52 protein-coding genes, 3 rRNA genes and 1 pseudogene (2 of these 56 only partly in view) are annotated in these 57,421 nt (G+C 69.6%); 23 read left to right on the top strand and 33 right to left on the bottom strand.

From position 1 onward, the window contains the following. Positions 1–54: the start of a DUF427 domain-containing protein gene (locus tag LCG91_RS05975; RefSeq protein WP_224442819.1), read on the bottom strand. The gene continues 438 nt to the left of window position 1, outside the view; only the first 54 of its 492 coding nucleotides appear in the window; it begins with the start codon at positions 52–54; its stop codon lies beyond the left edge, outside the window. Between the two features lie 46 nt (positions 55–100). On the opposite strand from LCG91_RS05975, the gene LCG91_RS05970 reads away from it, so the two are divergent. After that, positions 101–1,510, top strand: a complete 1,410-nt coding sequence (locus LCG91_RS05970) for an amino acid permease (protein WP_224442818.1) — start codon at positions 101–103, stop codon at positions 1,508–1,510. Positions 1,511–1,574: 64 nt separating this feature from the next. Here LCG91_RS05970 and LCG91_RS05965 read toward each other — a convergent pair whose 3' ends face one another. From LCG91_RS05965 to LCG91_RS05950, 4 genes are all read right to left on the bottom strand, one after another. Beyond that, the gene (locus tag LCG91_RS05965) at positions 1,575–1,931 is read right to left on the bottom strand and encodes a hypothetical protein (protein ID WP_224442817.1); all 357 of its coding nucleotides are present in this window, start codon (positions 1,929–1,931) and stop codon (positions 1,575–1,577) included. 16 nt (positions 1,932–1,947) lie between these two features. Further along, positions 1,948–2,253 (bottom strand): hypothetical protein, encoded by a 306-nt coding sequence (locus LCG91_RS05960; protein WP_224442816.1) that lies wholly within the window; start codon positions 2,251–2,253, stop codon positions 1,948–1,950. 65 nt (positions 2,254–2,318) lie between these two features. Next, a complete protein-coding gene (locus LCG91_RS05955) occupies positions 2,319–2,768 on the bottom strand; it encodes a BLUF domain-containing protein (protein ID WP_058727380.1) in 450 nt (149 codons plus the stop codon). Between the two features lie 64 nt (positions 2,769–2,832). Beyond that, a complete protein-coding gene (locus tag LCG91_RS05950) occupies positions 2,833–3,393 on the bottom strand; it encodes a hypothetical protein (RefSeq protein ID WP_152998908.1) in 561 nt (186 codons plus the stop codon). Between the two features lie 94 nt (positions 3,394–3,487). On the opposite strand from LCG91_RS05950, the gene LCG91_RS05945 reads away from it, so the two are divergent. Both LCG91_RS05945 and LCG91_RS05940 read left to right on the top strand, forming a co-directional pair. Further along, positions 3,488–6,844: a DEAD/DEAH box helicase gene (locus LCG91_RS05945; protein ID WP_161968834.1), complete on the top strand. Its 3,357-nt coding sequence runs from the start codon at positions 3,488–3,490 to the stop codon at positions 6,842–6,844. Positions 6,845–7,189: 345 nt separating this feature from the next. Then, positions 7,190–7,606: a type II toxin-antitoxin system VapC family toxin gene (locus LCG91_RS05940; RefSeq protein ID WP_058727377.1), complete on the top strand. Its 417-nt coding sequence runs from the start codon at positions 7,190–7,192 to the stop codon at positions 7,604–7,606. Between the two features lie 19 nt (positions 7,607–7,625). On the opposite strand, the gene LCG91_RS05935 is transcribed toward LCG91_RS05940, so the two are convergent. Then, entirely contained in the window at positions 7,626–8,405 is a 780-nt protein-coding gene (locus tag LCG91_RS05935; RefSeq protein ID WP_058727376.1) for an aldo/keto reductase, read from the bottom strand. A gap of 103 nt (positions 8,406–8,508) precedes the next feature. On the opposite strand from LCG91_RS05935, the gene LCG91_RS05930 reads away from it, so the two are divergent. Next, the gene (locus tag LCG91_RS05930) at positions 8,509–9,369 is read left to right on the top strand and encodes an HNH endonuclease family protein (protein ID WP_224442815.1); all 861 of its coding nucleotides are present in this window, start codon (positions 8,509–8,511) and stop codon (positions 9,367–9,369) included. A 126-nt stretch (positions 9,370–9,495) separates the two neighbouring features. After that, positions 9,496–10,287, top strand: a pseudogene (locus LCG91_RS05925) (glucose 1-dehydrogenase). A 109-nt stretch (positions 10,288–10,396) separates the two neighbouring features. Here the strand turns inward: LCG91_RS05925 and LCG91_RS05920 are convergent. Genes LCG91_RS05920 through LCG91_RS05905 form a run of 4 tightly spaced genes read right to left on the bottom strand, consistent with a single transcriptional unit; the run spans position 10,397 to position 14,605 of the window. Further along, the gene (locus LCG91_RS05920; protein ID WP_224442814.1) at positions 10,397–11,392 is read right to left on the bottom strand and encodes an aminoglycoside phosphotransferase family protein; all 996 of its coding nucleotides are present in this window, start codon (positions 11,390–11,392) and stop codon (positions 10,397–10,399) included. Then, positions 11,389–12,300: a carbohydrate ABC transporter permease gene (locus tag LCG91_RS05915; protein ID WP_224442813.1), complete on the bottom strand. Its 912-nt coding sequence runs from the start codon at positions 12,298–12,300 to the stop codon at positions 11,389–11,391. Before LCG91_RS05915 ends, LCG91_RS05920 begins: the two co-directional genes overlap by 4 nt. Further along, positions 12,300–13,259 carry a carbohydrate ABC transporter permease gene (locus tag LCG91_RS05910; RefSeq protein ID WP_224442812.1) on the bottom strand — a complete coding sequence of 320 codons (960 nt, stop codon included), beginning with the start codon at positions 13,257–13,259 and terminating at the stop codon, positions 12,300–12,302. Before LCG91_RS05910 ends, LCG91_RS05915 begins: the two co-directional genes overlap by 1 nt. Next, entirely contained in the window at positions 13,256–14,605 is a 1,350-nt protein-coding gene (locus tag LCG91_RS05905) for an ABC transporter substrate-binding protein (protein ID WP_224442811.1), read from the bottom strand. The genes LCG91_RS05910 and LCG91_RS05905 overlap by 4 nt, the downstream gene beginning before the upstream one ends. A gap of 135 nt (positions 14,606–14,740) precedes the next feature. On the opposite strand from LCG91_RS05905, the gene LCG91_RS05900 reads away from it, so the two are divergent. Further along, a complete protein-coding gene (locus LCG91_RS05900) occupies positions 14,741–15,181 on the top strand; it encodes an SseB family protein (RefSeq protein ID WP_224442810.1) in 441 nt (146 codons plus the stop codon). Between the two features lie 146 nt (positions 15,182–15,327). On the opposite strand, the gene LCG91_RS05895 is transcribed toward LCG91_RS05900, so the two are convergent. Next, positions 15,328–18,816 (bottom strand): TM0106 family RecB-like putative nuclease, encoded by a 3,489-nt coding sequence (locus LCG91_RS05895; protein WP_224442809.1) that lies wholly within the window; start codon positions 18,814–18,816, stop codon positions 15,328–15,330. 441 nt (positions 18,817–19,257) lie between these two features. Here LCG91_RS05895 and LCG91_RS05890 point away from each other — a divergent pair, with 441 nt between their 5' ends. After that, positions 19,258–20,430: an HNH endonuclease gene (locus LCG91_RS05890; RefSeq protein WP_224442808.1), complete on the top strand. Its 1,173-nt coding sequence runs from the start codon at positions 19,258–19,260 to the stop codon at positions 20,428–20,430. A gap of 787 nt (positions 20,431–21,217) precedes the next feature. Here the strand turns inward: LCG91_RS05890 and LCG91_RS05885 are convergent. The 3 genes from LCG91_RS05885 to LCG91_RS05875 form a co-directional block, all read right to left on the bottom strand. Then, entirely contained in the window at positions 21,218–22,252 is a 1,035-nt protein-coding gene (locus tag LCG91_RS05885) for an HIRAN domain-containing protein (RefSeq protein WP_224442807.1), read from the bottom strand. Between the two features lie 78 nt (positions 22,253–22,330). After that, positions 22,331–24,052 carry a DUF2075 domain-containing protein gene (locus LCG91_RS05880; RefSeq protein ID WP_224442806.1) on the bottom strand — a complete coding sequence of 574 codons (1,722 nt, stop codon included), beginning with the start codon at positions 24,050–24,052 and terminating at the stop codon, positions 22,331–22,333. Beyond that, positions 24,039–24,359, bottom strand: a complete 321-nt coding sequence (locus LCG91_RS05875) for a nucleotide pyrophosphohydrolase (RefSeq protein WP_224442805.1) — start codon at positions 24,357–24,359, stop codon at positions 24,039–24,041. The genes LCG91_RS05880 and LCG91_RS05875 overlap by 14 nt, the downstream gene beginning before the upstream one ends. A 185-nt stretch (positions 24,360–24,544) precedes the next feature. Between LCG91_RS05875 and LCG91_RS05870 the strand changes: the two genes are divergently transcribed. Continuing rightward, on the top strand, positions 24,545–26,656 hold the full coding sequence (locus LCG91_RS05870; RefSeq protein WP_224442804.1) for a 3'-5' exonuclease: 2,112 nt from the start codon (positions 24,545–24,547) through the stop codon (positions 26,654–26,656). Positions 26,657–26,679: 23 nt separating this feature from the next. Further along, entirely contained in the window at positions 26,680–26,997 is a 318-nt protein-coding gene (locus tag LCG91_RS05865) for a hypothetical protein (RefSeq protein WP_224442803.1), read from the top strand. A 112-nt stretch (positions 26,998–27,109) separates the two neighbouring features. Here LCG91_RS05865 and LCG91_RS05860 read toward each other — a convergent pair whose 3' ends face one another. Then, positions 27,110–28,099, bottom strand: coding sequence for an AraC family transcriptional regulator (locus LCG91_RS05860; RefSeq protein WP_224442802.1), 990 nt, complete (start codon positions 28,097–28,099; stop codon positions 27,110–27,112). A gap of 122 nt (positions 28,100–28,221) precedes the next feature. Between LCG91_RS05860 and LCG91_RS05855 the strand changes: the two genes are divergently transcribed. Beyond that, positions 28,222–28,995, top strand: a complete 774-nt coding sequence (locus LCG91_RS05855) for an SDR family NAD(P)-dependent oxidoreductase (RefSeq protein WP_224442801.1) — start codon at positions 28,222–28,224, stop codon at positions 28,993–28,995. Positions 28,996–29,101: 106 nt separating this feature from the next. On the opposite strand, the gene LCG91_RS05850 is transcribed toward LCG91_RS05855, so the two are convergent. Continuing rightward, positions 29,102–29,611: a hypothetical protein gene (locus LCG91_RS05850; protein WP_224442800.1), complete on the bottom strand. Its 510-nt coding sequence runs from the start codon at positions 29,609–29,611 to the stop codon at positions 29,102–29,104. Next, positions 29,611–29,946 carry a hypothetical protein gene (locus tag LCG91_RS05845; RefSeq protein ID WP_224442799.1) on the bottom strand — a complete coding sequence of 112 codons (336 nt, stop codon included), beginning with the start codon at positions 29,944–29,946 and terminating at the stop codon, positions 29,611–29,613. The genes LCG91_RS05850 and LCG91_RS05845 overlap by 1 nt, the downstream gene beginning before the upstream one ends. Positions 29,947–30,328: 382 nt before the next feature. Between LCG91_RS05845 and LCG91_RS05840 the strand changes: the two genes are divergently transcribed. Next, entirely contained in the window at positions 30,329–30,586 is a 258-nt protein-coding gene (locus LCG91_RS05840) for a hypothetical protein (RefSeq protein ID WP_224442798.1), read from the top strand. Between the two features lie 40 nt (positions 30,587–30,626). On the opposite strand, the gene LCG91_RS05835 is transcribed toward LCG91_RS05840, so the two are convergent. Next, positions 30,627–30,842: a DUF1653 domain-containing protein gene (locus LCG91_RS05835; protein WP_224442797.1), complete on the bottom strand. Its 216-nt coding sequence runs from the start codon at positions 30,840–30,842 to the stop codon at positions 30,627–30,629. Positions 30,843–31,061: 219 nt separating this feature from the next. Here LCG91_RS05835 and LCG91_RS05830 point away from each other — a divergent pair, with 219 nt between their 5' ends. From LCG91_RS05830 to LCG91_RS05810, 5 genes are all read left to right on the top strand, one after another. Further along, positions 31,062–31,814: a hypothetical protein gene (locus tag LCG91_RS05830; RefSeq protein WP_224442796.1), complete on the top strand. Its 753-nt coding sequence runs from the start codon at positions 31,062–31,064 to the stop codon at positions 31,812–31,814. A gap of 50 nt (positions 31,815–31,864) precedes the next feature. After that, on the top strand, positions 31,865–32,386 hold the full coding sequence (locus LCG91_RS05825; protein ID WP_224442795.1) for a hypothetical protein: 522 nt from the start codon (positions 31,865–31,867) through the stop codon (positions 32,384–32,386). Between the two features lie 103 nt (positions 32,387–32,489). Beyond that, positions 32,490–32,939 (top strand): DNA mismatch endonuclease Vsr, encoded by a 450-nt coding sequence (gene vsr, locus LCG91_RS05820; RefSeq protein ID WP_224442794.1) that lies wholly within the window; start codon positions 32,490–32,492, stop codon positions 32,937–32,939. Positions 32,940–33,065: 126 nt separating this feature from the next. Continuing rightward, positions 33,066–33,503: a TlpA family protein disulfide reductase gene (locus LCG91_RS05815; protein ID WP_224442793.1), complete on the top strand. Its 438-nt coding sequence runs from the start codon at positions 33,066–33,068 to the stop codon at positions 33,501–33,503. Next, positions 33,500–33,979 carry a DUF4395 domain-containing protein gene (locus LCG91_RS05810; RefSeq protein ID WP_224442792.1) on the top strand — a complete coding sequence of 160 codons (480 nt, stop codon included), beginning with the start codon at positions 33,500–33,502 and terminating at the stop codon, positions 33,977–33,979. The genes LCG91_RS05815 and LCG91_RS05810 overlap by 4 nt, the downstream gene beginning before the upstream one ends. A gap of 99 nt (positions 33,980–34,078) precedes the next feature. Here LCG91_RS05810 and LCG91_RS05805 read toward each other — a convergent pair whose 3' ends face one another. The 5 genes from LCG91_RS05805 to LCG91_RS05785 form a co-directional block, all read right to left on the bottom strand. After that, positions 34,079–35,011, bottom strand: coding sequence for an NADP-dependent oxidoreductase (locus tag LCG91_RS05805; protein WP_224442791.1), 933 nt, complete (start codon positions 35,009–35,011; stop codon positions 34,079–34,081). A gap of 75 nt (positions 35,012–35,086) precedes the next feature. Beyond that, complete coding sequence (locus LCG91_RS05800) at positions 35,087–35,509, bottom strand: hypothetical protein (protein ID WP_224442790.1); 423 nt, start codon at positions 35,507–35,509, stop codon at positions 35,087–35,089. Between the two features lie 3 nt (positions 35,510–35,512). Further along, positions 35,513–36,409, bottom strand: coding sequence for a hypothetical protein (locus LCG91_RS05795; RefSeq protein WP_224442789.1), 897 nt, complete (start codon positions 36,407–36,409; stop codon positions 35,513–35,515). Between the two features lie 28 nt (positions 36,410–36,437). After that, complete coding sequence (locus tag LCG91_RS05790; protein WP_224442788.1) at positions 36,438–36,731, bottom strand: hypothetical protein; 294 nt, start codon at positions 36,729–36,731, stop codon at positions 36,438–36,440. A 4-nt stretch (positions 36,732–36,735) separates the two neighbouring features. Further along, positions 36,736–37,590 carry a hypothetical protein gene (locus LCG91_RS05785; protein WP_224442787.1) on the bottom strand — a complete coding sequence of 285 codons (855 nt, stop codon included), beginning with the start codon at positions 37,588–37,590 and terminating at the stop codon, positions 36,736–36,738. A 167-nt stretch (positions 37,591–37,757) separates the two neighbouring features. Here LCG91_RS05785 and LCG91_RS05780 point away from each other — a divergent pair, with 167 nt between their 5' ends. The 5 genes from LCG91_RS05780 (at position 37,758) to LCG91_RS05760 (ending at position 43,994) form a co-directional block, all read left to right on the top strand. Beyond that, entirely contained in the window at positions 37,758–40,220 is a 2,463-nt protein-coding gene (locus tag LCG91_RS05780) for an ATP-binding cassette domain-containing protein (protein ID WP_224442786.1), read from the top strand. A 153-nt stretch (positions 40,221–40,373) separates the two neighbouring features. After that, the gene (locus tag LCG91_RS05775) at positions 40,374–41,219 is read left to right on the top strand and encodes an ABC transporter ATP-binding protein (RefSeq protein ID WP_224442785.1); all 846 of its coding nucleotides are present in this window, start codon (positions 40,374–40,376) and stop codon (positions 41,217–41,219) included. Continuing rightward, positions 41,216–42,031 (top strand): ABC transporter permease, encoded by an 816-nt coding sequence (locus LCG91_RS05770; RefSeq protein ID WP_224442784.1) that lies wholly within the window; start codon positions 41,216–41,218, stop codon positions 42,029–42,031. Before LCG91_RS05775 ends, LCG91_RS05770 begins: the two co-directional genes overlap by 4 nt. Positions 42,032–42,084: 53 nt before the next feature. Continuing rightward, the gene (locus LCG91_RS05765) at positions 42,085–43,371 is read left to right on the top strand and encodes a sensor histidine kinase (protein WP_224442783.1); all 1,287 of its coding nucleotides are present in this window, start codon (positions 42,085–42,087) and stop codon (positions 43,369–43,371) included. Next, a complete protein-coding gene (locus LCG91_RS05760; RefSeq protein WP_224442782.1) occupies positions 43,368–43,994 on the top strand; it encodes a response regulator transcription factor in 627 nt (208 codons plus the stop codon). The genes LCG91_RS05765 and LCG91_RS05760 overlap by 4 nt, the downstream gene beginning before the upstream one ends. A 66-nt stretch (positions 43,995–44,060) precedes the next feature. Here LCG91_RS05760 and LCG91_RS05755 read toward each other — a convergent pair whose 3' ends face one another. The 10 genes from LCG91_RS05755 to LCG91_RS05710 form a co-directional block, all read right to left on the bottom strand. Then, entirely contained in the window at positions 44,061–45,251 is a 1,191-nt protein-coding gene (locus LCG91_RS05755; protein WP_224442781.1) for a hypothetical protein, read from the bottom strand. Then, complete coding sequence (locus tag LCG91_RS05750) at positions 45,248–45,556, bottom strand: hypothetical protein (RefSeq protein WP_224442780.1); 309 nt, start codon at positions 45,554–45,556, stop codon at positions 45,248–45,250. Before LCG91_RS05750 ends, LCG91_RS05755 begins: the two co-directional genes overlap by 4 nt. 133 nt (positions 45,557–45,689) lie before the next feature. Further along, positions 45,690–45,806, bottom strand: a 5S ribosomal RNA gene (rrf, locus tag LCG91_RS05745). Between the two features lie 142 nt (positions 45,807–45,948). Next, positions 45,949–49,077, bottom strand: a 23S ribosomal RNA gene (locus tag LCG91_RS05740). Between the two features lie 425 nt (positions 49,078–49,502). Next, positions 49,503–51,024: ribosomal RNA gene (locus tag LCG91_RS05735) — 16S ribosomal RNA — on the bottom strand. The 16S, 23S and 5S rRNA genes sit together here, the layout of an rRNA operon. Before the next feature lie 546 nt (positions 51,025–51,570). Beyond that, complete coding sequence (gene rlmN, locus LCG91_RS05730; protein ID WP_058728071.1) at positions 51,571–52,815, bottom strand: 23S rRNA (adenine(2503)-C(2))-methyltransferase RlmN; 1,245 nt, start codon at positions 52,813–52,815, stop codon at positions 51,571–51,573. A 41-nt stretch (positions 52,816–52,856) separates the two neighbouring features. Then, positions 52,857–53,855, bottom strand: coding sequence for a C40 family peptidase (locus LCG91_RS05725; RefSeq protein WP_058750442.1), 999 nt, complete (start codon positions 53,853–53,855; stop codon positions 52,857–52,859). 127 nt (positions 53,856–53,982) lie between these two features. After that, positions 53,983–54,855: an alpha/beta fold hydrolase gene (locus LCG91_RS05720; protein ID WP_224442779.1), complete on the bottom strand. Its 873-nt coding sequence runs from the start codon at positions 54,853–54,855 to the stop codon at positions 53,983–53,985. Positions 54,856–54,965: 110 nt separating this feature from the next. Beyond that, positions 54,966–56,015 carry a helix-turn-helix domain-containing protein gene (locus LCG91_RS05715; RefSeq protein ID WP_224442778.1) on the bottom strand — a complete coding sequence of 350 codons (1,050 nt, stop codon included), beginning with the start codon at positions 56,013–56,015 and terminating at the stop codon, positions 54,966–54,968. Next, entirely contained in the window at positions 56,012–56,179 is a 168-nt protein-coding gene (locus LCG91_RS05710; protein WP_161968855.1) for a hypothetical protein, read from the bottom strand. The genes LCG91_RS05715 and LCG91_RS05710 overlap by 4 nt, the downstream gene beginning before the upstream one ends. A gap of 334 nt (positions 56,180–56,513) precedes the next feature. Here LCG91_RS05710 and LCG91_RS05705 point away from each other — a divergent pair, with 334 nt between their 5' ends. Next, entirely contained in the window at positions 56,514–57,227 is a 714-nt protein-coding gene (locus LCG91_RS05705; RefSeq protein WP_224442777.1) for a class I SAM-dependent methyltransferase, read from the top strand. Positions 57,228–57,237: 10 nt separating this feature from the next. Beyond that, positions 57,238–57,421 carry the 5' end (the start) of a DUF6807 family protein gene (locus tag LCG91_RS05700; protein ID WP_224442776.1) on the top strand. It continues 794 nt past the right edge of the window, so the window shows 184 of its 978 coding nt (coding positions 1–184); its start codon is at positions 57,238–57,240; its stop codon lies beyond the right edge, outside the window.

The raw sequence follows: 57,421 nt of genomic DNA, 5'->3' as shown, positions 1-57,421 counted from the left end.
GTCCCAGACGGACTCCTGGCCGGGACCGGGTTCGACACGAGCAGCTCGATGCATGCAGCCGGGTCTACCACCGCCGCCGCAGAAGGAGCAGAGTGGGCGCGTGACGACGACGACACAGGGGATCTTCCGGCGGAAGCCCATCGACACGATCGACGACGGGCCCGAGGGCGAGGGCGGTCTGAAACGGCACCTCGGCCTCTGGCAGCTCACGGCCATCGGCATCGGCGGCATCATCGGCGCGGGCATCTTCACCCTCGCCGGCACCGTCGCGAACGGCGTCGCCGGCCCCGCCGTCCTCATCAGCTTCCTCATCGCGGGGGTCGCCAGCGCCGCGGCTGCACTGTCGTACGCGGAGTTCGCCGGGCTCATCCCGAAGGCCGGCAGCGCCTACACGTACGGGTACGCCGTGCTCGGCGAGGTCGTCGGGTGGTTCATCGGCTGGGACCTGCTGCTCGAGTACACCGCGATCGTCGCCGTCGTCGCGATCGGCATCTCCGGCTACGTCGGGTTCCTGGTCGGGCAGTTCGGCGTCGACCTGCCCGCGTGGATGCTCGGCGCGCCAGGGACCGGGGACGGCCACGTCGTCGACGTGTTCGCGATCCTGCTCTGCCTGCTCACCGCGTTCGTCCTGACCCGGGGCATCCGCAGCGCCGCACGCTTCGAACTCGTCGCCGTCGCGATCAAGGTCGGCCTCGTCGTGCTCATCGTCGTGCTCGGGGTGTTCCACATCAACAGCGCGAACTACTCGCCGTACTTCCCGTTCGGCTTCGGCGGGGTGATGACCGGCGCCGCCACGGTGTTCTTCGCCGTGTTCGGCTACGACGCCATGTCGACCGCCGCCGAGGAGTCCACCGACGCGCGGAAGCACATGCCGAAGGCGATCCTGCTGTCGCTCGGCATCGCGATGGTGCTCTACGTCCTGGCGACGCTCGTGCTCACCGGCATGCAGAAGTACACCGACATCGACCCCGCCTCGGGGTTCTCGTCGGCGTTCGCGTCGGTCGGGCTCGGCGGGGTCGCGAACGTCATCGCAATCGGGGCCATCGTCGGCATCGTGACCGTGCTCGTGACGTTCATGCTCGGAGCCTCGCGCGTCTGGTTCTCGATGAGCCGCGACGGGCTCATGCCGAAGTGGTTCGCGAAGACCGACCCGAAGCGGCACGTGCCGACCCGGGTGACGTGGATCCTCGGCATCGCGTCGGCGGTGCTCGCGGGGGTGCTGCCGATCGGCGTCGTCGCGGAGCTGACGAACATCGGGATCCTGCTCGCGTTCGTGGTCGTCTGCTCGGCGGTGATCGTGCTGCGCTACCGGCAGCCCGACCTCGACCGGCAGTTCCGGCTCCCGTTCATGCCCGTCGTGCCGATCATCGGGGTCGTCGCCTCGCTGTGGCTCGTGACGTTCCTGCAGTGGGAGACGTGGGTGCGCTTCGCGATCTGGTTCGCCATCGGACTCGGGGTGTACTTCGGGTACTCGCGGAAGCACAGCAAGCTGGCTGTGGAGCAACGCTGAACCTCGCGCACAGAGGGCGACGGCGCGCGTCCTCTCGCCAGGAGAGCACGCGCGCCGCCGGGCTCTAGTCCAGCCAGCGGACCTCCTCCGGCTGGCGCACGAGTCCGTCCGCCCAGTCGACGTCCTTCGGCACCCCGTCGCCCGACGGGGCCGTGATGTCGGACACCCACGCCTCCGTCGCGAGCCACTGCGGCGTCTCGCCACCGAACAACGCCGAGTACTCCTGCAGTGGGTAGCGCCGACCGAGTACCGGACCACCTGGACGGTCGCGGTAGAGCACGACCGCGACGTCCGGACGCTGGACGCCGCCGGCGACCCACTCCATGCCGTCGCGCAGGAGGTCGCTGTCCTGGAAGCGGGCTCGCACAGCGGCCACGAACTCGTTCGCGAACGCCTCGTCGACCGTCTGGGAATCGCTCATCACTCCCCGTCCGGCGCTACTCCGCCACCACCCACACGTGCTGCGCCTGCCACCCCTCGGGCACCGTGTTCCGGTACGCCGCCAGCGCCGCCTCGTAGTTCGGCCCCGACGCCTCGTGCTCCCGCGTCTCCGTCGAGCGTGCGGTCGCCTTGATCGTGGTCTCCCCCGTCGCCTTGCTCTCGACCGCGTTCGTCTGCGTCAGCTCGAACCCGTCCAGGTCGAGTGCGGCGATCGCTGCCTCCTTGGCGGCCACGACGGAGTCGGCGTAGCCCTCGGCCTCACGCGTCTCGGTCGAGCGGATCATGCCTCGCAGTGTCGTCACCGGACCAGTATGGACCGACGACCCGCCGCCCCCGGACCAGCCGCTCCACCGGTGGTCAGCCCGACTCAGGCGTCACGCCGGTGCTTGCCCTTGGCCGCGGTCGGGTCCGCCATGGGGTGGTTCCGGAACCACCGCAGCAGCTCGCGGGGCCGGCTCTGGTCGGCGCTCTGGTCGCCCTGGTCGAGGAACGTGCTGAACCCTTCGGGCACCTCGACACCGTCGGTCTCGCGGTCGTACGCCATCGACCAATCCGGGAACCGCCGCGTGTGGATCGACTCCTCGACGAGCAGCCGGACCTCGTCGTGCCGCTCGTCCGCGACGATCCGCGCGTAGGTCGCCATCACGGCGTCGTACGGCCCCTCGAGCAGCTGCATGAACCGCCCACCACGGTGCACGAGCATGCCGGTCAGGCCGTCGGCGGTGTTCCGCGTCCGGGCGTGTTCGAGCACCGCCTCGAGCTCACCCTCGTCGAAGGGCTCGGTGGCGGAACTCATGTAGACCAGCGACTGCAGCACGCATCGATCCTGCACCTGAGCCGCTGTCAGCGACGCCCCCAGAACGGGACGCGGACACGCTCCGTCAGGCGAGCGGCGTCCAGTCGAGGACCTGGCCGTCCTCGCTGCACCACGTGGTCGTCGAGTCCCCGCCGCCGGTCTTCGACCAGGTCGGCGACCACCACGCAGCGTCAATCTCGTGCTGCTTGGGGAAGGTCCCGACGATGGTGCCCGCCGACGTGTCCGGTTCGCCGGGCACCGGCGCGACCTCGAGCGTGTCCGGGTCCAACCACCCGTAGGCCGTGCCGCTGATGCTGTCGAACTCGATGAGCATCGTGACGTGCTCGTCCTGCGCCGCGGTGCCGAGCTGCACCTGGTACTCCTGTCGCACCCCTTCATCGACCGTCGGCACGCCGGACCACTCGACGCGGTAGGCGTCCGCTGTCTCCTCGATCGACACCGAGCCGGTGCCGGAGGACAGGTCGCACGACGCCTTGCCGGGCGTCGCCGCCGTCGTTGCGGTCGCGCTCGGTGCCGGGGCCTCGGCCGACTGCGAACCCGTGCCCAGCACGCTGCACCCTGACAGGGCGACGACCGTCGCCACCGCCCCTGCCACCACGGCTCCGCCGCGCACTACGTTCCCCATGCGATCCCCTCGTGTCGCGCGCCGTCCGGCGCCCGCCCACGCTAGCAGCGGAGGGCCAGCAGCGGAGGTCGGTGGCGACTGGCAGCATGGTGACGTGCCCGCTGCCCCGATGATCGACGCCGTCGACGTCATCCGCTTCGTCGGGCCGCAGACCTTCGGCCGCGCCCGCGACGTCGTCCGCGCCGGTCTGGTCGAGGACGCCACCTGGCACGACGACGACGGCACGGTCACCGCGACCGTCTCCGGATCCGCCGACGACCCGTACGAGCTCCGCGTCGAGACGACCGTCGCCCGCGGCGAGTTCGTCCGCCCCGTCCGCAGCACCTGCTCCTGTCCCCTCGGCGGCGACTGCAAGCACGTCGCCGCCGCGCTCCTCACCATCAACGCGCGGGCCCTCGCCGCCGAGCCCCGGGCAGCGACGCCGCCGCCCGCTCCGCCCATCCCGGACTGGAGGCTCGACCTCGCCCGCCTCGCCGGTGACGACGACCAGGTGGTCGCCCCGCAGGGCACGCCGATGGGTCTGCAGTTCGAGTTGCGCGACGCGGTCCCCGCCGCGCTCGCCTCACGTGCGCGAGCAGCCGGTCGGGCGCTCCCGTCGCGCGCACGCAGCGTGCGGCTCGGCGTCCGACCGGTCACCCGCAGTGCCGCCGGCAACTGGGTCCGCGGGCAGCTCACCTGGGGCACGCTCCCCTACTCGATGAACCGACTCGGCATCGCGCCCGAGCAGCACGCCTGGTTCCTGCAGTTCTCCGCGCTGCACCGCGCCGGCCAGCTCGCGGGACTGCCGGGCGAGAGCGACTGGATCCACCTCGACGACTTCGGCAGCCCGCTGCTCTGGCCGCTCCTGCAGCAGGCGGCAGGCCTGGGCATCGCCTTCGTCACCGGCAAGCGCGAGGGCGGCGCGGTCCTCGGGGCCGAGGCCCGCGTGCTCCTCGACGCAGCCCGTCACGACGGGGCGCTGGTCATCGGCGCGAGCGCCGTCGTCGACGGACGTCCGGTGCCCGAGGGGTCGGCGCGCACGATCGGCGACCACGGCGTCTACGCCTTCCGCGAGAGCCCCGAGTTCCACGTCACCCTCGCGCCGACCGCCACGCCCGTCCCGGCGGACCAGCGCCGGATGCTCGTCGAGGGCGCGCGCATCACCGTCCCGCCGGAGTCGGTCGACGAGTTCCTGGCCGACTGGTCGCCGCGGCTCCGCGGCGCACTCGGCCTCGTCAGCTCCGACGGCTCGGTGGAGCTCCCCGAGCGGACCCCGCCCGAGCTCGTGCTGACGGCGACCTTCGAGCCCGCCCGGGCACCGCGCACCGACGACCGCCTGCACCTGCAGTGGCGGTGGCACGTCGACGGGCGGAAGGACCCGGTCGCCCTGCACGGCCCGCTCCCCGACCTGTCGGGCGTGCGTGCCGCGGACGACCCGGCCGAGCCCTCGACGCAGGCCGACGACGGCGGGCGATCCGCGCCTCCCGGCCCTGGTGGCGGTCTCGCCTGGTTCGAGGACGGCACGGTCGACGGTGCGGACGTCGCCGTCTTCGCGACGGAGCTGCTGCCGGCCCTGCCCGCGCACGGCGTCCGGACGGTCGTGCAGGGCGAACCGGGCGACCACGAGCGGCTGACCGGCCGGCCGCACATCCGCGTCACGACGATGCCGTCCGAGAAGCACGACTGGTTCGACCTCGGCATCTTCGTCACCGTGAACGGGCGGCAGATCCCGTTCACCCCGCTGCTCCGGGCGCTGGCGAAGCGCGACCGCCGCATGAAGCTCATCGACGGGTCGTACCTGTCGCTGGCCGACCCGACGTTCGACCGGCTCAAGGAGCTCATCGAGGAGGCGCGCGAACTCGACGAGTGGGAGCCCGACCAGGCCCTGACCGTGACCCCGCTGCAGGCCGGGCTGTGGTCCGAGTTCGACCAGCTCGCCGACGAGACCGAGCACGACGAGCGCTGGCAGCGGATCGCAGCGGGCCTGCTCGACGCTGCGCCGCCGGACGAGGTCCCCGTTCCCGAGACCGTGCACGCCGAGCTCCGGCCGTACCAGCACGCCGGCTACGCGTGGCTCCGGTTCCTGCGCGAGCACGGCATCGGTGGGGTGCTCGCGGACGACATGGGCCTCGGCAAGACCCTGCAGGTGCTCGCGATGATCGCCGCCGCCCGCGAGGCCGAGCCCGACGCACCGCCGTTCCTCGTCGTCGCGCCGACGTCGGTCGTCGGCAACTGGGCGGACGAGGCAGCACGCTTCACCCCGACGCTCCGCGTGACCACCGTCACGGCGACCTCGCTCAAGAACCACGCCCGGGTCGCCCGTGCCGCCGCAGCGTCGGACGTCGTCGTGACGTCCTACGCCCTGCTGCGCCTCGACGCGGCCGAGTACACCGGGTTGTCCTGGTCCGCACTCGTGCTCGACGAGGCGCAGTTCGTGAAGAACCCGCAATCGCAGACCCACCGCGTCGCGGCCGACCTGCCCGCGCCGGTGAAGTTCGCGATCACCGGCACGCCGCTCGAGAACGGGCTGACCGACCTCTGGGCATTGTTCCACGTCGTCGCGCCCGGACTGCTGTCGTCGTGGTCGCGCTTCGGAGACGACTACGTCAAGCCGCTCGGCTCCCCCGACCTCCGCGGGGACGCCCGCAAGGAACTCACGGCCCGACTGCGGCGTCGGATCCGCCCGCTCATGCTCCGGCGGACGAAGGAGAGCGTCGCCGCCGACCTGCCTCCGAAGCAGGAACAGGTCGTCCGGGTGACGCTCGACCCGGCGCACCGCGCGCTCTACGAGACGACCCTGAACCGGGAGCGCCTGAAGGTCCTCGACCTCATCGACGACCTGGCGCGCAACCGGATGATCGTCTTCCGGTCGCTGACGCTCCTCCGGATGCTCGCGCTCTCCCCGGCACTCGTGCACCAGGCGGACCAGGGCGCCGACGTCGCCGCCGCGCCCACGGAACAGATCCCCTCGGCGAAGCTCGACCTGCTACTCGACGAGCTCGAACAGCTCGCCGCCGAGGGCCGCCGCGCCCTGGTGTTCAGCCAGTTCACGACGTTCCTGCGGATGGTCGCCGAGGCGCTCGACGCCCGCGGCATCGGCTACGAGTACCTCGACGGGTCGACCCGGAAGCGCCCGCAGGTCATCGACCGCTTCCGGACCGGCAGCGCGCCCGCGTTCCTCATCTCGCTGAAGGCCGGCGGCTTCGGGCTGACCCTGACCGAGGCGGACACCGTCTTCGTGCTCGACCCGTGGTGGAACCCGGCCGCCGAGTCGCAGGCGGTGGACCGGACGCACCGCATCGGACAGACCCGGTCAGTGAACGTGCAGCGCTTCATCGCCGAGGACACCATCGAGGAGAAGGTCCTCGCCCTCGCGGCCAAGAAGGCAGAGCTCTTCGCGACCATGATCGACGACGACGCCCTGTTCGCCGACGACCTGACCGCCGAGGACATCCGGTCCCTGCTCACCTGAGCGGCGACATACGAACTCCTTCGTGACCGGGTGCCTGCGCCGGTACCGTCGCCGCATGTTCGTCGAACCCAGCCGCTCCGCTCAGCCGCGTCCCGCGCCGACGACCCCGGTCGTGGACCTCCTCCCACCGCCCCCTGCCGAGCCCGACAACGAGCCGGACGTCGGGTCCCACACCGATCTCGAGCCCCCGCGAACCGGAGTCGTCCGGCACGACCGCACCACGGCGACGTCCACGTTCCGCCTGCGCAACGGCGCCGAGATCAACCTCGGCGGGTCCTTCGGCGGCAGCCGAGGTGTCTGGTCGAACGGGCCGGAGAGACCCCGGCGAAGGCAACTGACAAGGTGATGGTCCTGGATGCGAACATCGTGATCGCGCTCCTCGACGAGGGTGACGGTCTGCACGAGCGGGCGTACGACCTGGTCGAAGAGTACGCGTGGGACGAGTTCTGCACCTCGGCCCTGACCCTCGCCGAGATGCTCGTGCGACCGGCCTCCCGCGGGCACGCCGATCGAGAGCGCGGCACCATCGAGCGACTCGGCGTGAGGATCGTCCCGGTCACGGGTCGTACCGCGCGCCGGGAAGCCGACGTCCGCGCCAGCTGCCGGCTCGGCATGCCAGATGCGGTCGTCCTCGTCACGGCGCAGGCCGTGCACGGCCAGCTCGCCACCTTCGACCGGAAACTCCGCCGCATCGCTCAGGCCGAGGGCGTCCACCTCGCCGAGCCGTACGACGACGGCGGGCCCTGGCCGTTCCCGACCTGAGCCCGCCGTCGAACGGGGATCAGCCGGCGAGGCCGTCAATCCGCGCGACCTCATCAGCGCTCAGCTCCAGGTGCGCCCCGAGCGCGTTCGACCGGATGCGCTCCGGGTTCGACGACTTCGGGATCACGACGAACCCGTGCGCGACGTGCCACGCGACGATGACCTGCGCGCTGTCGGCGTCGTGCGCCTGGGCGATCTCGACGAGCGTCGGGTCCTGCAGGTTGCTCGCCTTGAACGGGCTGTACCCCTCGAGCACCACGCCGCGCTCCTGCAGCCCGGCGGCGACCTCGGCGTCGTACTCGGCCGGGCTCCACCGGATCTGGTTCACGGCCGGGGTCGTCCCGGTCGCGTCGGTCAGCTCGTCGATCTGCGCGAGCGAGTAGTTGCTCACGCCGACGGCCCGGGTCAGCCCGTCCGCCTGCGCCTGGACGACCTGCTCCCACACGTCGGGTCGGGCCTCGCCGTTCGGGGGCCAGTGCACGAGCCAGAGGTCCAGGTGGTCGAGCCCGAGCTGGTCGAGGCTCTCCTCGATGGTCTGGCGGACCCGGTCGGCGTTGTCCGGCGGCAGCTTCGTCGTGACGAAGACGTCGTCGCGCGCCAGGCCGGAGTCGGCGAGCGCCTTCCCCACGCCGCGCTGGTTGGAGTAGCCCGTCGCGGTGTCGATGTGGCGGTAGCCGGCCTCGAGCGCGGCGCCCACGGCGGCGGGGGCGTCGGCGTCCGGGATCTGCCAGGTGCCGAAGCCGAGGAGCGGCATCGACCCACCGGTGACGGGCACGGAGGGGTTCGCGTGATCGGTCATGCCCCGTGTCTACGCCGTGCTCCGTCGGTGCTTCACGGGATGATCGACGACGGTCCACCCGGGTCCGTTCCACCGCTCCACCGCTCCACCGAAGGCTCTCCCCATGACGTCCCGTCGACGCCGTCCGCGTTCCACCCGTCCCACGTCCTCGCGCCGCACAGCCCGGACCTCACTCGCGTCGCTCGGGCTCATCGCTGTGGTCGCCCTGGCCGGCTGGCTGCTGCACACCACCGGCGTGACCGACGGCGACGCCGACGCGGCAACGGACCGAGCGCCCTCGTCGACGGCCGCACCGACCATCACCGCCGTCCCAACGACCGAGGCGACCAGCGCGACCGACGCAGGCAGCGCCTCCAGGCCGACCGCCGACGCGACCTACCCCACCAGGGCGACCAGCCCGACCGACGCGACCGCAGCCGCCACCGCCCGCAGCCAGCTCGCCGCCCTGCCGGTCAAGGGCAAGGCCCCCGCCACCGGCTACGACCGCGAGGCCCGCTTCGGCACCGCCTGGCTCGACGTCGACCACAACGGCTGCGACACCCGCAACGACGTCCTGGCCCGCGACCTCACCGACGTCGAACGGCAGGGGCCCTGCAAGGTCCTGCGCGGCACCCTCGTCTCCCCGTACACCGGCGACCGCGTCGACTTCGTGCGCGGCAACACGACCTCGACGCTCGTGCAGATCGACCACGTCGTCGCCCTCGAGAACGCGTGGCGCACCGGTGCGCAGCAGCTCAGCCAGGAGCAGCGGGAGGCCCTGGCGAACGACCCGGTGAACCTGTTCGCGGTCGACGGGCACTCGAACGCGCAGAAGCGCTCGGGCGACGCCGCGACCTGGCTGCCCGCGGACACGGCGTTCCGCTGCACGTACATCGAGCACCAGATCGCGGTGAAGACCACCTACCGGCTCTGGGTCGCGCCGGCCGAGCACGATGCGATGGAGCGGGTGCTCGCCCGCTGCTGAGCGTGGGTCGCGCCTGCTGAACGACAGGTGTAGCCTAAATGGCATCGATGCAGACGCATCGATCGGACTCGTCGCCCCACCGTTGGACCCGAGCCCTTCACCGTCGAAGACCGCAGGAGGCCATCCATGACATCCACCACCCGCTTCACCGACCGCGTCGTCCTCATCACCGGCGGTGGCTCCGGCCTCGGCCGCGCAACCGCCGTCCGTCTGGCCGCCGAGGGCGCGCAGCTCTCCCTCGTCGACGTCTCCGCCGAGGGACTCGAGGCCACGAAGTCCGCCGTCCTCGAGGCGACCCCCGACGCGCAGGTCCTGACGACCGTCGCCGACGTCTCCGACGAGGCCCAGGTCGACGCCTAGGTCGCCGCGACCACCGAGCGCTTCGGCCGCATCGACGGCTTCTTCAACAACGCCGGCATCGAGGGCAAGCAGAACCCCACCGAGGACTTCACCGCCGCCGAGTTCGACAAGGTCGTGTCGATCAACCTCCGGGGCGTGTTCCTCGGCCTCGAGAAGGTCCTCGGGGTGATGCGCGAGCAGGGCTCCGGCATGGTCGTGAACACCGCGAGCGTCGGCGGCATCCGCGGCATCGGCAACCAGTCGGGCTACGCCGCGGCCAAGCACGGCGTCGTCGGCCTCACCCGCAACTCCGCCGTCGAGTACGGCCAGTACGGCATCCGCATCAACGCCATCGCGCCGGGTGCGATCTGGACGCCGATGGTCGAGAACTCGATGAAGCAGCTCGACGCGGAGAACCCGCGGAAGGCCGCCGAGGAGTTCATCCAGGTCAACCCCACGAAGCGCTACGGTGAGGCCCCCGAGATCGCCGCCGTCGTCGCCTTCCTGCTGTCGGACGACGCCTCGTACGTCAACGCGACGGTCGTCCCGATCGACGGCGGGCAGTCGGCCAAGTACTGAACGTGGCCCGTCCGGCGCCCGGCCCACCCGGTGGGTCGGGCGCCGTCGTCGGTCTGGAGGCACGACCCACCTCCGTCGCGCTCCGCCCGTCGCGCAGGTGGCCGGGCTGTCAGACGCCCCGCTGGTCGAGCGACTGCCGCAGCCGTGGCTCGACGAGCGAGGCCGAGCCCGTCGGCGCGAGGATGCCCGTGAAGACACGGACCGCCTCGTCCTGGTCGGCACCGGTGCTCGTGAGGGCAGCCGCCATCGTCGAGGTCAGGTCCTCGAGCGCCCGGATGCAGGCGTACCGCACGAGCCGGCACTCGTCGAGCTCGACCGGGCCGTACCCGGCGCGGAAGGCCGCGAGCTGCTCCGGCGTCGCGGGCGTGAACAGCACGCTGAACTCGACCAGGTGCAGGTCGATCTCGCGGGGGCCGACCACGGCCTCGTCCCAGTCGACCAGCCGCAGCGACCCGTCCGACTCGACGAGCACGTTGCCGAGGTGCGGGTCGCCGTGGCACGGCACGAGCTCGCTCGGGGAACCGGCTGCGAGCGTCGTCCCACGCAGCAGCAGGTCGACCCGGTCGCGGGCGTCCCGCCACAGGTCGAGCACCGGGTCCGAGCCGGACACGGCCGCGGCGTCGAGCGCGCGGATCTCCGAGCGGTACCGGCGCCTGCGGCGGCGGATGCCCCGGCGCGCTCCCTGCCGGCGCGGCGGCACGGGGAAGGCGTGGGCGTGCACGTCCGCGAGGAGCGCGCCGTACGCACGCCATGCCTCCAGGCCGAGTCCGACGGTGGCCGCGTCCGCGCCGTCGGACCACCGGGTGAGCGCCAGCTTGCCGCCGGCCCGGCGGCTGCGGCGCCGACCGTCGGCGGTGGTGCGGGTGGCGGGCGTGCCCTCGAGGCCGGCGGCCGCCATCGACGAGACGAGCCGCGTGCCGGTACGGCTCGGACGGGTGGTCCACTTCGCCGCCCAGGCGATGCCCTCGCGGTCGATGACCCGCCAGACCGCGGCGGAGGTGTCGGTGCCGCCGGTGACCTCGTCGACGACGACCGCGTGCAGGCCGAAGTCCTCCGCGACCCAGCGCCGAACGTCGTCCGCCGTCGGACGGACACCCGGCGTCACCGCAGGCCGCTCCGCGACAGACCCTCGACGAAGTAGCGCTGGAAGGCGAGGAAGAGCGCGACGATCGGCAGGATCATGAGCAGGTTGACGGCCATGATCGCGCCGTAGTCCGACGTGTACTGCCCCTGCAGGGTCCCGACGATGCCGATCGGCACCGTGAACAGGTCCTGGTTGCCGGACAGCGCCACGAGCGGCCACCCGAACGCGTTCCACTCCCCCATGAACGTCAGCAGCACGAGCACGGCGAGGAGCGGTCGGCACTGCGGCAGCACGACGGACACGAACGTGCGGAAGCGTCCGGCGCCGTCGAGCTGCGCCGCCTCGATGAGCTCGTCGGGCACCGCGAGGAAGAACTGCCGCGCCAGGAACACCCCGAAGATCGCCGCCGCCTCGGGCAGGATCACCGCCCACAGCCCGCCGTACAGGTGCAGGCCGATCGAGATGAAGAACTGCGGCACGATGATCGCCTGCGGCGGGATCATCAGCGTCGACAGCAGCACGAGGAACAGGGCGTTGCGGCCGCGGAACCGCAGCTTCGCGAACGCGTACCCGGCGAGCAGGTTGCAGAACACCGTGATGACGGTGACGACGACCGCCACGAGCAGCGAGTTCGCGAACCACCGCCAGACCGGGAACTCCTGGAACGGCCGGACGAAGTTCTGCAGCGTCGGGTGCTGCGGCCAGAGCTGCAGCCCGGGTGCGTACAGGTCGGCGCGCGTCGAGAACGCCGTGAGCACCATCCAGTAGAGCGGGAACGCCATCACGACCGTGACGACCACCGCCACGGTCAGGCGCAGCCAGAGGAGCTTCCCGCCGCGCTTCCGGGGCGACCGGGTGGCGGTGGTGCTCGCAGCCGCGGCGGACCGACCCGAGGCCGCAGCGCCGGTGTCCCACGTCGATGAGGTCATCAGTCCGTCTGGTCCCGTCCGGCGTTGAAGCGCCACTGCAGTCCCGTGATGAGGAGCGTCACGAGGTAGATCACGATGCCGACCGCCGCGCCGTAGCCGAGCAGCTGCGGCCCGTGCTCGTCGAAGGCGACCCGGTAGGCGTAGGACACCACCGTCGTCGTGCCGTACCCGGGCCCGCCGCGGGTCATCGCCCACACGGTGTCGAACACCTGGAACGAGTAGATGAGGTTCATCACGAGCAAGAAGAACGTCGACGGGCCGAGCAGCGGGAACGTGATGAGCCGGAAGCGCTGCCAGCCGGTCGCACCGTCGGTCGACGCGGCCTCCTGCACCGCGGGGTCGACGCCCTGCAGCCCCGCCAGGTAGATGAGCATGTCGAAGCCGATGCGCTGCCAGAGCGTCATGAGGATGACCGCCGTCATCGCCCACCCACCGCTCGACTGCCAGTCCACCTGCGGCAGCCCGAGCGTCGCCAGGAACTTGTCGATGAACCCGTTGTTCTGGTCGAACATCCACGCCCCGAGCACGCCCGTGGCGACACCCGACACGACGAGCGGCAGGAAGATGATCGTCCGGAACACCGTCCGCCCCGGCAGCACGCCGTTCAGCAGCACCGCGATCCCCAGCCCGATCGCCATGCCGACCGGCACCGTGAACAGCGTGAAGACGCCGGTGTTCCACACCGACTGCCAGAACACCGGGTCGGTGACGAGCTTCACGTAGTTGCCGAGACCGGCCCAGCTCGTCCCGCCCAGCGAGTCGAGGTCCTGGAAGCTGATCACCAGCGCGTACACGAGCGGCAGCAGCGTGAAGACGACGATCAGGACGACGTTCGGCAGCAGGAACGCGGAGGCCGCCGCCGTACTGGAGGCACGGAAGACCCCGGCAGACCGCCGCGGTCCGCGCCGCACGGCTCCGCCCGCCGTGGCGCCTCCGATGCGCTCCGTCGCGCCCGTCACGCGGACACCGCCTGGTCGACCGCCGCGTCGATCGCGCGGACCGCTTGCTCGGTGCCCCGGCCGTGGAACGCGAGCTCGAGCTGGTCCTGCAGCGCGGTGTTGATCGACGCGAAGCCCGGCACCACGGTCTCGCGCACGGCCGTCTCGGTGATCGTCGTGGCCTGCTGCGTGAACACGCCCATCACGTCCGGGCGGACCGCGTAGTCGAGCGTCTGGTCCGCCAGGGTCTGCAGCGTCGGGAGCTCGTTGGCGAGCTGGCAGAAGTCGCGCATCTGGTCCTCCTCCACGAGGAACTTGAGGAACGCGGCCGCGAGTTCCGGGTTCTCGGTGTCCCGCGTCGCGACGATCGCGTTGCCGCCGAGGTCGGACGCCGCCGCCCGGTCCCGCGGCATGTAGGTCGTCGCCCACTCGCCGCCCTGGTACCCGTTCGCGCCGTCGGCGAGCTCGGGTACGAGGAAGTCCCCGATGAACGTCATCGCCACGGTCTGGTTGAGGAAGAAGTTGTCCGAGTAGACCGTCGTCTTGATGGTGTTGTTCGCCGGCACCCACTCCTCGTCGAAGAACCGCTGCGTGAACGCCATCGCCTTGCGCGCCGGGTCCCCGTCGACCGCGGAGTGCCGCAGGTCCTCCGTGAGCAGCGACCCGCCCGCCTGGTACAGGAAGCTCGCCCAACGGTAGGCGCCGGCGGCCGTCCAGTCGTAGGCGAACGGGTACTTGTCGTCGGGCAGGGTCTTCCGGAGCTTCGTGCTGACGTCGGAGAACTCCTCCCACGTCCACGCGTCCTCCAGCCGGTCGGGCACAGCGCCGATGCCCGCCTCGTCGAGGGCCTTCCGACTGAACGCGATCGCCGATGTGTCGGTCTGGTGCGGCACACCGTACGTCCGTCCCTCGAACCGCACGGCGTCGTACAGCGCCGGCAGGAAGCCCTTCGCCTCGGACGCGCTGAGGTACGGCGTCATGTCGAGCAGCACCCCGTGCGAGGTGTACTTCCCGATGCTCGTGTAGTCGACCCGGAACACGTCGGGCGCCGTGCGCGACAGGATGCCCCGGTCGATGCCCGAGAAGAACCCGTCGTACGGCAGCGTCTGCAACTCTATCGTCGCCTTCGGGTGCCGTTCCTCGAACCCGGCCTTGGCGCGCGCGAACCCGCTGTTCTCGCCGTCGCTGCCGCCCCAGAACGCGAAGCGCAGCGTCCCCTCGACTTCGCCGATGTCGGCCTTCGAGCCAGGCGCCGCAGTACTCGGCTGCGGCCCGTTGTTCGCGACGCACCCGCTCAGGGCGGTGGCCGCGCCGAGCCCGAGGGCGCCCGCGAGGAGCGACCGTCGGGTCAACTGCAGTGGTGGCACGGTGCTCCTGACCTGGAGGTGCGGACTTGCTCGGACTGTAGACGCGAGCGCCGACACCGGTGGCCCCAGTGCGCATTCGGTTCCGCTCCCGGGACGTGGGAGCATGGCCGGGCACACCACGGCGGAGGGAACCCCATGAGCAGCAGCGACACGAGCGGGTCGTCATTCGGCCCGGGTGCCGGCAAGACCGAGTCGCCCGCCGGAGCCCTGCGGCGCCGCATGGCGTCGTCGGCGCAGGGGTTCCTCGGCAGCGCCGCGTGGGTGCCGTGGAAGCCCGCTGGTGACCCCGAGGGCGGGAGCATCGCGCACGTGATGATCCGCGACCTGCCGTTCGTCCCGGTGTTCACCGACCCCGCGCAGCTCACGGAGGGGGTCCCCGGCACCGAGGCCCGCCCGGTCCGGATGGCCGAGCTCGTCACCGCCGTGCCCGAGGAGTTCGGCATCGTCGTCGATCCGACCAGCGCCGAGGACGCGAACTTCCTGCACGCGGACGTGCTCGCCGGGATCCGGGCGCAGATGCGCGGCGAGATCCCCGGTGACGACGCAGCCGAAGGCTCGGAGCCCGCTCAGGGCTAGTCCCGCCGGTCGTCCTGGGTCTCGCCACCCTGACAAGGGCGGGCGCCACCGACGTGGTGACCCACGATCCGCGGTGGACGATCCCGGTCCGCGATCCGCGGTGTCCGTGAACCGGGATCGTCACGGCCGCGCTCCGACGCAGGGTGTCAGCGGTGCAGCTCGACCAGCTCGATGAAACGCGACAGCAGCGACAGCCCGCCGATCGACGGGGGCAGCCCCGTGGTGAGTGCCGGCGAGTAGACGAGGTAGGCCGCCCACTGCGCCCGGGACAGCGCCACGTTGAGCCGGTTCGGCATGAGCAGGAAGTCGAGCCCGCGCGGGATGTCCGCCGCGCTCGAGGCCGCGAGCGACGTGATCGACACCACGGCCTCGCGACCTTGGAACATGTCGACCGTGCCGACCTGGGTCCCTCGGAGTCCGGCGCGGTCGAGGGCCTCGCGGATGAGCGCCCCCTGCGCGTTGTACGGCGCGACGACGATGACGTCCTCGTCCGTCAGCGCCCGCGACACGTCGCCGTCGACCCACCGGCGACCGATCAGGCTTCGCGCGAGTTCGACGACCCGTGCTGCCTCCTCCTCGGACGACGTCGTGTTCCCGCTGTGCACGACCGGCACGGGGTGGACGCCCGGGTCGAGGTCGTCGAAGTGCCGGCCGCTCACGATCGACGTCAACTGCCCGTCGTACGACAGGCCCGAGACCGATGCGGTCAGCGCGGGCTCCATCCGCCGGGTGTGCGCGAGGAAGTACCCGAACTCCGGCGGGAGCACGTGCTCGCCGTCCGCGAGCCACCCGAGCGCCGACTGGTCGACCGGTTCGGGGTGCGAGCCCTGCGACACCTGCGGGAGCTGCTGCGGGTCGCCGAGCAACAGCAGGCGCTCGGCGGCGATCGAGGACGCGATGGTCGGCGCGAGCGAGAACTGCCCGGCTTCATCGACCACGAGCAGGTCGAGGGATCGCCGCGGGATCGTGCCCTCGTTCGCGAAGGTCCACGCGGTGCCGCCGACGACTCCCCCGGTGCCGGTCTCCGCGCACGAGGACAGGAAGGCCGAGACGGCGGCGTTGTTCTTGACCGGGGTCCACGCGGCGGCCTCGAGCTCGTCCTCGGTCGCGCCGGACTTCGGCACCTTCACCACACGGTCGGCGGGTACCCCGGCGCGGACGACCGACGACAGGAAGTTCTCCGACGTCGCGTGCGACTGTCCGACGACCCCGACGCGCCAGCCGTGCTCGCGGACGAGCCGGGCGACGACGTTCGACCCGACGTAGGTCTTGCCCGTGCCGGGAGGGCCCTGGATCGCCAGGTACGACCGGTCGAGCCCGAGCAGGGTCGTGACGACGGCGGACACGGTGTCGTCACCGGCGACGGGAGCGAGCGCACCACGGGGTGGCACCCGGCGCAGCAGGTCGAGCGCCGGGTCGGGCAGCATCAACGGTAGGGCGTCGAGGACCTCCTGCCCCCACTCGGCGATCGCCTCGGGCTGCGGCTTCGCCCGCGGCGGGGCGGCCGGCGCGAGCGCGACCGGGAAGTCGTGGTGGGGCTCCCCGCCGCCGACCGGCAGGCTCTCCTTCACCAGGACCTCAAACGCGTCGCCGTTGTCGGCCGCTTCCAGCACGACGGCGCGAGCCGACGCGCCCTTCGATCCCGGCGCCGGAGCGGTGACCGACGGCGGGAGTGGGTCGTCGTAGACGAGGTGGGGCATGCCTCCCGGCCGGATGCGTGAGCCGGGCGCGAGCGTTCCTGACAGGCGGATCTCTCGTGACTGCGAGCGGGCACGCGGCAGCGTGTCCCAGTCCCGCTCGACGGAGGCACGCTCGACGACGAGGACGTCGCGCGTGTCCGCCCAGTCGTCGACGGGGTTGCGGAGGCGGTCGAAGTGGTCCTGCCAGAAGGTCTTGGCCTCGCGGCGGTGGTAGTCGATCGCGGCGGCCGCGAGCGCCAGGGCGGTCTGGTCCGCGTCGCGGTCGAGGGGGTCGACGTCAGCGATCTGCGCGGCAAGCGCCATGTACACCGGGTTCGGCTCGCGCTCGACGGGGATCGGCGGGAGGAGCGGCTCCTCGCTCGGCGCCTCCGCGCGCGGGGGCCGGAGCGACAGCAGCCAGTCGCGGAGCCTCAGCGTGGAGCGGCAGTCGTATGCGTTGTAGTCGGCGACCTGGTCGAGCATGCGCTGGCCGGTGGCGGGGTCGCCGTTCCGGTGTTCCTCGATCGCCTCGACGTAGGCGGTGATGCTGTCGGCGGCGTTCGTGACGTCGCTCAGGCGGAGGTCCTCGCCCATGTACAGCGGCTCGAGCTTCTTGATCGAGTAGCTGTGGCTGCCGACCACCAGGGCCTTGCGGACGATCGGGTACAGGTCGACGAGGACGCCGGCGCGGAGCAGGTCGTCGACGTCGTCCTCCCCCACGCCGTGTCGGGCGGCGAGGGACAGCAGGTGCGTCCGCTCGTACGCCGCGTAGTGGTACACGTGCATGCCCGGGTGCTGGGCCCGACGTTCCTTGACGAAGGCGAGGAAGTCGGTCAGCGCCTGCCGCTCGTCGCGGATGGTGTGCGCCCAGAAGGCGGTGAAGTCGGCGCGGTCGTCCACCAGGCCGAACAGGTAGTCGAGGCCCCAGTGCACGCCGTCCTCGGTGTGCAGAGGGTCGCCCTCGAAGTCGAAGAAGACGTCGCCCGGGTCGGGCTCGGGAATCGCGTCGAGGGCGCGGGGGTCGTGCAGCTCGAAGCGGGGCTTGGCCCTTTGTCTCGCTGCTTGGCTTGCTCGCTGCTCGGCTTCGGTCTCGGTCTGGAGGCGCGCCTGACGCACCAGCCTGTCTTGCGTGGACCGCGACAAGCCCGGAACGGCCGCGATGCGGTCCGCCAGGTCGTCGATCGTCCGCACCCCCTGCCGGATCAGCTTCGTGCGCTGGTCGAGGCGCATCCCGGCGACGAGGACCAGGTCGCGGTGCTGCTGCACCTGGGTCTGGCAGATCGTGCAGCGGCCGCAACTGGAGTAGCGGGGGTCGCCCCACTGGAGTGCCTCTTCGGCTGCGATGCGTTCGGCGATGACCCGCTCGAGCTCGGCGCGCTGCGTACGGTAGACCGGGGCGATGTCGGCGAGGTCGTGCGTGGTGGTCGTGCGGTCGCCGAGCACGAGGTGGACCTGCTCGCCGGTGGGGATGCCGTGCGCCCGCATCTGCTCGGCGTAGGCGGCGAGCTGGAGGAGGGCGCTGATCTTGGCGTGGCGGGCGAGCTTGGTGTCGTAGACCTCGTAGACGCCCTGATCGTTGCGGAGGATGAAGTCGGCGAAGCCGATGAAACCCGGGCGGTCGGGGGTGGGCGGCTCGTGGAAGGTCGGCTGGTACAGGACGTCGGCACCGTCCGCGAAGGCGGCTCGTGCTTCGGCTGCGGCGGTCGCGTAGTCCATCGGGGCAGGTCGCTCGAACTCGACCACCTGGCGGGTCTGCTTGAGGATCTCGAGGTAGTCGACCTCGTGCTGGTCGCCGAGGCGTGCGGTGCGCTCGAGCATGTCGTCGTGCTCGTCGGGCAGGGGGCCGCCGCGGCCGAGCTTGGCGTCGAGGCGGCGGAGGAACGCCCACTCGCAGGTCGCCCACGTGCTGAGGTCGCTCGGGCTGAGGAGGGCCTGCCCGTCGATGGTGATCTGCATGCGCTTCCCCGTCTCGTTCGGTGCCTTGCGAGCCTAAGGGCGGCCGATGACAGACGTGCCTTCGATCAGATCATCATCGATGCTTCTCATTGCGCTATCTCCAACTGAGAAGACAGTGTCGCCGCTGATGAGAGTAGGCGCGAGGAGATCACCAGATCGCGCCGTCCGGCTGCCGCACCTGACGCAGCGTTGTCGGCTTTCACGGCGAACACCGTCACCCGCGACGCGACTGAACGCCGCGGCGAATGGTGCTGATGTCGAGGCCTCCAGATCGTCCGGAGCCGGAGGCGCGCGCCTCGAGGAACGCCAAGTAGGCCTTCTGCGCAGATGCCGCCCAGCGGCGGAACGTTCTCTGCTCCCGCTCTCGCCGACGGCGCCTCGACCCGTGCAGGAGACAAGCTCTCAGCTGCCGCGCGTTGACATAGCAGGCAAGATGTAAGAGTGCCGCTCACTTCCCACTCCACGCTTCGGGACCGGCTCCTGACCTACCTAACTGGAATCGGGGGCTCTTCGACGAGAGCTCAAGCACTCGACGCACTCGAGTCGCTTTACGCCGGCCAATGGACGGAAGAGGACAACTCGCCGCAAAACACCAGACAGTTCGAGACGAAATGGCGGAATCGTGTCAGCTTCGAGCGGCAACGGCTGGTGGAGCGCGGGGTGTTGCAAGCGCGTTCGGACGGCATCTGGGCGCTCGCCGATGGCTTCGATCCCTCCCGTGTGGACCTTGAGCGACTCTCGGCTCGAAATGTCGAGATCCACCGTCGCGAGAACATTTGGCTCGCTGCCAAGGCTGCCGGCGCGCCGGACGATGTCCCTTCGAGGGAACTCGAATCACTACACCTGCGAGCCGGCGGGCGTGGCATCTACGTCGACGTGACGACAACGAAGAGCGCGATCGCGCCTGCTGGTGTCGCCGTGTCTTTCCTCGATCTTGGACAGGCATACGCCAACGAGCGCAACGTTCACGGCGTCACGTACAGACTGCCGCGAACCACGCGTGCAGGGAGGGACGAGGCAGAAATCGCGGCCACTGTCCGCGCTTATGAGTTGGCGATGCCGGTGTTCGTGATCCTTCCGGGTACCCGACGAACGTCCCGCGCGGTTCGCCGGGCGGTCGTCGAGGGCGTCGACCTTGCTCGTGGCTCGGTGCTCATCACCTTCCTGGATAACGATCCGCTGCCACCGGAGCCCGAGGACGATGAGAACAACGAATTCGAATTCATCATCGATGACGTCGAGACTCGTTGGCAGCGACGCAAGGCAAGACCGAATCAGGCGCGCTTCGCGTTCGCCGTTCTGCAGCGATACGGGGCCCGTTGCGCCGTCTGTGACCTTGACGCGGAGCCAGTCGTCGAAGCAGCTCATATTCGCGCGAAGGCGTTGCAAGGCTCTGACGATGCCCGCAACGGCCTTCCACTCTGCAGCAACCACCACCGGATGTACGACGCGGGATGGTACGCCTTTGAACCTACGACCACCAGCGTGGTGTTCAGGGCTCAGCGGGATCCAGGCCAGCTGCAGGTCGCCCGGAGCAACCTCAGCCATCTCCCGCTCCAACCCAGCAGGAAGGCTCTGGAGGACGCTTGGGAGCGATGGTCCACCAAGGCCTAGTGGGGCGTCACCCGATCGACGCGCCAGAAGCCGTTGAGCCACCGTTCTCTCACCACCTCGCATGGGTGGGCTTGCTTGCCCAACCCTCGGTCTCGAGGTCCAGCACTTCGCGAAGAATGATCGTGCTGGATGGCCCGCGCTCTGGCATCTCTCGCCAAAAGAGCTTCTCCCTCAACTAACCCCAGATGGGCTCACGAGACCTTGCGCGTCGAGGCCACTAAGCGGCGCCGCCCGGGCCGACGGCGCCGTCGTGGTCCGTTCACGGTGCTCGGCAGCCGGCTGAGCCGTGAACTAGCTACCGCAAGTCGCTTGTCGAGCGCCGTTGCACTTCCGTGCACCGCTGCGCCGCGCTGCTCTGATTGTTTGACACCTTCGTGTCCCCGCCCCGACCGGTGTGCCGCCAATGCAATCGGCCACCCGATGCTGGCTCCGCCGCGACAGCGCCACCGGGAGAATCGCAGCGTCGCGAGCAGCGAAAGGCCGTCAGCGAGGAAAAGCGAGCACATAACAGACTGAACGGCACCGATGTTCCGGCTCCTGAACGGACGGAGAGACCGCGCAAGACGTCGCTGATAGCGGCGAAAGCTGCACCAAGGCGCTGTAGGTCCGCTGCGGTAGGCGCCGGCGCGAGATGTTCCGACAGGGGCACCGACGACGGTTGCGAGCTTGTCCGAGACGTAGCGGCCCCTCCAAGGAGAAGCGTCATTTCGCTAGGCCCGGGCGCGGCCTGCGTAGTCCGCGAGGGTGGGCGGAACCACGGCGTGGATGGTCAGTGTCCAGAGCGAGATCAGCTGAGAAGCTGATGGACCGCGGTCACCAGGCCACCACCGAGGCTCAGGAGCCCTACGCCTACGACGGCACAGCCCGATTTCGCTGCCGCAGCTACTTGCTTCCTCCCGGCCACTGGCGCGGCTCCCGACGCTGTTCTCGCGGTCGCCTGCGTCCGTTGCGAAGACGCCGAGCGAGGTGGTCCAGTGTAGGCCGGTGGCACCGCATAACTGGCCGCGGGTGCAACCAGTCGCGCCATTGTCCGGGCGTCACCAATCAAGTACGAATTTTCGATTTCGCTGGCCTTCGAGGCCTGCAGCACGACCTCAGCGGCAAGAGCGGAGCCTTTGAGGTGTGCCCATGCTGCGACGGTGAGGCCCTTCGCCGCGTGGTGGTCAACGAGCGCGAAGTAGTGCCGAGACGACTGAGTGCTCATCTCCCCAACCCGCTGCCCGCTCACGCGTACCTCGATGAACTCGCGCTGCCCACCACGCGCTTTCTCCTCGCTTCCCCGATGCAGCGTCACCAGCAACAGAGACCGGTCCGCTTGGCCGGCGAATGGTGCGAGAACGTCAAAGTGCTTCTCTTCGCCTGTAACCTGCAGCCCTGACCCCCAGGGCAGGATCGAGTACGGCTCGGACGGGCCGTCGTTCAGCGGCACGATGAGGTGCGGTTCTGGAAGCGCTACCCGAACATTCGAGTGGAAGCGAGTTCCCTTGCCCTGCCAGTCATCGCGCAAGACGCCCCAGATGCGCGCGGGAACGACCGCAGTCACTCCCGACGCAGCCAGCCGGTGCAAGACCGGAGCGAATGTTTGGGCATCCTCGCGAGTCAGGTACCCCACCACCGCGCCCTGGATCCGCACACTTATGGCGCGCGGATCGTAAGGGTTATCGGGCTCTGGAACAAGGAGCGCCTCGGTCTGCAACTCCTTGTCCTGGTCCTTGGCCAGGCGCCCAAGTAGGGCACGGATGGACGCTTCGTACTGCGACTCCCCTGCCACCTCCAGGTTCGGCCACGTGGCGTTGGGGACGGCGTACAGGGAACTGCTCACGCCCTCACCATAGTGAGTGATGCCACCCTTCAGCAGCCCCCAGCATTGGTGGCTCGCGCTGTGGACGGCGTGCTGGGCCTACTCGTTCCGCATGACCGCTCGCATCCACTCGCGCAAAGCTGGGTCCACGACATAGAGGTAAGTGCCGAGCACTCCCCTCGTCATCAAGACCGCGTAGATGTTGGAGACGAAGCGGAGCACGTCGTCATCTGAGTACTCGATGCCCAGACGCGGATTGTTCTCCATACCCTTCTTGTCGAAGTAGTTCGTCCGATCGAACACGATCCGCTGTGTCTCCTGGTCGAAGCGCAGGTCCGGACCGATGATGACGCCCGCGTAGTTCAAGTCGTAGCCCTGCACAGTGTGGATCGAGCCGACCTGCTCCAAAGCGCCGTCTGACGTGATCCAGTCCTTCTGCGTCTGGTTCCACCTCAGCCGCTGCCCGTCGAGTTCGATGTCGTAGGCGCTCGCGTCGTTCTTGCTCTTCCACTCCCATGCATATCCAGCGACAAGGCGTGCGAGCCCCACCTCGGCATCTCGTGCACGGATTGCCTCGTGCATCTCCCCCAGGTCATCGAAGAGTCGCAGCTCGTAGTCGCCGAAGCCTGCTCGCTCGCGCTGCTCACCACGAAGCAGCCCGCGGACGAACGACACGTAGTCCGAGCCACCTCGTACTCGCATCTGTGTGAAGAGCCGGTAGTGGCGATCTGCTGCGCGAGCCCCAGCGACCAGTGCCCTCTGGGTGCTCTGCGGAAGGTCGGCCGGTCGGACACTCTGATCGGAGTCGATCAGGAAGATCTGATGCCGGCTCTGCTCGCGGATCCAGTCCGCCTGCGTCAGGTGGTCCGCGTCCTCCCCGAAGAGCTTGCGGTTGATCTCTCCGAAGTTCTTGTTCTGCACGCCTGATGCTTGGTTGGCTCGATGGTTCAACCGATGGGACTCGTCGACGACCAGCAGGTCCCATCGATCGTCGCTCTGACCGACCTCGAACGGTGTCAGAACCATTGCCTGGTTGAGCCCGGGGGTCTTCGCGAAGACCCGCTTGAGCGATGCCCGCAAGGCCTGCTGTGGCACGACGAGCCCGAGTCGCGCGCTGCTCAAGCGATCGCGATTCTCCTCGGTGAAGAAGTCGGAGAACAGCGCGTCGCTCTCGAGATCGTCGAAGCCCTTGCCATCACCGATGTCACGCAGGAGCTTGAGGAGGTAGACCGCGACGATGGTCTTACCCGTGCCAGGGTCGCCCTGCACCGCTATCGGCGCAGCTGCATCGAGCTCCCAGTCGTCGAAGAGGCCCTCGAGGATGTCCTCCATCACGACCGCCTGGTCACGATTGAGCGCCTTGAACGGGGACAATTTGAAGAGTTCCCGGTTCTCGATCTCCGGCAAGCTCCGCGTGAACACAGCCTGACGCCGCAGGGCTTCGAAGATCTCCCGGAACGTCTCGCGGTAGCGAGACCGGTCGTAGTACTCGGCGTCGACGATCCCCTTGTTGCTGTTCAGGACCGTGTACTTGCCGTCTGCGGCGAGCAGGGCGATGAGCTGCGATTCGAGGTCGAGACAGACGGACTTGTTGAAGGTGTCGTCGAGCACGAGGCGAACCGCCTTCAGCGCTCCGCGATCAGGTGAATCCAGGTGCTGACGCATGCGGGCGGCTGTGTTCAACGTCTCTCCGACGTAGACCCGTTTCCCGTCGTCGAGGATGTACACAACCGGCCAGTTGATGAAGCGTGGGTCAACGTCACGCCAGGACCGAAGATGCTCGGCAGTGAACGGCAACTTCTCGATGTCAAAGCTGGTCATACTTGGCGCTCCGCCCTCGAGCCCGCTCGACCGGGTACTTCGCCCGCGTCACGACGAGCTTCTCGCGGATGAGGGCTTCGGGCGAGACACCGAGCCTATCGGCCAAGAGGAAACAGTACGTGAGGACGTCCGCGAGCTCCCCGCGCACCCGCGAATCGTCACCCTCCGCTTCCCATTGGAAGCATTCAAGCAGCTCCGCCGCTTCGATCGAGATGCTCTTCGCAAGGTTCTCCGGCGTGTGGAACTTCGCCCATTCACGCTCTCGGACGAACGCGCGGAGTTCTTCCTGCAGTCCGTCTTCCGCCATGCCCCGACGGTAGCAGCGCGGTTGTCAAGAACGGCGTCTCCGTGGAGCCCCGGGGCGCAACGCGCTGCACCCCGAACGGGTACTGACCCCACATGCCCCTCATCCACGAGGATGGTTCAGCACCGTGCGCCCAGGGGACGACGCACGCTGCGACGCGAAGGATCCCCGGGGAACGCACCATGACGATGGCCGGGGAATCCGCAGGCCTCGAGGCCCGCCGCCAACGCGGCCTCGCCGACGCACACCGACGACAGGCCGACGACGCCGAACGACGAGCCGAGCGCTTCGAGATCGCCGAACGTACCGAGAGCGAGACGGCCCGGATCCTCGCCCCACTCGCCGGCATCGGCTATCACCTGCTCGCCGACCGACGGTGGCCCGGCAGCCGCACGGCACAGGTCGACATGGTCGTCGTCGGCCGCGGCGGTGTCTTCATCGTCGACACGAAGGCGTGGCGCGAGGTCGCGGTCCACGGCGACCGGATCACCCGCGGTCAGGAGGACGTCACCGACGACATAGCCCGGCTCGCGGACCTCGCCTACTCGACGGAGGCTGCCCTCGCTGACACGGGCCTCGCACCGAACGAGGTGCACGCGATCGCCGCCCTCGCCGGGCAGAAGCGGATGCACGCCCGGGTCGCGTCGGTCGACGTCCTCGGCGTGCACGACGTCATCGGGCACATCACCAAACGTGGTGCGCGGCTGTCAGCCTCGCGCGTCGACGACGTGCTCGCGGCGCTGCTGCAGCACTTCCCCGTGATCGGCGAGCAGCCGGACACCCCTCCGCAGGTCGTCGTACCGGCGCCGGTCCTCGCGCGCAGCACCCCACCAGTCATCCGAGGAGACGACCGAACCGACGACGACCACACCGACGAAGCGCACGACGACGAGCTCGCTGACAAGCTGCTCGACGGCGTCCTCGAGGCCCCCATCGAGGAGTGGATGGCGTTCCTCGACCCGGCGCAGGCGAAGCTCGTCCGCCGCAGCTTCAACGGTCCCGCTCGTATACGCGGTGCCGCCGGCACCGGCAAGACCGTTGTCGGCCTGCACCGCGCCGCCTACCTCGCGCGCGCCACCGGCAGTCGCGTCCTGTTCACGACGTACATCGCGACCCTCCCTGCCGTCCTCGAATCGCTCCTCGCGCGCCTCGCGCCCGACATGGTCGGCCGCGTCGACTTCATGGGCGTCCACGCGTTTTCGAAGCGCCTGTTGGACGAGCGTGGAATCGCATACCGCGTCCCCGGACGGGAGGCGCGACTCGCGTTCGACGACGCATGGAACGCGATCCATGCCTCCAGTCCGTTGCGCTCGGCGCGTTTCACGCGCCGGTACTGGGAGGACGAGGTCAAGCACGTCATCAAGGGACGCGGCCTGACGCGGTTCGAGGAGTACGCCGACCTGTCGCGTGTCGGACGTAAGCACGCGCTCCCGCTGGAAACACGGCAGGCGGCGTGGGACTTGTACGAGGCGTACGCGACAGGCCTGCGGAAGCGGGGCGGGACGGACTGGGAGGACGTCGTCCTCCTGGCGCGCGACGCCCTCCGTGATCGCCCGCTCGAACGGTACGGCGCGGTGATCGTCGACGAGGCCCAGGATCTGTCGTGCGCCATGGTGTCGATGCTGCACACGCTGGTCGGCGATCGGCAGGACGGCCTCACCTTGATCGGCGACGGGCAGCAGACGATCTACCCGGGCGGGTACACCCTCGGCGAACTCGGGATCAGCCTGGCCGGACGCGGTGTCGTGCTCGACGTCAACCACCGGAACACCGCCGAGGTCCTCGAGTTCGCGAAGCAGATGGTCGCCGATGACCAGTTCGTCGACATCGAGGGGGTCGACGGCGTGGGCGACGCGGTCTCTGCGGTGACCCGATCCGGGAGCGTGCCGACGGTACATCGGGCGACGAGCACCGGCGATCACGACGCGGCGATGGTCGCGCGAATCCGGCGTGTCCTGCACCTCGTCGGGACCGAGCACGGCGACGTCGGCGTGCTCACCTCGACGAACCAGCAGGCGGACGAGGTCTCAGCGGCGCTGCGCGCGGCAGGCATCCCGGTCGTGTCGTTGCAACGCTACGACGGCCGGACCCCGAAGGCAGTGAAGGTCGGGACGATCAAGCGCGCGAAGGGGCTCGAGTTCAAGCAGGTGCTGCTCGCTCACGTGCGTGGACGGCTCCTCGCCGAACAGACGGGCCAGCCGTCGGAGGCCGACCGGGAGCGGCGGGAGCTCGACCGCCGGGAGCTGTACGTCGGCATGACCCGGGCCCGTGACGGGCTGTGGGTCGGCGTCCATCGGTGACGGCACGCCGCTACGCTCTCCCCATGCCCGAGCGCATCATGTACGTCCAACTGAAGACCGGCCACGCCCTCGACGCCGGCCCCGCCTGGATCAGCCGCGTGCGCTTCACGAAGACTTGGAGGACCGCGTACTTCCACGGACCCACGCTTGCCCGCGAGCAGTCGTGGGACGCCAACTTCCGCGATGTCGACACCGACGAGTGGTTCTGGCTCTCCGGCCCGAAGCGTGACCGCAGCGACGCTCGGTACGGCCACGGCGCCCCCACCATCGACGATGATGCCCGCGCCGACTACGAGGCGTTCCTCGACGGCGCCCCGCTCCCCGGCCGCGAACACGGCTGACCTTCCCGCACACGCGCGGTCGCGGTGCGACGGGGTTCACCGGACCACCCACCGGGCGCGAGCCACCCACCACCCCGCCCCGCGCCTCCAGTCCGCCCCGCCCCCACCGCGACTACACCGCCGTCGCCAACGCGAGCTGCGCCCGCACCACCACCGCATCCGCCGCCGGCGGCCTCCCGTACGCCTCCCGGTAGTCCCGCGAGAAGTGCGACGCACTCCGGAACCCCACCGCAGCCGCAGCCTGCGCCGCCGTGTCCCCGTGCACGACCATCCGCCGCCGGGCCTCCCCCAGCCGCGTCCGCTTGAGGTACTGCGCCGGTGTCATCCCCGTCGCCTCCTTGAACCGCGCGAACAACGTCGACTCGCTCACCCGCAGCTCCCGCGCGAGCCGCTCCATCGACCACGCCTCAGACATCCGCCCGGTCAGCAGCGCCGTGGCTCCGGCGACCACCGAGACTCCGGTTCCGTCCAGCGCCGCCGTGATCCGCGGTGCCTGCTCCGTCTGGAGCAACCGCAGCACCACCTCCCGCGACACGAGCGGGAAGAGCACGGGGATGTCCTCCGGAGCGTCGAGCAGCCCGACCAGCCGGGCGAACGCGTCTGCGAGAGGCCCGGTCCAGCTCCCCAATCGAGGCAACGGCGACACCGCATCCGCACGCGACGAAGCCGAAGCAGCAGCACCCGTAGCGACCGCAGCACCGGCCGGCACCGTCATCGACGCCACGACCTCCCCGACCACTGCCGGGTCGAGCCGCCACACCACGGCGACGAAGCCGTCCTCGCCCGCGGCGTCCACCACCCCGGCGACGACCGGCAGGTCCACGGGAGTGATGATGAATCGCTCCCGCCCCCACACCTGGTCGTCGTCCCCCACGATCGATCGCTTCCGCCCACGCAGCACGACCGACATCGACGGCTCGTACCGCCGGTCGAACAACCCGGTCGGCTCGTGCACCTTCGACACGGTCAGCCCGAGCGTCTCCGCGTGGTGCGCCGACCCGACACGGGCGACGGCGTCCTGGCGGTCCCGCCCGGGGACCGCTGCGTGCGCGGACGCCGTGGCCGCCGCACGGTCGAGGTGCTGCGCGATCCGCTCGTCCACGCCGCCACGCTACCTACGCGCCAGCAACCCCGACAGCGCTCGGCCATTCCGCTGCGGGATCCGGCAAGCTCCTCGCGGATCCGGGCAAGCCGCAGCGACCGGGAGCGCCGGACCATCGACCCATGACCACGACACCCACCGCTCAGACCGAACCCCGAACCGCCCTCGTCACCGGTGCCTCGAGCGGCATCGGCGAGGCCATCGCACGCGAGCTCGCCGCCGCCGGACTCGTCGTCGCCGTGCACGGCCGCGACGAGCAGCGCACCCGCGCCGTCGCCGAGGACATCGAACGCCAGGGCGGCCGCGCCGTCGCCCTCACCGCCGACCTGTCGCAGGGCCCCGACGTCGTCCGCGCCCTCGCCACCGAGGCCCGCGCTCGGCTCGGCGGCCACGTCGACGTCCTCGTGAACAACGCCGGCGTCTACCCGGGAGGCCCGACCGAGTCCCTCGACGACGACACCGTCGACGCCCTGCTCGCCACGAACATCCGCGCACCCCACGTCCTCGTCGCCGCCCTCGCTCCCTGCATGGCCGAGCGCGGCAGTGGCCACATCGTCAACATCGGCTCGTGGATGGCCCGCGTCGGCGTCCCCTTCATGGCGCTCTACCCCGCCACGAAGGCCGCTGTCGAGCAGCTCACCCGCGCCTGGGCCGCCGAGTACGGGCACCGCGGCATCCGCGTCGTCACCGTCGCCCCGGGAGCGACGGCCACCCCGGGCAACGCCGACTCGGCCGACGTCCTCGCCGCGATGACGAAGGGCACCCCCGCGGGCGTCCCGGTGCAGCCGGTCGAAATCGCCCGCGCCGTCCGTTGGGTCGTCTCCGACCAGGCCGCGTTCGTCACCGGCGGCACCATCGACGTCGACGGCGGCATCGCCTCCACGCGGCTGGGCTGACGCAATCGGGGCTGACGGAGCCGACGCGCGGAAGGAACGGAACCACGTGACGGACGGGAGGCGCGGTGCCGGCTGGCACCGCGCCTCCCGTCCGTCACCGCTCAGGTCACCGCGCGATCGCCGCCGTCGGTCTCGAGGGTACGAGCCACGGCTCGGTCCGGATGAGTTGCTCCCACCCAGCGCCGAGCACGGCATCGATCTCCTCGATCGGCACGGGGAACAGCGTGCCGACGAACGCTTCCCATCGCTGTCCGTCGAGCTCACCGAAGCGCACCTCGTAGGGCTGCCACTCGTCCGGCACGAGTTCGAGGAGGTCCATTGCATCGTCACGCCGATCCGGCACGATCGACTTCGACGGCACGGCGTTCCCGGCCGTCCGTGAGAGCCGTACGACCCGTCCGATCGGTCCCCAGTCGGGAACAGGGTTCGTGAGCTCGATCTCAGCGGAGACCCTGCCGCTCTGGATGCCGTCGAGAACTGCCGTCTCGGCGTCGACAGCTGCAAACCACGTCTGCGCAGGAGCATCTGCGGCCCGGCGCTCGACGCCACCGGTCGGCTCAGCAACGAGGACGCCCTCGCGCCGGACGACGAACACCTCTCCCTCGTACCGGCTCATCACACCCATTGTTGCCGGTAGGTGTACAGCCACCAACGCCCGCACGGCTTGCGGCAGGAGATCGCCTGCACATCTGGGTAGTGCTGGAGGATCGCCCTGCCCCGGGCAAGGCAGGTCGCCTGCGAGGAGTAGTTCGTTCCGTCCCACCGCTGCCAGACGTACGACCACCGCCTCGGGGCAAAATCGGATGGGTCGTCATGCGCCGAGCTCGCTGGCGTTGCTTGCGCCGACGAGACAGGGCCCGCGACGATCCCGGCGACGGCGATGCCGGAAGCCAGTGTGGCCGCGACGAGGGATCGGAAGGTACAGGAGATCAGCCGTTTGATCATCGTCATGGTTCAATCCTGGAGAACCGAGCAACTGAAGTATCAAGCAGGGGTAACAAGCCTGTGAAGGACAGTTCATGACGAGTGCAAGCAAATTTGAGAAGCCACTCCTGACCACGGCGGAGGTGAGAACGCAATGAACGCTCTGCAGAGATACGGGTCGACGGCACTCGTCGTCTCAGCGGTGCTCCTCGCGGGCGGTTGCGCGCGCCAGTCAGCGTCGCCCCAGGCTGCACCGACGTCCACTCGATCGGAATCGCGCCCGACTCCGGCGCACGTCCGCAGCGAGAGCCTTGCTATCGTCGAGCAGCTCCGCGCACTGGACGAAGCGGCCCTGCCGGAGCTACGGCAGCCGACGGCGACCGAGTGCGGACCACGCTCCGACGAAGGAGTGCAGTTCAGCTGGTCGGTCGAGGGCGCGTCACCCTCCGACCCGCAGGACTACATCGACCGCGCCGAGGTCGTGCTCAAGGAGGACGGCTACTCCACCCACAAGACCACGACCTCGCTCAACGACGGCCGGCCGCTCCACTACCTCGGCGCCGACGGGGACGGACGCCCGAAGATCGGGCTGGGCTCGAGCGCCCTGAACACCGTCCTCCAACTCTCTTCGGACTGCGCCGAGGGCAACGCCAGCGACTTCGGGTGAGTGCCGCGCTGACGCACTCGTCCTGACGGTCGTCCGGCGCTCAGTCGAGGCGGACGAACCGCGGCCCCTCGTACCCGTCCCGCGACACGTGCGCGGTGAAGTCCGCGAGCGAACGCACCCAGTGACCCCGCTCGCCGTAGAGCGCCTGGTACACGACGACCGGTTCCTCGGTTTCGACGTCCTTCGCCACGAGGGCCACCTCGTACTCGCCGCCCTTGAAGTGCCGGTACCGCCCAGGGGTCACGTCGCTGCTCACCCGCACGATCGTAGGGCTCCTTCCCATCGCCATGAGCCATGACCACCCGTCGGACGGGAGGCACACAGCAGCCCGCCACCGCGCCTCCCGTCCGCCACCGTGTCGCGTCCCACCCGGCGGACCAGCACCGCGAGTCCTGCTTGACTGGACACACCAGGGGGAACGACGTCGGCGCGGCGCGCCGGCGCGCGACAGCTCGACAGCACGAGGGGGAACGACATGACCACGTTCAGCACACGGGAGCGGGACCGACGCGGCGGGCGCATCGTGCTCGCCGTCATCGCGCTCATCGCTGCGGCGGTCTCGGCCTGGCTGCACTTCCACACCGGCGCGATCCGCCCGTCGGTGTTCTGGGTGCCGACGTTGGTCGGGCTGGCGTACGGCACCGTGGTGTGGCCGATCGGGATGCGGCACGGCTCCGGGTGGTGGCCGAACCTCGTGTGGGTCGGGTTCCTCGGCGTCTTCTTCCTCCTGATCGCGACGAAGACCTTCTCGGCACCCGCCTGGTTCCTCGCGGTCATCGTCGGCGCGCTGCTCGCCGAGGCGGTCTTCCCCGCGAAGCGCGCTCCGGCGTCCTCGGTCGCGAAGCTGCCGCTCGACCAGGTCCGCCCCTGGTCAGGATCCGGCGTCACCGCGGCGGTCACGGAGCGCCCGTTCGGACGACCGAACGCGAAGCCCGCCGTCCTCGTGACCACGCAGGACGGCCGAACGGTGTTCCTCGTGATGGACCTCGCGGCGTTCTTCGACGGTGAGACCGGCATCGCGGAGTCCACGAACGGGGAACAGCTGACGTTCCTCACGCGCAAGGGCATCGCGTCGCGGTCGTCCGTGCTCGACGACGCGACACCGGGGTTGAAGGACGGCACGCTGTTCCTCTTCACCGGCCAGCGGGACGCTCGACCGTCCGCGGTCTTCAGCGACGAGGACGCGATCGCTTTCGAGCAGTGGGTCCGGACGATCCCCGAGGACTGAGCGGTCGAGCGACGAGCACGTTCGGTACGGTGGCCCGCGGAGGGGGAACGATGAGCGACAGCATCAACACGTGGGGTGGCACCGAGGCGAAGGCGGACGGGGAGCCGCTGTTCGTCGTCCAGCGGCCGAGGTTCCCGCAGCAGATCTTCATCGTGCTCGGCGGGGTCGTGGCCGTCTTCGGGCTGCTCGCAACCGTCATCGAGCAGTTGTCCGTCCCGGACGCAGACAGCACCGCGTTCGTGTTGACCGGCCTCCTGGGCGCTTTGTTCCTCCTGATTGGTCTCGCACTGGCAGCTGGACGTGTGACCGTGTTCGACCGGTACTACCTGGTGAAGTCCGGGTTCGGGAAGGCCCGTCGCCGCGAGGTCGACGACATCCACGTGCTCCGGTACAGCACGCAGTCGGCCGGCGGTGGTCCGACCTTCGTCGGCCTGAACGCCTGGAACGACCGCAAGAAGAAGCAGTTCATGGTCTTCACGAACTTCCGGGGGTACGACGAGTTCACCGTGTGGTTGGCGGAGCGGCGGCCCGAGCAGTGGGCAGAGTGCGAGCGGCTCGGGCTGCCCGAGTAAGCAGCGTCCCGGCTCCTCCTGCACATCCCGGCGAGCGGCGTTCCTCCCCCACGTCGTCATCGTCCGCGACCACGATCCCGCCTCGGCACGACAGGCTCGGATCGTGGAGCAGTGGGAAGCCGACGACGCACGCCGCCGACACATGGCGCGGTTCGGCCGACGGGACACCGCACCCGAGCTCGCCGTCCGACGTGAACTCCATCGCCGCGGCCGTCGGTTCTTCGTCGACCGGCAGGTGAGCCGACGCAGCCGGGTCCGCCCCGACCTCGTCTTCCCCCGCGCACGGGTGGCGGTGTTCGTGGACGGCTGCTTCTGGCACCTCTGCGAGGAGCACACCCACCTGCCGAAGGCGAACGCCGAGCTGTGGCGCCGGAAGCTGCTCGCGAACCGCGAACGCGACGCTCGGAACCAGGCCATCCTGACCGCCGAGGGCTGGCGCGTCGTCCGCTCGTGGGAACACGACGACCCCGCGATGGTCGCAGACCAGGTCGAGCACGAACTCGACCGCTGGAGCACCATCGTCACCGGGCACCCGGGGCGGAGGAGATCGTGACAGCGCCGTGTCGGAGACGTCCCGGCCCCAACCCTCAGCGAACATGTCAAAGGCCCGCAGGAGACCCCATCCGTCACACCAGGTCACGGTGTCGCGAGCGTCGCTGGTCAGGCGTACCGTCACCGCATGACCGTCGGAGCAGCGATCGCCGTCCTCGTGGGGGTGCTCGCCCTCGCGACCGTCCTCGGCCTGGTCCTCCGACGCCAGACGGGGCGTGCCCGCAGCACGGCTGCACTCGGAGCCGACGACCTCGCTGCCGCCGAGGACTACGGCACCACAGCGACGCTCGTCCAGTTCTCGACGCCCACCTGCGCACGCTGTCCCGCCACCAGGCGCCAACTCGACGTCCTCGTCGACCAGCACACGGGAGTCCGTCGCATCGAGGTCGACCTCGCCGAACGCCCCGACCTCGCGGAGCGCTTCGATGTCATGCAGACACCGACAGTCCTCCTCCTCGACGCGCAGCGAACCGTCCGGACGCGCTTCGGCGGTCCGCCTCGCCCCTCCGAACTCGCTGCCGCCCTCGACTCCGTCCTGACCGCCGACTCCCCGGAGACACGATGACCACCACGAACGACACCGCGCGCGGGATCGACCCCCGCTCCCCTCGCTTCGGCGCCGCGATCACGACGGTGCTCCTCGCCGCGACGATCATCCTCACCCTCGTCCCCGCGACGTGGTCCGTCGGCATCGTCCTGCTCGCCGTGATCGTCGTGCTCTTCGCGATCGGTGGCATCGCCGGGATCCGCCGCCACCCCTACGGTGCGATCTTCCGCCGCTTCGTCCGCCCGCGGCTCGGCCCGCCCACCGAACTCGAGGCGCCGGAACCCCCGACCTTCGCGCAGCGGGTCGGCCTGGTCATCACGGCGCTCGCCCTCGTGCTGGCACTGGTCGGCGTCCCCTACGCCGCACCGGTCGGTGCCGCGATCGCGCTCGTCGCTGCGTTCCTCAACGCCGTCTTCGACGTCTGCATCGGGTGCCTGATGTACGTGTGGCTCGTCAGGGTGGGCCTGTTCCGTGCGGGGCGACCAGCGGCCTGACGGCCGTGTGACGGACGGGAGGCGCGGTACCAGCCGGTACCGCGCCTCCCGTCCGTACTGAGCGTGTTCGCGACGTGTGGTCGCGACCGCGACCCGCCCTCACCAGGTGAGCACGAACCGCCCGCGTGTCCCACCGGCGGCCAGCCGCTCGTGCGCCTCCGCGGCGCGCGATGCGGGCAGCACCTCCGCCACCCGCGGCGTGAGGACCCCGTCCTCCACCGCCTGCCGCAGCTCCTCGAGCAGGTCGAACGACGTGTACTCCGAGAACACCATGATCCGCTCGAACCGGATGCCGCGAGCGCCGTTGCCCTCCCAACCCCGGACGTCCGCGAAGAACCCACCATCCCGCACCGCGTCGACGACCTCGTCACGCTGCACCGCGGCGTCGGCGAGCGCGTCGACCCCGTCGTGCACGATGCCCCGGACGGCTGCCGCGAACCCGTCACCGCGGCGCACCATGTGGTCCGGCCCGAGGGAACGCACGAGGTCCTCGTCCTTCGGCGCGGCGTCGGCGATGACCGTGATCCCCCGCTGCTTCGCGAGCTGCACGACGTAGTTCCCGAGCAGTCCGGCCGCTCCGGTGACGGCGAGCGTGTCGCCCTCGGAGAGCCCCGCGCGTGCGAGGATCTGCAGCGCGGTCAGCCCGTTCATCGGGACGGTCGCGGCCTCCTCGATCGACAGGCCCGCCGGGATCCGGGTGAAAGACCCGAGCGGTGCGACGAGGTGCTCGACGTAAGCGCCACCGTGCTCGGACAGCGGCAGGGCCATCGCCATGACCTGGTCGCCGACCTGCCAGTCCGTCACGTCGGGTCCGACCTCGTCGATCACCCCGGCGGCGTCCATCCCGGGAACGTACGGCGGCGAGGCCTCGGACGAGTCCCGCTGGCCCTCGCGGACCCCGGTGTCGGTGGGGTTCACGGCGAACGCCTGCACCTTGATGCGGACGGTGCCGGGGCCGGCGTGCGGCTCCGGGACCTCGTGGACGGCGAGGGCTTCGGGCCCTCCGAACGTTTCGACTCCGACGACCTTCATGCTCTCCGGTCTACGCGCCCCGGAGCGTGCGGACTCAGCGGACGTTGCAGGAGCGAACACACACGAAAGCGACCGCTACGACACGACATCGGCGAACTGGAGGACGAGCATCGGCAGGAGCGTGCAGACGCCCAGCAGCATGACGACCGCGCACACGGCCGGCACCGCATCGCCGGTCGGCCGGCCGAGCCGCTCTCCGCGCCGGACGCGCAGCAACCCCAGGGCGGGTACTCCGATGCCCATGAGCACGGCGATCACGCCCAGGAGGATCCTGCCGCCGTCGGGCCACTGGCTCGACGAGGGGCCCGACGTGGACAGGATCGACGCCAGTGCCAGCGACCACCCGATCAGGAGCGAGACGATGCTGCCCGCGATCCACCCGGTGCTCGCGAGGTCCTCGCCACCAGGCTGCGCCTCGCCCGGCTGCGCCTCGCTACCCGACTGGCCGACGTCCCCCGGCTGACCCTCACCCCTGGTCCCGCTGTCGTCCGTCGTCATGGTTCACTCCCCGCTGACAGCGTCCGGATCGACAGCACCCGGGTCGACGAGGCAGCCGCTCTCCATCAGCAGGTCCTCGGCGCGCTGCCCGACCGTCGCCCGACCGTGCCAGTCGTCCGGCACGTACAGGTGCCCACCGCCGCCGTCGAACCGCTGGTACAGCTCGTAGCCCTCGTCCTGCAGCAGGCGCAGCGCAGGCTCGCTCATCCGGGCACCCTCAGCGTCGGACACGGTCGCTGACGGCGAGGGGGTCGGCGCCCCGGTCGACGAACTGGCAGACCCGGTCGCAGCGGTCGCGGGAGCCGACGGCTTCCCGTCGCCGTACCACCAGGAGTAGCGGACCATCGTGCCCGCATCGTGGTTGTCCAACCGGCAGGTGTCCGTCACGACCTCGGCCGGCGGCGCCGAACTGTCCCGCCCCATCGCCGCGACGACCCGGTCACCGAGCGATCGCAGCTCCTCCTCCGCCTCCGCTACGGTCCGCGCCGTCTCCCCGTCCGTCGGCGGCTGCGCACGCTCGGCAGCGTCGGACGCCATGTGCGCCCCCTGGAAGAACGGCAGCGGCAGCAGCGTGACCCCGCCCAGGGCCGCGAGGAGCAGGCACACCGTGGGACCGACGATGCGCACCGAACGGCCGTCACGCCGCTCCCGGCGCAGGCTCACGAACCCCCAGATCGGAACGCCGAACCCGAGCGCCGCTGCGATCAGGTAGGCGAGGATCATCCCGCCGTCCGACCACCGGCCCGACCACCGGCCAGCCGTCGACAGGATGGAGGCCAGTGCCAACCACCAGCCGACGAACAGCGCGATCATGCTGCCCACGATCCATCCGCCGGCGCTCGCGCGGCCCTCGCCGTTCGGAGCGCCGCTGCCCCTGGTCCCGTCATCGTCCGTCGTCACGCTTCCCCCTCGTCCACAGCCCGACCCCTCAGTTCCACGTCCGCAGCGCCACGACCACCGCGACCGGCAGCGACACGGCGAGCACGATCCCCACGACGACCGCCAGCGTGCGTGCCACCCGGATCCCCTGCTGTCCGACCCAGATCAACAGCAGGATCGCCGTCAAGTAGAGCGGCGGCACGAACAGCAGCGGCACGAAGCCGAGACCGGTCCACTCCACGAGCGCTCCCGCGAGCAGCTCGTACACGGTGCAGGCCGCGGCAATGACGAGCGCGACCCAGACGCCGACGGGTGCCCGGCGCTCCTGCGGAACGACCGTCACATCCTCACTCATCCTCGTCGACCCCGTCGCCGGGCCCTCCGACCAGGCAGGTCGTCTCGAGCGACACGTCGCCCGAGACCTTCGTCACGCCCGCGTACGCTTCGTGCAGCCATCCGTCGCCGTACCCACGGACGTCCCACCCGAGTGGGTCGGCGTCGCGGAGGCCGGCATCGCGGAAGACCTCGCGCACCGGGGCGATGCGCTGTTCGAGCTCCGCCGCCGGCAGTTCGTCGGCCGCCCGCTCCGCGTCGGACCGCGGCTCGCCCTCCGGCACCGAGGACGCGGACCACTCCCACGTGTGCCGCGTGCCCTGCGCCAGGTTCGACAGCGAGCAAGCTCGGGTGTAGCGCCCGACCTCCCCGGAGCCGAGCTCTGCACCCAGCGCCGTCACCGCGCGTTGCCCCACGTCCGCGAGGTCCTGCTCAGCCTGCGCCTCCGTGCGACTCGTCTCGAGCGCGGTCGGGGGCTGCGCCCGCTGCTCCTCTTCCTCCGCCCAGGCCTGCGCGACTCTGACGGTCGGGTACCCGAGCGACACCGCAGCGAGGACCACGAACACCGCACAGCCCACCGGCCCGACCAGCGTCACCGCCCGGTCCCGTCGACGCTGCACCAGCAGCAGGACCATCCCGGCCAGCGGAACGGCGACACAGACGACCGTGACGACGGCACTGCCGATCGTCTGGTCCGCGAGCGAGTGGGTCGACATCCCGGCACCGTTGTACCCGGCGAGCGCGACGAGCAGCCACGTCACCCACCCGGCGGGCAGCAGCAGCCCGCTCGCCACGATCCACCAGATGCCGTTCCGCCGCCTCGGCGGCGACCACGCGACGTCGTCGACCATCGATCCCCCGTTCCCCACGACCACCGTACCGACCGACCGGCCGGGAGGCACGTGCCCAGCCCGCCCCGCGCCTCCCGTCCGCACGCGCCGGCCGGGAGGCACACTGTCGGCCCGCCCCGCGCCTCCCGTCCGCCTCGCGGTCGCCTCCGGAACACCGGCCGACGCTTCCGCCTACGCTCGAACGGATGCCCGCACCGCACCACGCTGCCGACCAGCCGCCGTCCCACGACGGGTTCATCCGCGTCCGCGGCGCCCGCGAGCACAACCTGCAGGACGTCGACGTCGACATCCCCCGCGACCGCATCGTCGCCTTCACGGGCGTCTCCGGTTCCGGCAAGTCGAGCCTGGCGTTCGGCACGGTGTTCGCCGAGGCACAGCGGCGGTTCCTCGAGTCCGTCGCCCCGTACGCCCGGCGCCTCATCGCGCAGGGCAGTACGCCACACGTTGACGAGATCACGGGCCTGCCGCCGGCCGTCGCCCTGCAGCAGCGCCGAGGAGCCCCGAGCACCCGTTCGACCGTCGGCACGCTGACGACCCTGAGCAACTCGGTCCGCATGCTGTACTCCCGCGCCGGCACCTACCCCGAGGGCGCCGAGCAGCTCTACTCCGACTCGTTCTCGCCGAACACCGTCGCCGGTGCGTGCCCGCGCTGCCACGGCCTCGGCACGGCACACGAGGTGACCGAGGCCTCGGCGGTGCACGACCCGTCGCTGTCCATCCGCGAGGGCGCGATCACCGCCTGGCCCGGCGCCTGGCAGGGCAAGAACCTGCGCGACGTGACGGCGGTGCTCGGCTACGACATCGACCGGCCGTGGCGGGAGCTCCCGCAGGAGGACCGCGACTGGCTCCTCTTCACCGAGGAGCAGCCGGTCGTCGAGGTCCACCCGAAGCGCGACCGCGTGGCTAAGCCGTACAAGGGCCGGTTCTGGAGCGCTCGGCAGTACACGCTGCACACCCTCGCCGACTCGCAGAGCGAGACCCAGCGGAACAAGGCCCTGCGCTTCGTCGAGTCCGGTCCGTGCCAGCTCTGCCACGGCTCGGGGCTGACCCGGGCCGCCCTTGCGGTGACGTTCGGCGGCCTCTCGATCGCGGAGTTCAACGCCCTGCCGCTGTCCGGTGTCGCCGCGGTCCTGCGCCCGGCAGCCGAGCTGACCGACCCGTCACCCGCACAGAGCCGGGTGACCTCCGGGGAGCGGTCCGAGGTCGCGAAGTCGATCGCCGCGGACCTGCTCGGCCGGGTCGAGGTGCTCGTCGCCCTCGGCCTCGGGTACCTCGGGCTCGACCGCGCGACGCCGACGCTCTCCCCCGGTGAGACGCAGCGCCTCCGGATCGCCACGCAACTCCGGTCGGGGTTGTTCGGCGTGGTCTACGTGCTCGACGAGCCGAGCGCGGGCCTGCACCCGGCCGACGCGGAGCCCCTCGTGCAGGTCCTCGACGACCTCCGCGCGAGCGGCAACAGCGTCTTCGTGGTCGAGCACGACATGGACATCGTCCGACGAGCGGACTGGATCGTGGACGTCGGCCCCGGTGCCGGGTCGGGCGGTGGACGCGTGCTGTACAGCGGCCCGCCCGAAGGACTCGCGGACGTCCCGGAGAGCGTCACCCGTCGGTACCTCCAGCCCCGGACCGAGCCCGTGCAGCACGAGCAGCGCGACCCCGTCGGCGTGCTCGAGCTCCGCGACGTGACGCTGCACAACCTGCGCGGCGCCGGCACCGGCACCGGCAGCGGCGGCACGACCGGCGGCGGACTCGACGTCGACCTGCCCCTCGGGGTGATGACCGCGGTGACGGGCGTCTCCGGCTCCGGCAAGTCCTCGCTCGTCGGCGGTGTCCTGCCGGCGGTCGCGACGCAGCACCCGCTCGTGACCCGCGTGGTCGAGGTCGACCAGAAGCCGATCGGCCGCACGCCCCGGTCGAACCTCGCGACCTACACCGGCATGTTCGACGCCGTCCGCCAGGCCTTCGCTGCGACCGACGACGCCCGGGAGCGCGGCTGGACCGCCGGCAGGTTCTCGTTCAACGTCGAGGGCGGCCGCTGCGAGGTCTGCCAGGGCGAGGGATCGGTCTCCGTCGAGCTCCTGTTCCTGCCGGGCAGCTGGGCGCCGTGCCCGGAGTGCCACGGCGCCCGGTACAACGCCGAAACGCTCGAGGTCCGACGCAACGGTTCGACCATCGCCGACGTGCTCGGCATGACCGTCGACGAGGCATCGGACGCCCTCGCCGACCTGCCCGCCGCCGCCCGCGCGCTGGACGCCCTGCGGAGCGTCGGCCTCGGCTACCTGCGGCTCGGGCAGCCAGCGCCCGAGCTCTCCGGCGGCGAGGCCCAGCGCATCAAGCTCGCGACCGAGCTCCAGCGTGCGAGGACGGGCCACACGCTCTACCTGCTCGATGAGCCGACCACGGGCCTGCACCCGGCGGACGTCGAACTCCTCACCATGCAGCTGCAGCGGCTCACCGACGCGGGCAACACCGTCGTCGTGGTCGAGCACGTGATGTCCGTCGTCGCGCAGGCGGACCACGTCATCGACATGGGCCCGGCAGGCGGTGACGAGGGCGGTCAGGTCGTGGTGTCGGGGACCCCGAGCGAGGTCGCGGCGTCCGCCACGAGCCGGACCGCGCCGTACCTGCGGGCCGCCCTCGGGTCCTGACCGCGCATCGGACGGGAGGCGCGGCACTGGCCCGCCCTGCGCCTCCCGTCCGCCTCGCAGCACGCTGAGCCGCTGCGGCATCCTCCGATCGGAGGATGCACGTCCACCCACTCCTCCGATCCGTCGGCGGCGCCGGCCGACGAGGCTGGAGCCATGACCAGCACACCGGCCGTCACGGTCGAGCACCTCACGAAGCAGTACCCCGACGGCAAGCGTGCCGTCGACGACGTCTCCTTCACGATCGAGCCGGGCGAGACCGTCGCCCTGCTCGGCCCGAACGGCGCGGGCAAGTCCACCACCGTCGAGATCCTCGAGGGGTTCCGCTCCCGCACCGGCGGCGAGGTCCGGGTCCTCGGACACGATCCCGCTCATGCCAGTCGCAGCCACAACGCTCGGGTCGGCATCGTCCTGCAGACCAGCGGCGAGTCCCCGAACGTCACCGTCGCTGAGCAGTTGCGGCACTTCCGCCACCTGTACCCGCGCAGCCGTCCGGTGGACGAACTCCTCGCCGCCACCGGACTCGAGGCCCAGCGCAACACCCGGATCAGTCGACTGTCCGGAGGGCAGCGCCGCCGCGTCGACGTCGCCCTCGGGATCATCGGCCGGCCCGAGGTCCTGTTCCTCGACGAGCCGACCACCGGCTTCGACCCCGAGGCCCGTCGGCAGTTCTGGCAGCTGATCCGCAGTGTCCGCGACGAGGGCACCACGGTCCTGCTCACCACGCACTACCTCGACGAGGCCGCGCACCTCGCAGACCGCGCTGCTGTGCTCGTCGGCGGTCGGTTGCTCGACGTCGCGCCGATCGACGCGATCGGCGGACCGGACGCACGAACACCGATCGTCCGGTGGCAGGACGACACCGGAGCACGGCACGAGCGCCGCACGACCGACCCGACCGCCCTGGTCCGGAGCACCACGACCCCGATGCACGCGCTCGAGGTCGTCCGCCCCTCGCTCGAGGACGTCTACCTCACCATGATCTCGGAGCACGCAGCATGAATCCCGCACTCGGCATCCGCCTCGGCGCCCACCGCATCGCGTACGAGCTCCGGTCGTACTTCCGCGCACCGGACTCGGTGTTCTTCACCTTCCTCTTCCCGATCGTCATGCTCGCGCTGTTCTCCGTGGCGTTCAGCAGCGCCGCCGACATCCAGGCGGGCCCGGGCGTCAGCGTGGACTACGCCACCTACTACCTGCCCGGACTCGTCGCCACTGGCTTCCTGCTCTCCGGCACGCAGGCCCTCGGCGTCGACATCGCCGGGGAGCGCAGCGACGGCACGCTCAAGCGTCTGGGCGGCACGCCGCTGCCGGTCGTGAGCTACTTCGTCGGCAAGATCGGCATGGTCCTCGTGACCTCGATCGTCCAGACCGCGCTGCTCCTCCTCGTCGCGGGCGTAGCCTTCGGCGTCGACCTGCCCACCGACGGCGGTGCATGGGCCCGGTTCGCCGGCCTCATGCTCCTGGGCGTCGCGACCGCGAGCGTCCTCGGCATCGCGATCTCGGCGCTCCCCCGCGAGGGTCGCCGCGCCACCGCCACGATCGTCCCCGTCGTCCTGGTCCTGCAGTTCATCTCCGGTGTGTACCTCCCCTTCACGCAGCTGCCCGACTGGCTGCAGACCGTCGCGAGCGTGTTCCCGCTGCGCTGGATGGCATCGGGGATGCGCTCGGTGTTCCTGCCGGACGCGTTCGCGTCCGCCGAGCCGGGAGGCGCGTGGCATCTCGGACTCGGAGCCCTCGTCCTGGCAGCATGGCTGGTCCTCGGCACCGTCGCGTGCCTCCTGACGTTCCGGTGGAACCGACGGGACTCCTGACCGTGCCTGTGGAGAACGCCCACGGCGCCACTCGTGGATGGGATGCTGAGGGCATGGACGACACTCCGATCACCGCGAGCCGGAACGCCTGGCTGCACGCGTTCTTCGCGGCGACCGTCGTCCTCACCGCCGTCATCGCGACGTTCGGCTGGTCACCGTGGCCGTCCCGCTGGCCCGCGTTCCTGGCGCTCGGGGTCTTCACCGCGGCCTACGCGGCGTACGGGTGGCGCGGCTACGACCGGCAGCGTGCAGCGGCGGCGTTCCTGCCGGTCGCCCTCGCGGTGGCGTTCGTGCTGCCGGCCGTCGCACCGACCACCGCGTTCGTGCAGTGCATCGTCTTCCCGCTCGTCTGGACCCAGGTCGAGCGCACCCGGAACGCCGTGCTGCTCTCCGGCGTCGTCGGGTTGCTCAGCGCCGCGGGCCTCCAGGTGTCCGGCGGGCCCGATGCCCTCACCGACACGGTGCTCATCGAGACCGTCAGCGTCGTCGGCGCCTGCGCGATGGGCATCTGGATGACGCGGGTCGCCACCCTGGCCGAGGAACGCCGACGCCTGCTCGACGAGCTCCGGGCGACGCAAGACTCCCTGGCCGAGGCCCACCGCAGCGCCGGGGTCACGAGCGAACGCGAACGCCTGGCCCGCGAGATCCACGACACCGTCGCGCAGGACCTCGCCGGCATCGTCATGCTCACCGAGCGGGCACGGGTCGATCTCGCTGCTGACCGTGTCGACCGGCTCGACGAGCGCCTCGCCGTGCTCGAGGATTCCGCCCGGACCACGCTCGAGGAATCGCGGGCCCTGGTCGCCGCCGGCGCCGCCGGGGTCGCCAGCGACGGCCTCGGCGCTGCGCTCCACCGGCTCGGTGAGCGCTTCACCCGCGAGACGGGGATCCCCGTCTCGGTGGACGCCCCGGACTGCGCGCTGGATCGCGATGCGCAGGTGGTCCTGCTCCGCGTCGGACAGGAGGCCCTGGCCAACGTCCGCACGCACGCCCGCGCGTCCTCGGTCCGCGTCGCACTGCACGCGGGCGGTCCGCGGGTCGTCCTCCGCATCGAGGACGACGGCATCGGGTTCGACGCCGCGGCTCCGACCGCCGGGCACGGCCTGCGCGGGCTCCACGACCGGCTCGCGCTGGCGGGCGGGACCTGCGCGGTGACGTCGGCACCGGGTGCCGGCACCGTGATCGAGGCGTCCGTGCCCAGCGGACCCGCGCCCGGTGAATTCGTGCCTGATGGAGCCGTGCCCAGCGGAACCGTGCCCGGCGGCGCCTTGCCCGCCGGAGCCGCTCCGAGCCTCCAGGCCGCCCCGGCGCACCCCTCCGTCACCGGAGCGGCACGGTGATCCGGGTCGTGGTGGCGGACGACCACCCGATCGTCCGCGCAGGCATCGTCGCCCTGCTGCAGGACGCTGACGACGTGCAGGTCGTCGGGCAGGCCAGCGATGGCGAGGGCGCCGTCGCAACGGCCCTCGCGGAGCGCCCGGACGTCGTGCTCATGGACCTGCGGATGCCCGGGTGCACCGGGGACGAGGCGACGGCGCGCATCCTCGCCCGCGAGCCCGACATCCGCGTGCTCATCCTCACCACGTACGAGTCCGACGACCAGATCCTCGCCGCGATCGAGGCCGGCGCGTCCGGATACCTGCTCAAGGCCGCTCCGGAGTCCGAGATCCTCGCCGGCCTGCGGGCGACCGCTCGGGGTGAGACGGCCCTCGCCCCCTCGGCGGTCGCGGCGCTCGTCCGCCGGACCACCGCGAAGGCCCCGGTCGGCCCGGCGCTGAGTCCACGTGAGCTCGAGGTGCTGCAGCTCGTCGCGCAGGGGAACTCGAACCCCGCCATCGGCCGCACGCTCTTCGTCAGCGAGACAACGGTGAAGACGCACCTCGGGCACGTGTTCGAGAAGCTCGGCGTGAACGACCGCACCCGTGCCGTGACCCGCGCGATGGAGCTCGGCATCCTGCGCTGAGCCGCGGCGGATGCCTGCGCTGAGGTGCGGCGGACGCCTGCGCTGAGGTGCGGCGGACGCTCGCGCTCAGGGCTGATCGCGTCGCTCGGTCGTCAGGAACCGGACCACGTCCCGCGCGAGCTCCGCTGGCGACGACGGACGCATCGTGAGCCTGCCGCCGCCGACCTCTCGATCGAACACCCCGATGCCCGGCACCACGATCGACAGCACGCCGTACTGACGTCGCTCGCCCCATCCGCGGACCGTCTGCCAGTCACGGACGCGCCACGCTGCCTGCATCCATCGGACGTTGCTCGGGCACGGGCCCTCACGGTCGTCCAGGCCAGCGAGCGGGACCGACACCGGCTCCGCTCCGGCGACCGCCCAGGTCGGGTCGACGTCGAGCCAGGCGAGCAGCTCCCGGACGAGTTGTCCGTCGGGGAGCACGCCCATCGTGCTTCCCCCGTCGCCGTCCTCGACGACGAGGGCGTCACCGTCCCGGAGCCACGCGCGCCACCGCCTCGAGACGACGTCGCGCGTCCGGCACTCGACGACGAGCAGGTCGTCCGGTCCGTGCGCCGGGCGGAGCAGTGCGGCCCCGGCGGCCGTCAGCGCGCCGAATCGTCCCGTGAGTCCCGCCGCGCGCGCAGCGCTGCCCACCTCGGATCGACGCAGCCGTCCGGGGACGATCCCGCGGTCCTCCACCTGCACGAGGTGCTCGAACAACCCGTTCGGGCCGCGCACCGTGAACGGAGCAGCCGCCCGGTCGCGCACCTTCGCTGCGGTGGGGCCGCTCGACGCGCTGACACTGATCCCGACACCGGTGTCGCGGGCGGTCTCCGAGTCCCCCGCTGTTCGCCGAGACGACGGGGACGACCACCGCGACCGCAGTACGCCGTCGACGACCTGCGTCACCGCCGGCCACTCGCGCACCCGACCGCGTGCGGTGATGCGCACCGCCGTGAGGCCGACCTCGGCGTACCGGACGTCCTGGAACGTGTCGCTACTTCCCAGGACGACGAGCCGGTCCGGAACGCCCTCCACGAGCAACGCGTCCGGGTCCTCCGCTGCCACGGCTGCGAACTCGAGCGCAGGATCGGCTCCGAGGGTGTCGACGGCGCGCAGCGTGATGGTCGACCCGGCACGTACGAGCTCGACCGCTCCCGAGCGTGCGACCGCCGTCCAGCCGTCCGGAACCTCGAGCACGAGACCACCGACGATCGCCAGACGATCCCACCGCACGTCCGGCCACGGCAGTTTCGGCTCCCCGTTGCTCACCGTCGTGTCCGATCGCGGTACCAGCGCGGGGTCGCCCATCGCAGCATGCCAAGCGAAAGACAGAGCCCGACGATGCCGGACACGACGAAGGCGGTCATGAAGACGCCGGCCAGCGCCAGGAAGGGTCCGTCGAACTGCGTCATCGCAACACCCAGGGACAGCACCGACAGCCCGAGCCAGCCCACTCCGAAGATCTGCGTCGAGGCGTTCCGTCGGATCCACGATCGCCAGAGCCCGGTGTACGCAAGCGCCCCCGCCACGGCACACACGGCCCCGACGCACATCACGATCACCAGTGCCCCCACAGACCCATTCTCTCCGCCGGCCGCCCGCGACTGCAAACACGCGACGAAGGTCTCAGCACGATGATCTCCGCCTGGAACGCAGGAAACCCCTGACCGGTCACGGTCAGGGGTTTCCTGGTGTTGCTGAAGTTGAGTCCGGCGGCGTCCTACTCTCCCACAAGGTCCCCCTTGCAGTACCATCGGCGCTGAGAGGCTTAGCTTCCGGGTTCGGAATGTGACCGGGCGTTTCCCTCTCGCTATGACCACCGGAACACTGTCGACCCAGATCCTGGATCAAACCATTGTTCCTTCAGAGCATTGCTGAAGTATTCAGTTTGATTCCCGATCGTCTGTCGGGAACCACAAAGTGGACGCGAGCCCCCCACCCACGAAGGGGTGACGGTAATAGTTGTGTTGTCAAGTCTTCGGCTTATTAGTACCGGTCAGCTCCACGGGTCGTTAGTCCCCGCTTCCACATCCGGCCTATCAACCCAGTAGTCTGCTGGGAGCCTCTCACACTCAAGGTGCATGGAAATCTCATCTCGAAGACGGCTTCCCGCTTAGATGCTTTCAGCGGTTATCCGGTCCGAACGTAGCTAATCAGCGGTGCCCTTGGCAGAACAACTGACACACCAGAGGTTCGTCCATCCCGGTCCTCTCGTACTAGGGATAGATCTTCTCAAATTTCCAACGCGCGCAGCGGATAGGGACCGAACTGTCTCACGACGTTCTAAACCCAGCTCGCGTACCGCTTTAATGGGCGAACAGCCCAACCCTTGGGACCTACTCCAGCCCCAGGATGCGACGAGCCGACATCGAGGTGCCAAACCATGCCGTCGATATGGACTCTTGGGCAAGATCAGCCTGTTATCCCCGAGGTACCTTTTATCCGTTGAGCGACAGCGCTTCCACAAGCCACTGCCGGATCACTAGTCCCGACTTTCGTCCCTGCTCGACCTGTCAGTCTCACAGTCAAGCTCCCTTGTGCACTTACACTCGCCACCTGATTGCCAACCAGGTTGAGGGAACCTTTGGGCGCCTCCGTTACTCTTTGGGAGGCAACCGCCCCAGTTAAACTACCCATCAGGCACTGTCCATGAACCCGATCAGGGTCCTACGTTAGACATCCAAAGTGACCAGAGTGGTATTTCAACAATGACTCCACGAACACTAGCGTGCCCGCTTCACAGTCTCCCACCTATCCTACACAAGCCACTCCGAACACCAATACCAAACTGTAGTAAAGGTCACGGGGTCTTTCCGTCCTGCTGCGCGTAACGAGCATCTTTACTCGTAGTGCAATTTCGCCGAGTTCGCGGTTGAGACAGCTGGGAAGTCGTTACGCCATTCGTGCAGGTCGGAACTTACCCGACAAGGAATTTCGCTACCTTAGGATGGTTATAGTTACCACCGCCGTTTACTGGGGCTTAAATTCAGAGCTTCGCCGCAAGGGCTAACCCTTCCTCTTAACCTTCCAGCACCGGGCAGGCGTCAGTCCGTATACATCGTCTTGCGACTTCGCACGGACCTGTGTTTTTAGTAAACAGTCGCTTCCCACTGGTCTCTGCGGCCTTCAACGCTCAACAACGAGAAGTCGTATCACGTGTCCGGCCCCCCTTCTCCCGAAGTTACGGGGGCATTTTGCCGAGTTCCTTAACCACGATTCTCTCGATCTCCTTGGTATTCTCTACCTGACCACCTGAGTCGGTTTCGGGTACGGGCGGCTGCAACCTCGCGTCGATGCTTTTCTCGGCAGCATAGGATCACTGATTTCCCCTTGACGGGTACGCGTCGGATCTCAGGCATGCAGACGACGGATTTGCCTATCGTCAGCCCTACATCCTTACACCAGGTTCACCTTACGGATACCATCGCCTGGCTCAGCTACCTTCCTGCGTCACACCTGTTCATACGCTAGCCGCACCAGCATGGGGTCGAGCGTTAGACCGGACACCATCACCCCGAAGGGATCCGGTAATCCGGGTTAGGACTCTTAGCACCACTGGATTAGCTTGGGCGGTTGTTCGCCGGTACGGGAATATCAACCCGTTGTCCATCGACTACGCCTGTCGGCCTCGCCTTAGGTCCCGACTTACCCAGGGCGGATTAACCTGGCCCTGGAACCCTTGGTCTTTCGGAGGACGGGTTTCTCACCCGTCTTTCGCTACTCATGCCTGCATTCTCACTCGTGTGGCGTCCACGGCTGGATTACTCCGCCGCTTCACTCGCCACACGACGCTCTCCTACCACTCCGCACGACTGAACCACGAAGGCTTGTCTGTGTGCGAAATCTACAACTTCGGCGGTGTGCTTGAGCCCCGTTACATTGTCGGCGCGGAATCACTTGACCAGTGAGCTATTACGCACTCTTTCAAGGGTGGCTGCTTCTAAGCCAACCTCCTGGTTGTCTGTGCAACTCCACATCCTTTCCCACTTAGCACACGCTTAGGGGCCTTAGTTGGTAGTCTGGGTTGTTTCCCTCTCGACGATGAAGCTTATCCCCCACCGTCTCACTGCTGCGCTCTCACTCACCGGCATTCGGAGTTTGGCTGACGTCAGTAACCTGTTGAGGCCCATCGGCCATCCAGTAGCTCTACCTCCGGCGAGAAACACGCAACGCTGCACCTAAATGCATTTCGGAGAGAACCAGCTATCACGAAGTTTGATTGGCCTTTCACCCCTATCCACAGCTCATCCCCTCCATTTTCAACTGAAGTGGGTTCGGTCCTCCACGACGTCTTACCGTCGCTTCAACCTGGCCATGGATAGATCACTTCGCTTCGGGTCTAGGACATGCGACTGAACCGCCCTATTCAGACTCGCTTTCGCTACGGCTGCCCCACACGGGTTAACCTCGCCACATATCACTAACTCGCAGGCTCATTCTTCAAAGGCACGCCGTCACCCCTACAAGGAGGCTCCGACGGTTTGTAAGCAAACGGTTTCAGGTACTATTTCACTCCCCTCCCGGGGTACTTTTCACCTTTCCCTCACGGTACTTGTCCGCTATCGGTCATCTGGGAGTATTTAGGCTTATCAGGTGGTCCTGACAGATTCACACGGGATTTCTCGGGCCCCGTGCTACTTGGGATACACATCCGGCCATAACACCATTTCGTCTACGGGGCTGGCACCCACTACGGCCCGGCTTTCAAACCGGTTCGACTATGATGCGCTGTAACCGCCCCAGTCCGGCAGAACTGAGCGACGTGTCCCACAACCCCGACCATGCAACGCCCGCCGGCTATCACACATGATCGGTTTAGCCTCATCCGCTTTCGCTCGCCACTACTCACGGAATCACATGTTGTTTTCTCTTCCTGTGGGTACTGAGATGTTTCACTTCCCCACGTTCCCTCTACCCGCCCTATATATTCAGGCGGGAGTCACCAGGTCGACAAGTCGCCTGGCGGGGTTTCCCCATTCGGAAATCCTCGGCTCACAGCTCGATTATCAGCTCCCCGAGGCTTATCGCAGATTTCTACGTCCTTCTTCGGCTCCAGATGCCAAGGCATCCACCGTTTGCTCTTAGAAACTTGACCACAAAGATTAAAATTGCGATCGACTCGACACCCGACCACCCCCGAAAGGAGATGATCATCGTCTCGAGCGATCTAAGATGCTCGCGTCCACTGTGTAGTTCTCAACATACGATCGGCACCACACTCCCCGAACCAACCAGTTCGCTTCATGCAGCCCACTCGAAGAACCAAGCGAACATCTGTCCGCCGGCTCAACCCCCGATCATCACGACCGGGAAGCCTGGTCCCTCAGGACCCAACAACGTGCACCAGCCGACCCGCTCACCCCGACCCGTTCCAACCAGCAAGCTGGCGTACTCAGGCCGGAAGCTGCGCTTCCGACTGCACTGTCAATGTTCCACCCATGAGCTACCGGCAACCACACTCGGGTTGCATCGGCGCCTGAACCGAACACCTGCAAGCAGGGCCGATCAGATGCTCCTTAGAAAGGAGGTGATCCAGCCGCACCTTCCGGTACGGCTACCTTGTTACGACTTAGTCCTAATCACCGATCCCACCTTCGACGGCTCCTTCCACAAGGGTTAGGCCACCGGCTTCGGGTGTTACCGACTTTCATGACTTGACGGGCGGTGTGTACAAGGCCCGGGAACGTATTCACCGCAGCGTTGCTGATCTGCGATTACTAGCGACTCCGACTTCATGAGGTCGAGTTGCAGACCTCAATCCGAACTGAGACCGGCTTTTTGGGATTCGCTCCACCTTACGGTATCGCAGCCCTTTGTACCGGCCATTGTAGCATGCGTGAAGCCCAAGACATAAGGGGCATGATGATTTGACGTCATCCCCACCTTCCTCCGAGTTGACCCCGGCAGTCTCCTATGAGTCCCCGCCATAACGCGCTGGCAACATAGAACGAGGGTTGCGCTCGTTGCGGGACTTAACCCAACATCTCACGACACGAGCTGACGACAACCATGCACCACCTGTACACCGACCACAAGGGGGCGACCATCTCTGGCCGTTTCCGGTGTATGTCAAGCCTTGGTAAGGTTCTTCGCGTTGCATCGAATTAATCCGCATGCTCCGCCGCTTGTGCGGGCCCCCGTCAATTCCTTTGAGTTTTAGCCTTGCGGCCGTACTCCCCAGGCGGGGCGCTTAATGCGTTAGCTACGACACAGAAACCGTGGAAAGGTCCCTACATCTAGCGCCCAACGTTTACGGCGTGGACTACCAGGGTATCTAATCCTGTTCGCTCCCCACGCTTTCGCTCCTCAGCGTCAGTTACGGCCCAGAGATCTGCCTTCGCCATCGGTGTTCCTCCTGATATCTGCGCATTCCACCGCTACACCAGGAATTCCAATCTCCCCTACCGCACTCTAGTCTGCCCGTACCCACTGCAAGCCCGAGGTTGAGCCTCGGAATTTCACAGCAGACGCGACAAACCGCCTACGAGCTCTTTACGCCCAATAATTCCGGACAACGCTTGCACCCTACGTATTACCGCGGCTGCTGGCACGTAGTTAGCCGGTGCTTTTTCTGCAGGTACCGTCACTTTCGCTTCTTCCCTACTAAAAGAGGTTTACAACCCGAAGGCCGTCATCCCTCACGCGGCGTTGCTGCATCAGGCTTTCGCCCATTGTGCAATATTCCCCACTGCTGCCTCCCGTAGGAGTCTGGGCCGTGTCTCAGTCCCAGTGTGGCCGGTCACCCTCTCAGGCCGGCTACCCGTCGTCGCCTTGGTGAGCCATTACCTCACCAACAAGCTGATAGGCCGCGAGTCCATCCCCAACCAAAAAATCTTTCCACCACCAGACCATGCGGCCGGCAGTCGTATCCAGTATTAGACGTCGTTTCCAACGCTTATCCCAGAGTCAGGGGCAGGTTACTCACGTGTTACTCACCCGTTCGCCACTAATCCACCCAGCAAGCTGGGCATCATCGTTCGACTTGCATGTGTTAAGCACGCCGCCAGCGTTCGTCCTGAGCCAGGATCAAACTCTCCGTAAAAAAATTACCAACCCACCACCGAAGCAGCAGGCCGAGTTGATCTTGACTGTAAAGACTGTCTACTGACAATCAATTCAATCCAAAAAGGAATTGTCTCCGACCCGGTCAGCAAGCCGACCAGGCACGGGGTCAAAATAATTGGCATTGACAATGTGCACGCTGTTGAGTTCTCAAGGACCAGACGCACCCCCCACTCAGCACCACACACGCGGTACCTCATCAGAGGGGCTGGAAGTTCGTTGCCGGGGAAGAACCGTGGCGGACAAGATCCCCAGGTGAACCCGGTGACCGTCTCGGCCGTTCCGTTCTCCGCCTCAGCGGCAACGTGATTACTCTACACACGCCCCAGCACCTCGGCCAACCGTGCCACCGCCCGGGCGTGTCGTCCCCCGACCTCCCCGAGAACTCGCGGAAGTCGGGGTACCGACGCCTGCCGAGGGCGACGGCCGGATCGGGTCTGACGCACCCCGGGAACGACGGGAGGCGCGGTGCGAACCCGCACCGCGCCTCCCGTCCGACCGAGCGGTCGTCCGATCGTCCGTCGACTCAGACGTCCGTCTCGTCGGCAGCGGCCAACTGCCCGCAGGCCCCGTCGATCTCCTTGCCGCGGGTGTCGCGGAGGGTCGTCGGGACGCCGGCGGCGTTGAGCCGGCGGACGAACTCGTCCTGCACGTGGGGCTCCGACGAGGTCCAGACCGAACCCGGCGTCGGGTTGAGCGGGATCGGGTTGACGTGCACCCAGCCCTTGCCGCGGGCGTTGAGCTTCTCGGCGAGCAGGTCGGCGCGCCACGCGTGGTCGTTCATGTCCTTGATGAGCGCGTACTCGATCGAGACCCGTCGGCCGGTCTTCGCGTAGTACTCGTACGCGGCGTCGATCGCCTCGTCGGCCTTCCACCGCGAGTTCACCGGGATGAGCTCGTCGCGCAGCTCGTCGTCGGGGGCGTGCAGCGACAGCGCGAAGGTGAGCGGGATGTCCTCGTCCGCGAGCTTCTTGATCGCCGGCACCAGACCGACGGTGGAGACCGTGATGCCGCGGGCACTCATCCCGAGGCCGTGCGGTTGCGGGGCGATCATCGTCCGGACCGCCTCGATCACGCGCTTGTAGTTCGCGAGCGGCTCCCCCATGCCCATGAACACGATGTTCGTGACGCGCTCGGCGTCGACGCGGTCCTGCCCACCCTTGCGCGGGTCGCCCCCGAGTTCACCGGCGGCGATCGCGGCGTTCGCCCGGACGATCTGCTCGACGATCTCGGCCGTGGACATGTTGCGCGTGAGCCCGGCCTGGCCGGTGGCGCAGAAGGGGCAGTTCATGCCGCAGCCGGCTTGCGACGAGACACAGAGCGTGATGCGTCCGGGGTAGCGCATGAGCACCGACTCGACCAGGGCGCCGTCGTGCAGCTTCCAGAGGAACTTGATCGTGTCGCCCTTGTCCGTCGCCAGGCGTCGGGTCTCGGTGAGGAGCGGCGGCAGCATCCCCGCCACGAGTTCCTCGCGCTGGGCCGCCGGCAGGTCGGTCATCGTCGCCGGATCCGACGAGTAGTGCGTGAAGTAGTGCGTCGACAGCTGCTTCGCACGGAAGCCGGGCAGGCCGAGCTCCTTGACCTTCTCGACGCGCTCCTCGACCGTCATGTCGGCGAGGTGCACGGGCGGCTTGCCGCGCTTCGGCGACGCGAACTGCAGGAGCGGACGCCCCTCGGAGTCCTGGGCCTGGGTCCACCCCTCGGTGCGCGGGCGCACCTGCGGACGAGCGGAGCGCTGCTCCTCGAAGGGGGTGCGGGTGTCGGTGGCCATCACTCCAGTTTACGGGAGGTGTGCAACTCCCCGTGGACGGGTCACTCCCCCGCGGGCAGGAGCCGCGCGAAGTGGTGTGCGTTCGGGTACACCGGCACGATGTCGACCGGGTCGCCGGGGTGCGGTGCCTGCAGCACGACGCCGTCGCCGAGGTAGATGCCGACGTGGTCCTCGTTGTCGAACACCACGAGGTCGCCGGGCAGGGCCTCGGACTGCGGGATCGTCGTGGCCACGGCGTCCTGCGACGGGACGTAGTGCACGAGCGGGATCCCGACGGCCGCGTACGCCACCATCGTCAGACCGGAGCAGTCGATGCCGGAGTGGCTCGCGCCGCCCTCGACGTACGGGTCGCCCATGTACTGCAGTGCCGTCGACACGATCGTGGCGCGCTTGCCGCCGGCGGAGAGCACCTTGGAGATGGCGGCCTCGGCCTGCTGCGTGGTGACGCCGTACTTCGTCACGATGGTCGGGTAGGACACGATCGTCGTCGTGGTCGTCATGCCGTCGGTCTGCACGACCGGCACCTCGACGTCGCGGGCGACCGTGAAGGACTGCGCGTCGTACGCGGCGATCGACGACGACGTGCCGTGCGACGTGGTCTGCGGAGCGGCGTCCGCGGGGACCGCGAGCGTCAGGGACGACGTGACCGCGATGGCCGGTGCGAGCAGGATCGCCGCCCGCTTGGCGTTCGCCGCGCGGCGGACGTGCCGCGGGTCGGCGGCGCGTTCGGCACGCAGGGCCGCGGACCGCGAGAGCACCGCAGCGCCGGCGACGGCGGTCGAGGCGACCGGACGCGGTGCGGCGAGCGCGACCGTGCGTGCGGGCTTCGCCGGCTGGACGAAGGAGGAACGGGCGACCGCGGGGCCGACGGCGGCCCGACGGCCACGGGGACGACGCGGCGCGGCCGTGTCCGCCACTGCCGGAGCAGCCACGGCGGGACCGGTCGGGGTCGCCGCCGTCCGAGTCGGCGCGGGAGCGACCGACTCGTGTGCGGTCGACGTGCTGCCGTCGGGGGCTGCGGGCAGGGCGTGACGTCCCATGGTTCCTTCCGGGTCGGCGACAGGATGATCCACCGACTCGGGAAGATAACGTATTGGTCACGAACCTGTGACCGGCTGGGCAGCGGCCCCGGTTCCCTGCGGTTCGTCACAGGCTCGGCGGCTGCGGTCAGCCCCGTGCGAGGTGGTCCCGCACCCGTGCCTGCACGGCGGCGGCGTCGTGGTGGTCCCAGAGTCCGAAGTGCGTGCCACCCGGCAGGGTGACGAGCTCGACGTCCGGCACGGCTACGGCGGCGCGGGCGCTGTGCTCCATCGGGACCTCGGTGTCCGCGTCGCCGTGCACCAGGAGCGTCGGCGCGCGGACGGCCCCGAGCTCGAGGTCCTCGACCGCGCCGAGCACCCGGACGTCGTTGTCCCACCCGGGTCGGTTGCGACCACCGGCGTTGCCGCTCGACGACAGGTCGAGCAGGACCCGGCGCCGCGGCCGGTCGTGCAGGACGTCCGCGACGTGTGCGGTGAGCGCGCGGCCACGCAGGGAGCTGACGCCGGCCTCGACGGTGCGGACGACGACGGACGGCAGGAGTCGCGCGGCGAACGCGGCGAGCGCCGCACCCGCGCGCGTGTAGGTGACCAGCCACTCCGCGAAGGACGGCGCGGGCGGCACCCACCGGGCCGAGAGACCGGCGACCACGACGAGCGCGCTGACCCGGTCCGGGTGACGGACCGCGAACCGGTAGGCGGTCGGGCCGCCTCCCGACCAGGCGAGGACCGCGACGCGGTCGATGCCGAGTTCGTCGAGGAGCGCCGCGTACCGGTCGGCCTCGTCGTCGAGCGACGGCTGGTCCGGCTCGAGGGTCGTGCCCGCGTAGCCCGGTCGGGCGAGCGTCACGACCCGGAAGCGGTCGGAGGGCAGGAAGCGCGCCATCGCCTCGGCGGCGGCGATGCCGCCGGGGGTGCCGTGCAGGACGAGGACCGGGGCGCCGGTGCCGCGCACGGCGACCGCGATCCCGCCGGTCCCGGTGCTCGGTGACGTCCGCTGCATCCCTGCACGCTACCCAGCGCACCATGGGGCGGTCCGGGGCTGCGCGATGGACGCGCCGAGTGCCTCCCGACCGACCTGCGGATCCGGACAGCCGACGGGCGGCGGCCCGCTCAGCCAGCGTGGGACCACCGTGTCCGGGCCGGGGTCCCCGCCACCGCGATCATCCGCCGTTGCCCCCGCAACGTCTCCCCCGGCGGTTCCCCGAAGCGCGCGGCGTACGCGCCGGCGAACCGCCCCATGTGCCGGAAGCCGCAGGAGGTCGCGACGGCCGCCACCGTGGTCTCATGAGCGTCGGCGAGCTGGAGCGCGAGCCGGGCCTTCTCGAGCCGGAGGTCCCGCAGGTAGGCGGTCGGCGTCGACTCCTCCTGCCGCTGGAAGGTCTCCTGGAGCGTCCGCACGCTGGTCTCGGCCGCGGCGGCGATCTCGGCGGCACTGAGCGGTCGGGCGAAGTGCGCGTACATGTAGGCCTTGGCGCGCTCGAGCGTCGCGACGGGCACGTCCGGGACCCCGCCGTCGGGGTCGGGGCGGAACGCCTCGAGGACGGCCTCGGCGAGGCGCAGGTCGAGCGCGGCCCGTGGACCGTCCACCACGTCGACGTCGAGCATCGGGGCGGCGAGCTCGCGCAGCGTGCGCTGCAGCGGCGCGAGTCGGGCGGTCGGGACGGCGACCGGGAAGGCCAGCGGCACGGGAGCGGCCGTCCCGCCGACGACCGCGACGGCCTCGAGGAAGTCCGCGTCGAAGTGCACCAGGTGCACCGTGCCGGGCGGCGCCGCCACCGTGAAGGGACGACCGGCCGGGCACATCACCGGGACACCCGGGCGGAGGGTGACGCCGTCCTCACGGTCCGGGTCGAGCACGATGCCGCCCTCGACCGACCACGCCAGCAGGTACTGCCGGCCGGGGGCGAGCACGCCGCCGTGGTGCGCCGAGACCGACGAGGTCCGGAGGCTGACCCGCCCGTCCCCGGTCGAGCGGTAGCGGTAGGAGAAGGGCGTGTCGCCGTCGGGACGGGACCACAGGTCGCGACCGTCGTACACGCCCTCGTGGAGGGCGCGGGCCTCGTCGGGTTCCGTGCCGCTGTGCACGACCTGGCGGACCGAGGTCCGGCGCTGTTCGATCGTCCGGTCCTCGGCGGGCGGGTCCTGGGTCGCGGTGATCACGTGCGGTCGCCGCGGCCGGGTCCGCGGACCCGCGCCAGGTCGGCGAGCGAGGGCGCCGGGGTGCCCTCCGGCACCGCCCAGCCGCGGCGTGCGGCACGGCGGAGGTGGCGGTAGGTGGTGACGCGGACCGGTTCGACCCGCTCGTCTGCCTGGTACGTCGACATGTCGTGCTCCCTGCATCACGACCGCCTGGCGTCCTGTGCCGTCCGGAGCGTCGGGGTGGCGCTGCCCACCCTGGTGGCTCCCGCGTGGCGTGGGTGCCGGACGATCTCGTCGTGTCGGCGACGGTACGCGCCGGTGCGCGGCGGCACGGTCACGGGACGCGCAGACCGCGCACTCTGGACGGAACGTCGTCGGGTGTGGGTCCGGTGTGCGACGGACGGGAGGCGCGGGGCGGACGGCCGTGTGCCTCCCGTCCGGTGGATGCTCGCGGTGGTCCGCGTTGCCGGTCCGGCAAGGATGCTTGCGGCGTGCGCCGCGGCGCGGTGCACTGGGCGCATGCACGCGCACGACGAGCCTGACCACTCCCACTCCGCCGCGCCCTCGGACGGCGCTCCCGTGGACGGGACGGCGCGCGAGTGGTGGGAGGCCCGGTACGCGGAACGGGACGGCATCTGGTCCGGCCGGGTGAACGCCGTGCTCGCCGACGTCGTCGCCGGACTGCCGGCCGGTGGCAGGCGGGCGCTCGACCTCGGGTGCGGTGAGGGCGGTGACGTCGTCTGGCTCGCGGAGCAGGGCTGGACCGTGACCGGAGTCGACCTCTCGAGGACGGCCGTCGAGCGCGGCGAGCGTGCGGCGCAGGTCGCCGGGGTGGCCGAGCGGACGCGGTTCGTCGCCGCCGACCTGGCGACCTGGGCCCCGGGTGCCGCGGAGCGGTTCGACCTGGTCACGGCGTCGTTCCTGCAGTCGTGGCCCGTCGAGATCCCGCGCGACACGATCCTGCACCGGGCGACCGCGGCCGTGGCCCCGGGCGGGCACCTGCTCGTCACGGCGCACGCCGCACCGCCGCACGGCGACCTGCCCGAGGAGATGCGGGCGTACCGCTTCCCCACGCCCGAGCAGGACCTCGCGGCACTGCAGCTCGACGACGGGTGGGACGTGGTGGTGGCCGAGGGACGTCCGCGGTCGAGCACGGGGCCGGACGGGGAGCGGCACGAGACCGTCGACAGCGTGGTGCTCGTACGGCGACGACCCGGTCAGGTCAGCGCGTAGCGTCGGACCGGTGGGGACGGACGGCGCGGCGGGAGCGGGCGGCACGCGCGGTGCGCCCGGGTCCCTCGAGGTCGCCGGGCGGCGAGTGGGCGAGGTGCTCGACGGTACGGACCTCCCCCGGGCATGGTCTCCACGACCGTTCGTGCACCCCGTGCGCACCCTGGGCGGCGTGGTGCTGACCGACCGGGGCCCCG

Origin of the sequence: Curtobacterium sp. TXMA1 (assembly GCF_020162095.1) — a bacterium.
In the GTDB taxonomy this organism is placed as follows: Bacteria; Actinomycetota; Actinomycetes; order Actinomycetales; family Microbacteriaceae; genus Curtobacterium.
This window is presented reverse-complemented; position numbering and strand designations above follow the sequence as displayed.

What these genes read in the sequence shown, in the direction of transcription:
- LCG91_RS05950 (WP_152998908.1), bottom strand. Translation starts at nt 3,393, where the DNA reads ATGGGGAACGTAGTGCGCGGCGGAGCCGTGGTGGCAGGGGCGGTGGCG.
- LCG91_RS05935 (WP_058727376.1), bottom strand. Translation starts at nt 8,405, where the DNA reads ATGACCGATCACGCGAACCCCTCCGTGCCCGTCACCGGTGGGTCGATG.
- LCG91_RS05710 (WP_161968855.1), bottom strand. Translation starts at nt 56,179, where the DNA reads ATGTCGACGTACCAGGCAGACGAGCGGGTCGAACCGGTCCGCGTCACC.
- LCG91_RS05940 (WP_058727377.1), top strand. Translation starts at nt 7,190, where the DNA reads ATGGTCCTGGATGCGAACATCGTGATCGCGCTCCTCGACGAGGGTGAC.
- LCG91_RS05850 (WP_224442800.1), bottom strand. Translation starts at nt 29,611, where the DNA reads ATGAGCCGGTACGAGGGAGAGGTGTTCGTCGTCCGGCGCGAGGGCGTC.
- LCG91_RS05870 (WP_224442804.1), top strand. Translation starts at nt 24,545, where the DNA reads ATGGCCGGGGAATCCGCAGGCCTCGAGGCCCGCCGCCAACGCGGCCTC.
- LCG91_RS05865 (WP_224442803.1), top strand. Translation starts at nt 26,680, where the DNA reads ATGCCCGAGCGCATCATGTACGTCCAACTGAAGACCGGCCACGCCCTC.
- LCG91_RS05880 (WP_224442806.1), bottom strand. Translation starts at nt 24,052, where the DNA reads ATGACCAGCTTTGACATCGAGAAGTTGCCGTTCACTGCCGAGCATCTT.
- LCG91_RS05725 (WP_058750442.1), bottom strand. Translation starts at nt 53,855, where the DNA reads ATGGGACGTCACGCCCTGCCCGCAGCCCCCGACGGCAGCACGTCGACC.
- LCG91_RS05965 (WP_224442817.1), bottom strand. Translation starts at nt 1,931, where the DNA reads ATGAGCGATTCCCAGACGGTCGACGAGGCGTTCGCGAACGAGTTCGTG.
- LCG91_RS05810 (WP_224442792.1), top strand. Translation starts at nt 33,500, where the DNA reads ATGACCACCACGAACGACACCGCGCGCGGGATCGACCCCCGCTCCCCT.
- LCG91_RS05805 (WP_224442791.1), bottom strand. Translation starts at nt 35,011, where the DNA reads ATGAAGGTCGTCGGAGTCGAAACGTTCGGAGGGCCCGAAGCCCTCGCC.
- LCG91_RS05830 (WP_224442796.1), top strand. Translation starts at nt 31,062, where the DNA reads ATGACCACGTTCAGCACACGGGAGCGGGACCGACGCGGCGGGCGCATC.
- LCG91_RS05875 (WP_224442805.1), bottom strand. Translation starts at nt 24,359, where the DNA reads ATGGCGGAAGACGGACTGCAGGAAGAACTCCGCGCGTTCGTCCGAGAG.
- LCG91_RS05720 (WP_224442779.1), bottom strand. Translation starts at nt 54,855, where the DNA reads ATGCAGCGGACGTCACCGAGCACCGGGACCGGCGGGATCGCGGTCGCC.
- LCG91_RS05930 (WP_224442815.1), top strand. Translation starts at nt 8,509, where the DNA reads ATGACGTCCCGTCGACGCCGTCCGCGTTCCACCCGTCCCACGTCCTCG.
- rlmN (WP_058728071.1), bottom strand. Translation starts at nt 52,815, where the DNA reads ATGGCCACCGACACCCGCACCCCCTTCGAGGAGCAGCGCTCCGCTCGT.
- LCG91_RS05900 (WP_224442810.1), top strand. Translation starts at nt 14,741, where the DNA reads ATGAGCAGCAGCGACACGAGCGGGTCGTCATTCGGCCCGGGTGCCGGC.
- LCG91_RS05855 (WP_224442801.1), top strand. Translation starts at nt 28,222, where the DNA reads ATGACCACGACACCCACCGCTCAGACCGAACCCCGAACCGCCCTCGTC.
- LCG91_RS05770 (WP_224442784.1), top strand. Translation starts at nt 41,216, where the DNA reads ATGAATCCCGCACTCGGCATCCGCCTCGGCGCCCACCGCATCGCGTAC.
- LCG91_RS05765 (WP_224442783.1), top strand. Translation starts at nt 42,085, where the DNA reads ATGGACGACACTCCGATCACCGCGAGCCGGAACGCCTGGCTGCACGCG.
- LCG91_RS05815 (WP_224442793.1), top strand. Translation starts at nt 33,066, where the DNA reads ATGACCGTCGGAGCAGCGATCGCCGTCCTCGTGGGGGTGCTCGCCCTC.
- LCG91_RS05915 (WP_224442813.1), bottom strand. Translation starts at nt 12,300, where the DNA reads ATGACCTCATCGACGTGGGACACCGGCGCTGCGGCCTCGGGTCGGTCC.
- LCG91_RS05800 (WP_224442790.1), bottom strand. Translation starts at nt 35,509, where the DNA reads ATGACGACGGACGACAGCGGGACCAGGGGTGAGGGTCAGCCGGGGGAC.
- LCG91_RS05775 (WP_224442785.1), top strand. Translation starts at nt 40,374, where the DNA reads ATGACCAGCACACCGGCCGTCACGGTCGAGCACCTCACGAAGCAGTAC.
- LCG91_RS05845 (WP_224442799.1), bottom strand. Translation starts at nt 29,946, where the DNA reads ATGACGATGATCAAACGGCTGATCTCCTGTACCTTCCGATCCCTCGTC.
- LCG91_RS05705 (WP_224442777.1), top strand. Translation starts at nt 56,514, where the DNA reads ATGCACGCGCACGACGAGCCTGACCACTCCCACTCCGCCGCGCCCTCG.
- LCG91_RS05780 (WP_224442786.1), top strand. Translation starts at nt 37,758, where the DNA reads ATGCCCGCACCGCACCACGCTGCCGACCAGCCGCCGTCCCACGACGGG.
- LCG91_RS05825 (WP_224442795.1), top strand. Translation starts at nt 31,865, where the DNA reads ATGAGCGACAGCATCAACACGTGGGGTGGCACCGAGGCGAAGGCGGAC.
- LCG91_RS05895 (WP_224442809.1), bottom strand. Translation starts at nt 18,816, where the DNA reads ATGCAGATCACCATCGACGGGCAGGCCCTCCTCAGCCCGAGCGACCTC.